Source organism: Streptomyces sp. NPDC037301 (genome assembly GCF_055602785.1).
This window is the reverse complement of sequence record NZ_JBVJWD010000008.1, coordinates 192,700-250,370: the sequence shown is the minus strand read 5'-3', so window position 1 is coordinate 250,370 and position 57,671 is coordinate 192,700. Positions and strand designations below refer to the sequence as shown.

43 protein-coding genes and 6 pseudogenes (1 of these 49 running past the window's edge) are annotated in these 57,671 nt (G+C 69.7%); 24 read left to right on the top strand and 25 right to left on the bottom strand.

Going from position 1 to position 57,671, the window contains the following annotated elements; genetic code table 11:
* Positions 1-950: the 5' portion of a SchA/CurD-like domain-containing protein gene (locus ACZ7IB_RS16415; RefSeq protein WP_470913138.1), read on the bottom strand. 172 nt of this gene lie to the left of the window's left edge; only the first 950 of its 1,122 coding nucleotides appear in the window; it begins with the start codon at positions 948-950; its stop codon lies beyond the left edge, outside the window.
* 267 nt (positions 951-1,217) lie between these two features.
* Between ACZ7IB_RS16415 and ACZ7IB_RS16410 the strand changes: the two genes are divergently transcribed.
* A complete protein-coding gene (locus tag ACZ7IB_RS16410; RefSeq protein WP_470913137.1) occupies positions 1,218-2,846 on the top strand; it encodes an FAD-dependent oxidoreductase in 1,629 nt (542 codons plus the stop codon).
* A 28-nt stretch (positions 2,847-2,874) separates the two neighbouring features.
* On the opposite strand, the gene ACZ7IB_RS16405 is transcribed toward ACZ7IB_RS16410, so the two are convergent.
* Positions 2,875-4,398: an alpha/beta fold hydrolase gene (locus tag ACZ7IB_RS16405; RefSeq protein ID WP_470913182.1), complete on the bottom strand. Its 1,524-nt coding sequence runs from the start codon at positions 4,396-4,398 to the stop codon at positions 2,875-2,877.
* 217 nt (positions 4,399-4,615) lie between these two features.
* On the opposite strand from ACZ7IB_RS16405, the gene paaK reads away from it, so the two are divergent.
* Positions 4,616-5,905 (top strand): phenylacetate--CoA ligase PaaK, encoded by a 1,290-nt coding sequence (gene paaK / locus ACZ7IB_RS16400; protein WP_470913136.1) that lies wholly within the window; start codon positions 4,616-4,618, stop codon positions 5,903-5,905.
* Between the two features lie 111 nt (positions 5,906-6,016).
* On the opposite strand, the pseudogene ACZ7IB_RS16395 reads toward paaK, so the two are convergent.
* Positions 6,017-7,778, bottom strand: a pseudogene (locus ACZ7IB_RS16395) (ATP-dependent Clp protease ATP-binding subunit); the annotation flags it as partial.
* On the bottom strand, positions 7,682-9,190 hold the full coding sequence (locus ACZ7IB_RS16390) for an acyl-CoA synthetase (RefSeq protein WP_470913135.1): 1,509 nt from the start codon (positions 9,188-9,190) through the stop codon (positions 7,682-7,684). The pseudogene ACZ7IB_RS16395 and the gene ACZ7IB_RS16390, both read right to left, overlap by 97 nt.
* A 151-nt stretch (positions 9,191-9,341) precedes the next feature.
* On the opposite strand from ACZ7IB_RS16390, the pseudogene ACZ7IB_RS16385 reads away from it, so the two are divergent.
* Positions 9,342-9,806, top strand: a pseudogene (locus ACZ7IB_RS16385) (penicillin acylase family protein); the annotation flags it as partial.
* 35 nt (positions 9,807-9,841) lie between these two features.
* Positions 9,842-10,375: a penicillin acylase family protein gene (locus ACZ7IB_RS16380; protein ID WP_470913181.1), complete on the top strand. Its 534-nt coding sequence runs from the start codon at positions 9,842-9,844 to the stop codon at positions 10,373-10,375.
* Here ACZ7IB_RS16380 and ACZ7IB_RS16375 read toward each other — a convergent pair.
* The 15 genes from ACZ7IB_RS16375 to ACZ7IB_RS16305 all read right to left on the bottom strand — a co-directional run bounded on the left by ACZ7IB_RS16375 (position 10,257) and on the right by ACZ7IB_RS16305 (position 26,003).
* Positions 10,257-11,639: an MFS transporter gene (locus tag ACZ7IB_RS16375; RefSeq protein ID WP_470913134.1), complete on the bottom strand. Its 1,383-nt coding sequence runs from the start codon at positions 11,637-11,639 to the stop codon at positions 10,257-10,259. The two genes, ACZ7IB_RS16380 and ACZ7IB_RS16375, sit on opposite strands and share 119 nt — an antisense overlap.
* A gap of 236 nt (positions 11,640-11,875) precedes the next feature.
* Positions 11,876-12,886, bottom strand: a complete 1,011-nt coding sequence (locus ACZ7IB_RS16370) for a hypothetical protein (RefSeq protein WP_470913133.1) — start codon at positions 12,884-12,886, stop codon at positions 11,876-11,878.
* Between the two features lie 31 nt (positions 12,887-12,917).
* Positions 12,918-13,424 (bottom strand): MOSC domain-containing protein, encoded by a 507-nt coding sequence (locus tag ACZ7IB_RS16365; RefSeq protein WP_470913132.1) that lies wholly within the window; start codon positions 13,422-13,424, stop codon positions 12,918-12,920.
* Between the two features lie 18 nt (positions 13,425-13,442).
* Positions 13,443-13,706: an acyl carrier protein gene (locus tag ACZ7IB_RS16360; RefSeq protein WP_470913131.1), complete on the bottom strand. Its 264-nt coding sequence runs from the start codon at positions 13,704-13,706 to the stop codon at positions 13,443-13,445.
* Positions 13,682-14,701 (bottom strand): NAD(P)H-dependent flavin oxidoreductase, encoded by a 1,020-nt coding sequence (locus ACZ7IB_RS16355; RefSeq protein WP_470913130.1) that lies wholly within the window; start codon positions 14,699-14,701, stop codon positions 13,682-13,684. The genes ACZ7IB_RS16360 and ACZ7IB_RS16355 overlap by 25 nt, the downstream gene beginning before the upstream one ends.
* The gene (locus ACZ7IB_RS16350; protein WP_470913129.1) at positions 14,698-15,561 is read right to left on the bottom strand and encodes an aminoacyl--tRNA ligase-related protein; all 864 of its coding nucleotides are present in this window, start codon (positions 15,559-15,561) and stop codon (positions 14,698-14,700) included. Before ACZ7IB_RS16350 ends, ACZ7IB_RS16355 begins: the two co-directional genes overlap by 4 nt.
* A complete protein-coding gene (locus tag ACZ7IB_RS16345; protein ID WP_470913128.1) occupies positions 15,548-16,432 on the bottom strand; it encodes a diiron oxygenase in 885 nt (294 codons plus the stop codon). The genes ACZ7IB_RS16350 and ACZ7IB_RS16345 overlap by 14 nt, the downstream gene beginning before the upstream one ends.
* A gap of 17 nt (positions 16,433-16,449) precedes the next feature.
* Entirely contained in the window at positions 16,450-17,364 is a 915-nt protein-coding gene (locus ACZ7IB_RS16340) for an inositol monophosphatase family protein (protein ID WP_470913127.1), read from the bottom strand.
* Positions 17,361-18,629: an aspartate aminotransferase family protein gene (locus ACZ7IB_RS16335; RefSeq protein WP_470913126.1), complete on the bottom strand. Its 1,269-nt coding sequence runs from the start codon at positions 18,627-18,629 to the stop codon at positions 17,361-17,363. Before ACZ7IB_RS16335 ends, ACZ7IB_RS16340 begins: the two co-directional genes overlap by 4 nt.
* A gap of 134 nt (positions 18,630-18,763) precedes the next feature.
* A complete protein-coding gene (locus tag ACZ7IB_RS16330) occupies positions 18,764-19,309 on the bottom strand; it encodes a dioxygenase family protein (RefSeq protein ID WP_470913125.1) in 546 nt (181 codons plus the stop codon).
* 517 nt (positions 19,310-19,826) lie between these two features.
* Entirely contained in the window at positions 19,827-20,828 is a 1,002-nt protein-coding gene (locus tag ACZ7IB_RS16325; RefSeq protein ID WP_470913124.1) for a phosphotransferase family protein, read from the bottom strand.
* Between the two features lie 30 nt (positions 20,829-20,858).
* Positions 20,859-21,842 carry an ROK family protein gene (locus ACZ7IB_RS16320; RefSeq protein ID WP_470913123.1) on the bottom strand — a complete coding sequence of 328 codons (984 nt, stop codon included), beginning with the start codon at positions 21,840-21,842 and terminating at the stop codon, positions 20,859-20,861.
* A complete protein-coding gene (locus ACZ7IB_RS16315) occupies positions 21,839-22,912 on the bottom strand; it encodes a zinc-dependent alcohol dehydrogenase (protein WP_470913122.1) in 1,074 nt (357 codons plus the stop codon). Before ACZ7IB_RS16315 ends, ACZ7IB_RS16320 begins: the two co-directional genes overlap by 4 nt.
* A gap of 434 nt (positions 22,913-23,346) precedes the next feature.
* The gene (locus ACZ7IB_RS16310; protein WP_470913121.1) at positions 23,347-24,897 is read right to left on the bottom strand and encodes an acyl-CoA synthetase; all 1,551 of its coding nucleotides are present in this window, start codon (positions 24,895-24,897) and stop codon (positions 23,347-23,349) included.
* The gene (locus ACZ7IB_RS16305) at positions 24,894-26,003 is read right to left on the bottom strand and encodes an NAD(P)H-dependent flavin oxidoreductase (RefSeq protein ID WP_470913120.1); all 1,110 of its coding nucleotides are present in this window, start codon (positions 26,001-26,003) and stop codon (positions 24,894-24,896) included. The genes ACZ7IB_RS16310 and ACZ7IB_RS16305 overlap by 4 nt, the downstream gene beginning before the upstream one ends.
* A gap of 182 nt (positions 26,004-26,185) precedes the next feature.
* On the opposite strand from ACZ7IB_RS16305, the gene ACZ7IB_RS16300 reads away from it, so the two are divergent.
* Positions 26,186-28,036 carry a serine hydrolase domain-containing protein gene (locus ACZ7IB_RS16300; protein WP_470913119.1) on the top strand — a complete coding sequence of 617 codons (1,851 nt, stop codon included), beginning with the start codon at positions 26,186-26,188 and terminating at the stop codon, positions 28,034-28,036.
* 83 nt (positions 28,037-28,119) lie between these two features.
* On the opposite strand, the gene ACZ7IB_RS16295 is transcribed toward ACZ7IB_RS16300, so the two are convergent.
* On the bottom strand, positions 28,120-28,740 hold the full coding sequence (locus ACZ7IB_RS16295; RefSeq protein ID WP_470913118.1) for a LysE/ArgO family amino acid transporter: 621 nt from the start codon (positions 28,738-28,740) through the stop codon (positions 28,120-28,122).
* Between the two features lie 229 nt (positions 28,741-28,969).
* On the opposite strand from ACZ7IB_RS16295, the gene ACZ7IB_RS16290 reads away from it, so the two are divergent.
* The 7 genes and pseudogenes from ACZ7IB_RS16290 to ACZ7IB_RS16260 all read left to right on the top strand — a co-directional run.
* Positions 28,970-29,845: a phosphotransferase gene (locus ACZ7IB_RS16290; RefSeq protein WP_470913117.1), complete on the top strand. Its 876-nt coding sequence runs from the start codon at positions 28,970-28,972 to the stop codon at positions 29,843-29,845.
* A gap of 291 nt (positions 29,846-30,136) precedes the next feature.
* The gene (locus ACZ7IB_RS16285; protein WP_470913116.1) at positions 30,137-31,357 is read left to right on the top strand and encodes an MFS transporter; all 1,221 of its coding nucleotides are present in this window, start codon (positions 30,137-30,139) and stop codon (positions 31,355-31,357) included.
* Between the two features lie 36 nt (positions 31,358-31,393).
* A complete protein-coding gene (locus ACZ7IB_RS16280; protein WP_470913115.1) occupies positions 31,394-31,597 on the top strand; it encodes a hypothetical protein in 204 nt (67 codons plus the stop codon).
* 88 nt (positions 31,598-31,685) lie between these two features.
* Complete coding sequence (locus tag ACZ7IB_RS16275) at positions 31,686-33,005, top strand: FAD-dependent oxidoreductase (protein WP_470913114.1); 1,320 nt, start codon at positions 31,686-31,688, stop codon at positions 33,003-33,005.
* Between the two features lie 87 nt (positions 33,006-33,092).
* Positions 33,093-33,475: pseudogene (locus tag ACZ7IB_RS16270) on the top strand (recombinase family protein).
* Between the two features lie 292 nt (positions 33,476-33,767).
* Positions 33,768-35,428 (top strand): annotated as a pseudogene (gene istA / locus ACZ7IB_RS16265) (IS21 family transposase).
* Positions 35,425-35,943: pseudogene (locus ACZ7IB_RS16260) on the top strand (ATP-binding protein); the annotation flags it as partial. The pseudogenes istA and ACZ7IB_RS16260, both read left to right, overlap by 4 nt.
* Positions 35,944-36,030: 87 nt before the next feature.
* On the opposite strand, the gene ACZ7IB_RS16255 reads toward ACZ7IB_RS16260, so the two are convergent.
* The gene (locus ACZ7IB_RS16255; protein WP_470913113.1) at positions 36,031-37,140 is read right to left on the bottom strand and encodes a LacI family DNA-binding transcriptional regulator; all 1,110 of its coding nucleotides are present in this window, start codon (positions 37,138-37,140) and stop codon (positions 36,031-36,033) included.
* A gap of 226 nt (positions 37,141-37,366) precedes the next feature.
* On the opposite strand from ACZ7IB_RS16255, the gene ACZ7IB_RS16250 reads away from it, so the two are divergent.
* The 11 genes from ACZ7IB_RS16250 to ACZ7IB_RS16200 are packed head-to-tail and all read left to right on the top strand — an operon-like array spanning position 37,367 to position 51,345.
* Positions 37,367-38,635 carry an ABC transporter substrate-binding protein gene (locus tag ACZ7IB_RS16250; RefSeq protein WP_470913112.1) on the top strand — a complete coding sequence of 423 codons (1,269 nt, stop codon included), beginning with the start codon at positions 37,367-37,369 and terminating at the stop codon, positions 38,633-38,635.
* A 12-nt stretch (positions 38,636-38,647) separates the two neighbouring features.
* On the top strand, positions 38,648-39,616 hold the full coding sequence (locus ACZ7IB_RS16245) for a carbohydrate ABC transporter permease (RefSeq protein WP_470913111.1): 969 nt from the start codon (positions 38,648-38,650) through the stop codon (positions 39,614-39,616).
* Entirely contained in the window at positions 39,603-40,526 is a 924-nt protein-coding gene (locus ACZ7IB_RS16240) for a carbohydrate ABC transporter permease (RefSeq protein WP_470913110.1), read from the top strand. The genes ACZ7IB_RS16245 and ACZ7IB_RS16240 overlap by 14 nt, the downstream gene beginning before the upstream one ends.
* Positions 40,527-40,571: 45 nt before the next feature.
* Positions 40,572-41,336 carry an SDR family NAD(P)-dependent oxidoreductase gene (locus ACZ7IB_RS16235; protein ID WP_470913109.1) on the top strand — a complete coding sequence of 255 codons (765 nt, stop codon included), beginning with the start codon at positions 40,572-40,574 and terminating at the stop codon, positions 41,334-41,336.
* Entirely contained in the window at positions 41,324-43,114 is a 1,791-nt protein-coding gene (locus ACZ7IB_RS16230) for a heparinase II/III domain-containing protein (protein ID WP_470913108.1), read from the top strand. Before ACZ7IB_RS16235 ends, ACZ7IB_RS16230 begins: the two co-directional genes overlap by 13 nt.
* Positions 43,115-43,117: 3 nt before the next feature.
* Positions 43,118-45,103 carry a hypothetical protein gene (locus ACZ7IB_RS16225; RefSeq protein ID WP_470913107.1) on the top strand — a complete coding sequence of 662 codons (1,986 nt, stop codon included), beginning with the start codon at positions 43,118-43,120 and terminating at the stop codon, positions 45,101-45,103.
* A gap of 2 nt (positions 45,104-45,105) precedes the next feature.
* Entirely contained in the window at positions 45,106-45,708 is a 603-nt protein-coding gene (locus tag ACZ7IB_RS16220; protein WP_470913106.1) for a DUF624 domain-containing protein, read from the top strand.
* Positions 45,705-46,784: a DUF1565 domain-containing protein gene (locus tag ACZ7IB_RS16215; RefSeq protein ID WP_470913105.1), complete on the top strand. Its 1,080-nt coding sequence runs from the start codon at positions 45,705-45,707 to the stop codon at positions 46,782-46,784. Before ACZ7IB_RS16220 ends, ACZ7IB_RS16215 begins: the two co-directional genes overlap by 4 nt.
* Positions 46,781-47,932, top strand: a complete 1,152-nt coding sequence (locus ACZ7IB_RS16210) for an SGNH/GDSL hydrolase family protein (RefSeq protein ID WP_470913104.1) — start codon at positions 46,781-46,783, stop codon at positions 47,930-47,932. The genes ACZ7IB_RS16215 and ACZ7IB_RS16210 overlap by 4 nt, the downstream gene beginning before the upstream one ends.
* 10 nt (positions 47,933-47,942) lie before the next feature.
* Positions 47,943-50,366 carry a polysaccharide lyase 8 family protein gene (locus ACZ7IB_RS16205; protein ID WP_470913103.1) on the top strand — a complete coding sequence of 808 codons (2,424 nt, stop codon included), beginning with the start codon at positions 47,943-47,945 and terminating at the stop codon, positions 50,364-50,366.
* A 4-nt stretch (positions 50,367-50,370) separates the two neighbouring features.
* Entirely contained in the window at positions 50,371-51,345 is a 975-nt protein-coding gene (locus ACZ7IB_RS16200; RefSeq protein ID WP_470913102.1) for an acetylxylan esterase, read from the top strand.
* Positions 51,346-51,355: 10 nt separating this feature from the next.
* Here ACZ7IB_RS16200 and ACZ7IB_RS16195 read toward each other — a convergent pair whose 3' ends face one another.
* The 4 genes and pseudogenes from ACZ7IB_RS16195 to ACZ7IB_RS16180 form a co-directional block, all read right to left on the bottom strand.
* Entirely contained in the window at positions 51,356-52,900 is a 1,545-nt protein-coding gene (locus ACZ7IB_RS16195; protein WP_470913101.1) for a phytoene desaturase family protein, read from the bottom strand.
* 52 nt (positions 52,901-52,952) lie between these two features.
* A complete protein-coding gene (locus ACZ7IB_RS16190; protein ID WP_470913100.1) occupies positions 52,953-55,196 on the bottom strand; it encodes a serine/threonine-protein kinase in 2,244 nt (747 codons plus the stop codon).
* A 27-nt stretch (positions 55,197-55,223) separates the two neighbouring features.
* Positions 55,224-56,111: an oxygenase MpaB family protein gene (locus ACZ7IB_RS16185; protein ID WP_470913180.1), complete on the bottom strand. Its 888-nt coding sequence runs from the start codon at positions 56,109-56,111 to the stop codon at positions 55,224-55,226.
* Between the two features lie 101 nt (positions 56,112-56,212).
* A pseudogene (locus ACZ7IB_RS16180) lies at positions 56,213-56,482 on the bottom strand (SDR family oxidoreductase); the annotation flags it as partial.
* 411 nt (positions 56,483-56,893) lie between these two features.
* On the opposite strand from ACZ7IB_RS16180, the gene ACZ7IB_RS16175 reads away from it, so the two are divergent.
* Positions 56,894-57,541 (top strand): hydrolase, encoded by a 648-nt coding sequence (locus tag ACZ7IB_RS16175; protein WP_470913099.1) that lies wholly within the window; start codon positions 56,894-56,896, stop codon positions 57,539-57,541.
* Positions 57,542-57,671 lie beyond the last annotated feature (130 nt).

Sequence of the window (57,671 nt, the reverse complement as noted above, 5' to 3'; positions counted from 1 at the left end):
TCGATCGGTCCGGCCGCTTCGAGGAGGCGGACGACGACGTCGTCGCGTTGGAAGATGGTGCTGCTGTCGATGATGCTCGCCGGGTCGTCGGCCGCCTCCTCGTCGTGGCCGGCGAGCAGCCGGGCGAGTGCCATGCCGCAGCCCTCCTTGGCCTGGTAGAAGAGTGCGTGCCGACGGATGTCCTCGGCCTTGTGCCGGCCCGCGGTCACGTGGTGGACGGTCGGGAGCGCCGCTCGGGTGAAGAACATCCGGGCGGAGTCCGGGTCGCTGAGGTCCCGGTCCTGCTCCAGGTACGGGTTGATGGCCTCTTCGACGGCCCTGACCTCGGGCGCCCGGGCGACGTGCCGCAGGGCCGCGAGGAGGTCGCCCTCGACCTCGATCGCCCGTACGACGCGGTTTCCGTGCATGAAGAGCGAAGTGCGGCGCAGCCGGGTTACATCGTCAACACGAGCCTTCGGGGACTCGTAATCGGCCAGGATCTTCGCCACGATGTCCTCTGTGCCCGGCTTGACGGTGAAAGTGAGTGCGTGGCGCACCACCCCGTCGCCCACCCGGGGTGACGCCTGCAGTCGGCCCTTGGCCGCCTCGGATGCCGCCTCAAAGGCCTTGCCGGTCTCCCGCAGGACGCTGAAGCGCAGCGAACGGGTGTTGCGTACGCAGCTGTGCAGCGGCTGGACCGTCGCGACGTGCTCCTCGCTGTTCACCCAGGCGAGGAACGGCGGTGCGCTCTCCCACTCGCTGGTGATCAGCCACTGGGAGGGGTTCTCGATGGACTGGCACAGCTGGTCGCTGATGTGCCCGGGGACGGATGCCACCTGATTGCGCAGGTGCTCATACGCCTCCAGAAACTGCTTCTGGGCCCCGTCGTAGAGGTCCAGCAGCAGAACGACACGAAGCCTGGAACCGTCGAAGGCGGACTGGGAGATCCGTTCCGAGAGGGTGGCGGTCATCTTTCGATCTCCTTCGAGACGGTGTCGTGGTCAGGCCGGATGGCATGCCGTCAACCGTCGGTTGGCGAGTGGATTCGGAGCGGGGACTCTCCCGGCGGATGTGATCGTCCGCCCCCGTGACTGCGGGCATCGTCTCCGTGACCGATCGTGAAACGCTGGTCCGGGTGGCGCGAGATTTATGAACCGTTCAGGTGAGCGGCCGTCCGAACCGCTCCGAACAAGGGCATTGAACAATGCAACCGAACGGCCTCCGAGCTGGAGCAACTGATGAACGAGAACGTCGACATTCGCGTACCGGTCCTCATCGTGGGCGGCTCCTTGGTGGGCCTGTCCGCCTCACTCTTCCTCGGCCGGCTCGGAATCGAGCATCTGCTGGTCGAGAAGCATCGATCCACCTCGACACATCCTCGCGGACGCGGCAACAACGTGCGCACGATGGAGGTCTTCCGCACGGCGGGTGCCGAGCCGGGCATCCGGGAGGCGGCCTCGGTCCTCGCCGACAACCACGGCATTCTGCAAGCCGGCTCGCTCACCGGGGACGACCAGGAGTGGTTGTTCAAGGAGATCGACCCGGGTGGCGGACTCGCCCGTTTCAGCCCGGCCGGCTGGTGTCTGTGCAGCCAGAACGATCTTGAACCCGTGCTGGTGAGGCTGGCCCGTGAACAGGGCGGGGACCTGCGGTTCTCCACCGAGATGCAGAGCTTCGACCAGGACGGGTCGGGAGTGGAAGCGACACTCAAGAACCGGGAGACCGGAGAGCACATCAGTGTGCGCGCGGACTACCTCATCGCAGCCGACGGGCCGCGCAGCCCCATCCGTGAGCAGCTGCGCATCGACCGGACCGGGCCTGGTGACCTCTTCCACAACGTGAGCATCACCTTCCGCTCCCGGCAGCTCGCCGATGTTGTGGGGGACCGGCGCTTCATCGTCTGCTATCTGACCAACCCCACAGCGGACGGGGCCCTGTTGCCGGTGGACAACAAGAAGGAGTGGGTGTTCCACGCGCCGTGGCAGCCCCAACTGGGTGAGACTCTGGAGGACTTCACCGACGAGCGGTGTGCCGAGCACATCCGTACGGCGGTCGGCGCTGCGGACATCGACATCGAGATCACCGGCAAGGCCCCGTGGCACGCTGCGGAGCGGGTCGCGGAGCGGTACGCGTCCGGCAGGGTCTTCCTCGCCGGGGACTCGGCTCATGAGATGTCCCCGACCGGGGCGTTCGGCTCCAACACCGGCATTCAGGACGCGCACAACCTGGCCTGGAAGCTCGCCACGGTACTCAGGGGCGAGGCGGGCCCGGGTCTGCTGGACACGTACGAGGCGGAGCGACTGCCGGTGGCGCAGACGACTAGCGCGCGGGCCTCGGCGCGCTCCAGCGAGCACAGCCACCCGGGATACGCGGCGGCGCCGGGCGTGGGCGGTGGGAAGCAGGGCGGCATGCTCACCGTGGCACTGGGCTACCGCTATGTCCGCGGCGCCGTGCTGGGTGCCGATCCGCAGCAGCCCGTGGTGCCGCAGGGAATGCAGTTGAACGGTCAACCCGGCAGCCGTGCACCGCATCTGTGGGTCCGTCAGACCGGTGATCGCAAGTCCACTCTGGATCTGTACGAGCGCACGCTCGTGCTGCTCACCGATGGTGAGGACGTGACGTGGCGGCGGGCGGCGGCGCGGGTCGCCGCCCGCCTTTCGGTACGGCTCCAGGCGTACGGCATCGGCCCGGGCGCCGATCTGGAGCCGGAGAACGGGGCCGACTGGGCCGAGATCCACGGCACGACGCCCGAAGGCGCCGTGCTGGTGCGTCCCGACGGCTTCGTGGCCTGGCGGTCGACGGGTTCCGTGGCCGACGCCGAGGCCACCCTCCACGAGGTCCTGACCACCCTGCTGCACCGGACCTGACCCTGCCCGTGAGCGTCCGGGAAATGCGTCAGACCAGACCGAACGATCGCAACTCCGCGAGGAATTCGTCCGGCCGCTCGGTGTGGACGAGGTGTCCGGCCTCGATGGTGACGAAGCGGCCCCGGGGTATCCGTCCCGCCATCCAGGCCAGCCTGTCCTGGGCGATCTGGCTGGCGGGGCCGCCGCCGATGACGAGGGTCGGGGCGGTGATCTCGCCGAGGCGTTCGCGACCGGCCGGGTCCGGTTCGTTCAGCTGGGCGTTGGTCGACGGCACCACGGACCAGTCGAAGTCCAGCTCCTCGTCGGGCCGTTCGACGGGGCCTCGCGGCGGGTCGAGCGGGAACGGCGGCGGGACCTCCTCCAGCACGAGCCGGCCGATCAGTCCGGGTTCCTGCTCGGCGAGCAGGTACGCGGCAGCGGCACCCATGGAGTGTCCGACCACCGTGGCGCCCGCCAGGTTGCGAGCCTCCAGAAAGGCGTGCAGATCGTCCCGGAACAGCTCGAAGGAGTAGCGGCCGGGCCAGTCGCTGAGGCCGTGCCCGCGGAAGTCGAATGCGTACACCCGGTGTTCGTCGGCCAGGCATTCGGCGATCTCGGTCCAGGTCCTGCTGTCGCCGCCGCGACCGTGGACGAGCACGACGGGCGGCGCCGACGGATCCCCCCATACCCGGTAGGCGAGCCGTGTGCCACCGGCCTGCACGCTGAGCACTTCCGGATCGAGGAAGGCGTTTACCGTACGGACGAAGGCACCCGGATCGTCCAGCCAGGGGAAGTGCGCGGCGCCACGCTGCACGACGAACTCGGCGTTCGGGAAGAGTGCCACCAGTTCGGCGGCGCGGTCGGGCGTCGGCCCTCCGTCGTACTCCCCCGCGAGGACGAGCACGGGTGCGGTCACGTGCTCCAGCGCGGCGGCGGTGGCGGCCGGATCGAAGACACCGTCCTGGTAATAGGTCTGTGCGGCCTCGGAGTTGGTCTGTCCCGGTGCGGCGGCGGCATGGGCCCTGGCCGTGTCGTCCCATCGTCCATAGCCGAACGGCTCTATGACGGAGCGGACTTCACTCATCTCGCGCCCCGACCAGACCGTCTCCAGCGCGGCCAGTCCAGCCACGTACCACGGTTCGTCCTGGCGCAGTTCACTGGCATCGCGCCAGTCCTGGTCGGTGACGTCGATGCCGACGGCCCGGGTACCCGGTGTGATGAGCGTGAGCGTACGCAGCCGCTTCGGGTGCCGGGCGGCATAGAGTTCGGCCAGGTTGGCGGACGCGGAGTGGGCAAGCAGGTCGATGTGTTCGTGGCCGAGGTGTTCGCGTAGGGCCTCGACGTCGCCGACCAGGCGGTCGCAGCGGTACGTCGACGGGTCGTCCGGTACCGCGGAGTCCCCGGTGCCGCGCAGATCGAGCACCACGAGCTGCCGGTGGGCCGAGAGTCCGCCGAGGTCACCCAGGTACGCGCCGGCACGCATCGGTCCACCGGGCAGACAGATGAGCGGTGCGCCCGATCCCAGGAGGCGGTAGGCGAGTTCGGTCCCGTCGTATGCGTGGAAGATCGGCATGTACGCCATCCAAACAGGGCCGGCCGGACGACGCAGCCGTGTTCGGTGTGAGCGTATCCGCGAGAGGTGGCGCAGGCGCAGCGTGGCGACAGCGATGAAGGGGCCGGACGCAATTGAGCTGTGTCGCCCCTCTTGCCATGGGGCGGAACATCCTGAATTACTGCTACCGAAAGATCGACCGAATGATCGGTCGTCTGCACGGAAGAGGGAGATCCGGATGACGGCTCTGCTGGACGCGGCGGAACGACTGGGCCGCGACGAACTGGAGGCACTCCAGCTGGAGCGGTTGCGGGCCACGCTGCACCACGTGTACGAGAACGTCGGCCACTACCGGGCCGCGTTCGACAAGGCCGGGCTGCATCCGGACGACTGCCGTACGCTCGCCGATCTCGCCCGCTTCCCCTTCACGACCAAGGCGGATCTGCGGGACAACTACCCCTTCGGCATGTTCGCCGTCCCCGAGGACCGCGTACGGAGGATCCATGCGTCCAGCGGGACGACGGGCCGTCCCACCGTCGTCGGTTACACCCGGCGGGACCTGGACACCTGGGCGGACGTGGTCGCCCGCTCGATCCGGGCCGCCGGCGGCCGTCCCGGGCACAAGGTCCATGTGGCTTACGGATACGGGCTGTTCACCGGCGGGCTGGGGGCGCACTACGGGGCGGAACGGCTCGGCTGTACGGTCATCCCGGCGTCCGGGGGCATGACGGCCCGCCAGGTCCAGCTGATCCAGGACTTCCGGCCCGAGATCATCATGGTGACGCCGTCGTACATGCTGACGCTCCTCGACGAGTTCGAGCGGCAGGGCGTCGATCCGCGGACGACCTCCCTGAAGGTCGGGATCTTCGGTGCCGAGCCGTGGACGGAGGAGATGCGGCGCGAGATCGAGGAGCGGTTCGCGATCGACGCGGTCGACATCTACGGTCTTTCGGAGGTGATGGGGCCCGGTGTCGCGCAGGAGTGCGTGGAGACCAAGGACGGGCTGCACATCTGGGAGGACCACTTCTATCCGGAGGTCGTCGACCCGTTCACCGGCGAGGTGCTGCCTCCGGGTGAGGAGGGCGAGCTGGTCTTCACCTCGCTGACCAAGGAGGCCATGCCGGTGATCCGCTATCGGACAAGGGATCTGACCCGGTTGCTGCCGGGCACGGCGCGGGTGTTCCGGCGGATGGAGAAGGTGACCGGGCGCAGCGACGATCTGTTGATCCTGCGCGGGGTGAATCTCTTCCCGACCCAGATCGAGGAGATCGTGCTGCGCACGCCGGGGGTGGCGCCGCACTTCCAGTTGCGGCTGACCCGTGAGGGCCGCCTCGACGCACTGACCGTGCGGGCGGAGGCACGGGCCGAGGCCACACCGGAGCAGCGGATGGCCGCCGCGGAGTCGATCACGGCGGCCGTCAAGGACGGGATCGGGGTGTCGGTCGGGGTCGAGATCGTCGATCCCGAGACGCTGGAGAGGTCGGTCGGCAAATTCAGGCGGATCGTGGACGAGCGCGGGGGGCGTTAGGCCATCCCCTTCGGACCTTTCCGGGCTCGTGCGGCCGTTCGCTCCTGTCGTGTTTGAGCCCCGTGGCCCGGAAAAGCGGGTCCGGGCCCGGCGGGGGAACCGGAACCGGGGTCAGGAGCCTGCAGTTGCGGGCTTCTCAGCCTCCGAACCGGCGATGGTGCAGGTGAGCTCGCCGTCCCGGGCGTCACGGACGACTGTGTCGCCGGGGTTGAGCGTCCCGTCGAGGAGCATGTTCGACAGCCGGTTGTCCAGCTCGGACTGAATCGTGCGGCGCAACGGCCGGGCTCCGAACTCGGGCTGGTAGCCGAGGTTGGCCAGCAACTCCTTGGCCGTCTCGGTGACTTCCAGATTGATCTTCTGCACCTGCAGTCTGCGCCGGCTGCGCTCCAGCAGCAGGTCGACGATCCGGATCAGGTCCTTGCGGGTCAGGGCGTGGAAGACGACGGTCTCATCGATCCTGTTGAGGAATTCGGGCCGGAAACGCGCCCGCAGCTCGGCCATGAGGTCGTCCCTGATCTCGTCCACCGAGCCCGAGTGGTCCAGGATGTGCTTCGACGCGATGTTGCTGGTCATGATGATCACGGTGTTGCGGAAGTCGACCGTGCGGCCCTGCGCGACCGTGAGCCGCCCGTCGTCCATGACCTGGAGCAGCAGATTGAAGATGTCCGGGTGGGCCTTCTCCACCTCGTCGAAGAGCAGGACGCTGCAGGGCTTGCGGCGTGCCGCCTCGGTGAGCTGCCCGGCCTCCTCGTAGCCCACGTATCCGGGCGGGGAACCGACGAGCCGGGAGACAGTGTGCTTCTCCTGGAACTCACTCATGTCGAAGCGGACCATCCGGTCCTCCTCGCCGAACAGCAACTCCGCGATTGCGTCTTGCCGACGCCGGTGGGGCCGAGGAAGAGGAAGCTGCCGGTGGGACGGCCGGGGTCACCCATGCCCGCCCGGCCACGACGCACGGCCTGGGCCACGGCGGTGACCGCCTCGTCCTGGCCGATCACGCGCTTGTGGAGCGCCTCTTCGAGCTTCATCAGCCGCTCGCGCTCGGTCTCGGTGAGCTGTGAGACGGGGATACCGGTGCGCCTGGACAGCACTTCGGCAATGTCCTCGGCAGTGACGTCGCCGACCTCGGCCCGTTCCCCGCCGAGATCGACGAGCCGGCGCTCCGTCTCCTGGATGAGCGATCTGAGCTCGGCCGCGCGCTCGAAGTCCTCGTTGCTGACCGCTTGGTCCTTCTCCCGGTTCAGCATGGTGAGCCGGTCCTCAAGCTCGGCGGCCTCGGTGTTGCCGCCCACACCGCGCAGCGCCACCCGCGCCCCCGCCTGGTCGATGAGGTCGATGACCTTGTCGGGCAGGAAACGGTCGGTGACGTAGCGGTCGGACAGCACGGCTGCGGCGTCGATGGCCTCGTCGGTGATGCGCACCTGGTGATGCGCCTCGTACGAGTCGCACAACCCACGCAGGATCTCGACGGTCCCGTCCACGGTCGGCTCGCGCACCAACACGGGCTGGAAGCGGCGTTCGAGGGCGGCGCCCACCTGTCCTGCAGGGCCTTGGGCACATCACCGGAGACGATCCGCTGTGCCAGCCCCTCCACGATGGCGGTCTTGCCGACGACGGGATCGCCGATGAGCACGGGATTGTTCCTGGACCGGCGGGAGAGGATCTCCACGGTCTGCTCGATCTCGTCGGCCCGGCCGACCACAGGATCGAGCCGCCCGCTGCGGGCCTCCTCCGTCAGGGACGGGCCCTCATGCGACCGGAGGGAATCAGGCAGGCTCAGCGGCCCTGCGCGAACCGGTCGCGCAGCTCCCGCTTGAGGATCTTGCCGCTCGCATTGCGCGGCAGTTCCTCCACGAAGAGGACCTTCTTCGGGGCCTTGAAATGAGCGAGCCGCTCACGGGCGTGGTCGATGAGTTCGGACTGTGTCGCTTCATCGTGCAGGACGACCACGGCGGTGACGGCCTCGATCCAGCGGTCGTCGGGCAGCCCGACGACCGCGACCTCGGCAACGGCGGGATGGGTGTAGAGGGCGTCCTCGACCTGACGGGAGGCGACGAGGACACCGCCGGAATTTATGACGTCCTTCAGCCGGTCGACGACCGTGAAGAAGCCCTCCGCGTCACGCACGGCGAGGTCGCCGGAGTGGAACCAGCCGTCGCGGAAGGCTTCCGCGGTCTCCTCGGGCTTGTCCCAGTAGCCCTCGCACAACTGGGGAGAGCGGTAGACCACTTCACCGGCCGTGCCGTCGGGGACCTCCTTGCCGTCCTCGTCCACGACCCGGGCCTCGACGAAGAGGACGGGCCTGCCGCAGGAGTCCATCCGGCCCTCGTGCTCGTCCGGTCCGAGGACGGTGGCGAGCGGGCCGATCTCGCTCTGACCGAAGCAGTTGTAGAAGGCGAGCGCGGGCAGCCGGTCGCGGAGCCGTTCCAGTACGGGTACGGGCATGATCGACGCGCCGTAGTACGCCTTGCGCAGCCCGCCGAGTTCGCGCGTGGTGAAGCCGGGGTGCTGGGAGATGCCGATCCACACGGTCGGCGGGGCGAAGACGCTGTCGGCCTGCCCCGCCTCGACGAGGTCGAAGATCCGGTTCACATCGGGTGCGTCGAGGATGATGTTCTCTGCACCGACCGCGAGGTAGGGCAGCAGGAACACATGCATCTGCGCGGAGTGGTAGAGCGGCAGTGAGTGGACCGGCCGGTCGGTGGCGCGCAGATCGAGCGCGGTGATCGCGCTGACGTACTCGTGGACGAGCGCGCCGTGGGTCATCATCGCGCCCTTGGGGAGTGCGGTGGTGCCCGAGGTGTAGAGCAGCTGGACGAGGTCTCCCGCGGCCGGTTCGCGCTCCGGGGTGAAGGGACGCGGGGTGGTGGTGGCATCGAGGAGGGAGTCCGGCGCGTCGCGCAGCGCGCGTACGGAGAACGTGGCCGGAATCCGGTCGGCGAGGTCCGCGTCGGTGAGGACGAGCGCGCTGCCGGACTGGTCGAGGATGTACGTGAGGTCGTCACCGGTGAGGTTCTGGTTGACCGGCACATGGACCAGGCCCGCGCGGGCACAGGCGAGGTAGCCGATCAGATACGCGTCGGAGTTGTGCGCGTAGGAAGCGACCCGGTCGCCGGGATGCAGCCCGTGCTCGCCGGTGAGGACCGCCGCCGCGGTACTGACCGCCGTGTCGAGTTCCGCGTAGGTCCAGGACCTCTCCGCGTACCGCAGGGCGGTGCTCGCGGGGGTACGCCGGGCGCTGCGGGCCAGGACACCGTCGACTGTGCTGCTCCGTACACCTGTCATGGCGTGATCCTGTGCGGCCGGAACCCGGTGGTCAAGGGGTCGGATACCGGTCGGGATGTCGACAGGGGTGCGAGGGTGCCGGCTGAGTTGGCGCATGGCGACTCGAACCCTCGGGTAACCGCCTTTCGCGCACGCACAGTCGGAAGGACCGTTGCCTCTCCGTAACCGTCTCGGACTTCTTGCGATATCCGGTCTCGCGCCGTTCACCGTGCCGGCATCGCTGCCGCCCGCCGCGGCCGACGGCTCGCGCACACAGCGTCCGTCGGGCGGTGGACTGTCCGCCGTGATCGGGTGCACCGAGTACGGCATCCCGCACATCGTGGCGAAGGACTACGCGGACCTGGGGTTCGGCAATGGCTGGGCACAGGCCGCCGACCAGGTGTGCACGCTCGCCGACGGCTTCGTGACCCTGCGCGGCGGGCGGTCCGGGTACTTCGGTCCGGACGCGGCTGCGGACGGATCGCTCTCGTCCGCGACGAAGAACCTCTCCAGCGGTCTCTCCTTCCGCGGAGTCCGCGAGAGTCACACCGTGGAGAAGCTGCTGAAGGTACCGGCACCGGCGGGTCGGAGCCGCGACGTCAAGGAGCTTGAGCGCGGCTGGGCAGCCGGGTACAACGGTCCTGCGCAACGGGAAGCGCATCCCGCTCGGCGGTGGTACGGAGTCCCTCGGCATCTGGAACAGGACCGAGCCGGTGTGGGGCGCCAGCCAAGTCCTGTACGGACGCGGCCGGGTCCGGTTTCATCCAGGCAGTCGGCTCCACCGGGTCCAGGTGCCCGGTGGTACGCACCCTGCTCACGTACTCCCAGTCCTCCAGCCCGAATTCGCCATACTACAGCGACCGGACCGAGCTGTACTCGGGTGAGCGGTGGGTGACGTCGCGATTCTGCGAGAAGGACAATCTGCGCTCGCCCGCGCTGCGGGTGGCACGGGTGCACGAACGACGGTGGTCCGTGGGACGCGATCGGTCCTTGTCCACCCGTGGGGCGGTCGGGGGCCGATCGCGAGCGGGCCCATATGGGCGGTGCCGGGGCCGAGTTGGCGCTGTCCGGAGGAGGTGCGGTTCACTCACGCACTGCGGGCGCGAGTGGCGAGCAGGGTCGCCAGGACGCACGGCGCGAGCAGCAGCCCGAAGGCGGCGCGGTAGCCGACGAATTCGGTCGAGTCCGCGCCCACACAGGCGTTGAACAAGGCGGAAGAGACGCCCAGAACCGTTATCTGGCCCAGGTTCTGACTGGTCTGCATCGCGCTGCTGGCATAACCTTGTCGGCCGGACGGGGCGTGGGAGAGCGACAGCACGGTGAGCGAAGGAGCGAGCAGACCCATGCCGACGGCCGCGACGACCATCGCCGATGCGGCAAGGGACGCGGGCATCGCGGGAAGCGTCCCCACGGCGGCAACCACGACCGCCGCCGCCAGCACCAGCTCACCGGCCACGACCAGGCGGTGCCGGGGGACGCGCTCCAGCAGGCGGCTCTGTATCCACGAGGAGGCGGCCCAGGCCACGGCAGCCCCCGTGAAGGCCAGGCCCGTGACCACGGGGGCCACGTCCCGGCTGGTGACCAGCATCAGCGGCACGAGCGCCTCCAGTGTGAAGAACACTCCTGAACTCAGCCCGCGCAGCAGCACCGTGGCCGGCAGGCCGCGCACGGCACACCAAGTACCCGGCGGCAGCAGCCGCGGCGCGAACACCACCAGCAGGGCGAGCCCTCCCACCGCGAAGAGCAGGTGGCGCAGGTCCCAGCCAGAGGCGCCGTACTGCCCCAGCGCCGCGCCCACGCTCACCGCTGTCGCGACCATCAGCGCAGGGCGCGGCGGTCTGTCTCCCGACTCTGCGGGCGCGGCCGGCCGGGAGCGGCCGCGCAGCACGGCCACCACGGCCAGCGCCGGCAGCACGGTCAGGGCGGCCAGGCCGTAGAACACCGCGCGCCAGGACCACCATTCGGCAACCAGCCCGGCCAGCGGGGGGCCGACCAGCGACGGAATGATCCAGCAGGCACTCATCAGCGCCAGAGCACGCGACCGAAGCCGGTCGGGGTAGGCCTGGCCGATGGCGGCATTGATCGACACAGCGACCATCCCGCCCGCCAATCCGTCCAGGAAGCGCCCGGCCGCCAGTTGCCAGATCGAGGTGCTGGCGGCCGAGACGAGCAGGGTGACCACGGCCAGCACCATGCCCGCCGCCAGCGGACGTTGCGCCCCGGCACGGTCCGCCCAATGACCGCCCAGTACCCCGCCCAGCAGACTCGCCGCCACGAAGCATCCCGCCACCAGCGGGAAGAGCGACACCCCGTCCAGGTCCCGTGCGGCCGTCGGCAGTGTGGGGACCACGGCCAGCGCGGCAAGCCCGGTCAGGAACATCACCGCGGCGAAACCGGAGGTGGCGGCCGCGTGCGTTCGGGAGAACAGTCCCTCGGCCATCTCGGAATGCGCCGACGGACGATCGGCCATCGCCGCAGGCGAGCCACTCGATGAACGCTTGTGGGAATCGGTCACGAGCGCACAAGGTATGTGGAGTGCACGAGGACATGCCACTCGTTTTCGGGCTGCCGCCGCCCCGGGCACGGACCGACGACGCATCAGGGCCCTCAACCTCATGCGGCAGCATCCGGCCGACAGGCCCGCGGCCTCTGCTTCGCCGAGCCGGCGCGTACAGCGTTGCCCCGCGGTTCGGAGCTGACCACAGGTTACGCGGAGGCGTAAGGAACGGCGGAGCCCAGGACGTCGAGGCTGTCAAGGGGGTGGTCCTGATGGGTGACCAACGTGGTCAGGACGTCGGCCCAAAGCGCGACAAGCAGGTTCAGGCGGGACTGTCGCACCAGGTTTCGTGGTGCCTCGGCACGCAGCCGGTAACGCCCTTCGGCACCGCTCAGCGAGCAGTGGACCGCGTCTGCGACCAGGTAGGTCCACGACTGGAGGAGCCAGCCGTCCGGTACCGCAGGCGGACCCGAGCAGTCGAACACGAATGCCGGGCGGGGCCGCGTGGGGTGGCCCCGGGGGTGGCGGTGCTCCTGGCGCCGGCGGGCCAGGACCTCCGCCACCGTGACGGACGGGCCGAGATCGAGTGAGTCCGCGACGAGACACGACCGTGACCAGGCCGCCGTACTGTCCACTCCGGCGCAGCCGTTGTCGATGAGAACCGCGAGGCCGGCGCTCGGGCGCATGTCCGGGGCACGGAGCATGACATGCAGGGCGAGGTGGGCGGCTGCGGCGGGTGAGCGGATGACCGCGTGCTCGAAGAGCTCGGACGGGAGACGGTACGCAGCCGACACCGCGGGCTCAGGGGGCGGAATGCAGGGAATCAGGGCGTTGCTGTCGCTCACCCCGGCAGGAGGTGTCGGCGAGGTGTGCCGGAGTCGGTCCTGCGGGCCACCCGGCAGCCTTTGGGCGATGTCCGCCAACAGGCGTGTGATCGCCGCCGGGCCCGCCGTGTCGACGCTGCCGACGATGCGCAGTTCCGGGCCGTCCCAGTCCACGCTGACCTCGGCTCGCAGGCCGCTCGCCGCCAGCCCCCAGTCTCCGGAGGTGGTGCGGTACCACCGGGCCGTTGCCGACGTGCCTGGGGGTGCGGGTGGAGCGTGCACGGCTCCCAGGGCTTCTCGGACCGCGTCGCGCAGGTCGGCGGGTCCTGCGGCGGGTATGTGTACCCGGGCCTCCAAGGAGCGGGGGTTTCCCGGAGGTGTGCCGGTGTCGGTCATGGGCGGTGCTCCTCGGTGTGAGGCGGTCGTCTCATCGGTGTCGGACAGTGATGTCGCTGCCATGACCCACCGGGTCCCCGACGTGGATCGGGCCGCCTTGGACGATTTCGGCGCGCAGACCCCCTCGGTGGAGGAGACCGCGCACGAGGCCGGGCTCGGTCAGCCGTTCGAGACGGACACAGGGTTCGCTCAGCCGAAGTCCACGGAGCGTGGCCCCGCCGACTTGAAACTCGGTTCCCACCAGCGGGTTGAGCCGTATGCCTTGGCATACGACGTTGCGCCTGCACTGCGCGGGGGACAGCTCGATGCCGGTGTCTTGGGCAAGTGCCTCCAGGGCTTCGAGCTCGATCAGGGTGACGTCGCAGACGCCGGTCGCACGGCTGGTACCCCGCTGCCCGGGACGCGGCCCGGCCCCTGCCCAGTAGTTGCGGTCGCCCTCCAGGCCGCGTCCCGCGACGGCGCGGGCCAGCGTGACAACAAACGTGGGGGCACCTGCGGCAGGAGCCAGATGCATGGAGACGACCCGTCCGTGCTCCACGATGTGACCTCCTTCTTACTACGGAGTGTGCTTCGGCACGCTCGGAGCCGACGGGGACAGGAAGTTGTCGTGTATCGCCTGAAGCGAGCGGAAGCGGTCCACGTCCAGTTCTTCCAAGGGGAGCTCGCGGCCGACGAGGTCTTCCAGCAGCAGGATGAACTCCATGAAACCGAGGGAGTCGATGATCCGGTTCTCGATCAGGTCGAGATCGGCCGGGATCACCCCGGCCTCCGGATTCCTGGCCCGCAACCAGTCGGTCACCGGTTTGAGCGCGTCTTCCATGATCCACCTTCCGTGGATGTGCCGCGGGACTGGCCGGCCGCCTCATAGGTGCGGCGGAACTGTTCGACGAGGACGGCGGCCGGGTGCTGTCCGGCGACCCTGGAACAGGATCGGCCGCAGTACATGGCCATCTCCTCGATACGGCCCACCGTTGCGGCCACCGGGACGGCCGCGCTGTAGCGGGGGACGGGCAGCCGTCTGCCCCCCGCCCCGGTCGTCGCGATGAAAGTCGCAGGGTGCCGGGGCGCCTGCCCCGTCAGGGAGTTCCGCAGTACGCGGTGCGGCCGGGCGGGCCAGCCGATGTCGAATCGTGTGGTGACGACGGTGTCGTCCGCCGACGCGTCGACCACACGCTGTTTGTAGTAGGGATGGGCGGCGGACTCCACCGTGGGGATGAAGAGAGTTCCGGCCATGGCCCCGTCCGCGCCCTGCGTCAGGACCCGCACCAGATCAGTACCGCTCGCGACGCCACCCGCCACCGCCAGCACGGCGTCGGGGTACCGGGCGCGTGCCTCATGCAGCAAGCGCGCCGCGGGCAGTTCACCGAGAAGGTGCCCGCCTGCCTCGGTGCCCTGGAGGACAAGGACCCCCGCTCCCAGCCGGAGGGCCGCGTCCACGTCGTGGAGCGTGCCGACCTGGATCACCAGAACACGGCCCGACCGTACGACGTCGTGCGCCGCGTCGGCGTCCGGTAGTCCGAAGCTGGTGACGAAGGCATGCCCGGGCAGCTGGTCCAGAGCAGCGCGGAGCTGGGCCCGGCAGAGAGCGGGGCCGGTCACCTCGGGAATGACGTTCACGCCGAAGGGGCGGGATGTCGAGGTGATGACGGCTCGTACCAGTTCACGTACCCGTTCCGGAGGCTTCTTGTAGAGCGCCAGGGCTCCCCCCGCCCCGGCCCGGGAGACCGCGGCGCACAATTCGGGCCCCGCGATGCCTCCCATACCTGCCTGAAGCAGCGGGAGGTCGATGCCGAGGGCGAACTGAAGCCGGTTCATTCCCCTTCTCCGGCCTTCCGTACGGCCTCGGCGGCGGCGCGGAGGTCGCCCTCGAAGCGTTCGTTCAGTACATGCACCCAGCGTTCCAGCCCGAACGCGACACAGCCGGTGAACGCGGGCCCTTCCGCGTAGGCGATGGAGCGGCGTTCCCCGAAGAAGTTGCGGTGGTTGTTCATCGAGGCCACGGCGGTGCCGTCGGTGTGCACGTATTCGTCCTTGACCGGCGCGAGCAGTTGCATGACGGTGCGCGCGCCCTCCTTTTCGAAGAAGGGATCGGTCGCCGGCTGCCGGGAGAGGGTGAGGCCGAGGTCTGCGGCGAAGGCGGCGAGCTGTGCATGGTGGTATTCGAGGTGGTCGCGGACCTGCTCGGCGGAGCCGATGCAGATGATCTCCCGCATGGTGAAGCCCCAGAGCCTGCGCAGTCCGTCGTAGTGGTCTTCGTGACGGAAGCATTGGGCGACCGTACTCACCCGCAGGGGGGTTTCCGTCGTGGTTCCGGAGAAGTGCAGAAAGCAGCCGTAGCAGGCGGCGGAGGGCAACAGGTGGTCGGCGTCCGCGAGGTCCCGCGCGGGCACGGGACCGTCGGCGGCACTGCGGCTGTGGGCGTCGAGTCGGTCGGGCCGGATGCGGGAGACGGGGCTGCCCAGGTGCGGGAAGTTGCGGAAGTAATCGAGGGTGCGGAGGTCGTCGGCGCTGAGCAGGGGCGGGAACGTCATCCGCGTGGCTCCCGCCCGGGTCCCCCAGTCCGTGAACACATCGTCCAGGGCGTGCAGCAGTACGGTCGCGGGCTCTCCGAAGGAAGCGAGACCGTCGCGCACGGTCCACGGGCCGGTGCGGGCTGCGGAGTCAGTACCCGGCATCGAGTACTCCGATCCGGGTGAGGAAGTCCGTGGTCTTGCGCAGCACCCGGGCATGGGCGGCCTGCCGGGCGGGGTGGGCGAGCAGTCGCTGTCGGAGCGCGTATCCGTCCGCGATGCCCGCGTCGCGGTAGACCGCGGGGTTGTAGAACGACTCCATGCTCGTGGCGATGTAGCGGCCGACGTAGGCGCTGGTCTCGCGCCGGGTCCGTTCATCGATGCCGGCCGCCAGGAGCCGGTCCCAGAGCAGCTGCACCAGTCGTCGCCCGAAGGCGATGTGGCGGGATTCGTCCTGGTGGTGGAGGCGGTTGATGTGGCGGATGGTCGTGTGCAGCCGTTCGTCGGCCGCGAGTCGGACGTTGTAGTGGTCGACTATCTGCTCGAAGACCAGAATGCGGACGAACACCAGGAAGTTCTCGATCGCCGCGTCCCTTGGGGTTTCAGGCAGTTTCAGCTTCTTGTCCGGGTAGATCTTGTCGGCGTACTTGAGGCAGAACGTGGCGAAGAACCACATGTGGTCGTTCTCCTCGCCGATGAAGTGGTGGAAGAACTCCGAGGGTGTCTCGAAGCCGGGCTTGTGGATCCGCCGCATGACCTCGATGAGCAACTCCCTGATGCCGTGCACGTTCAGGCTGTAGAAGTGGACGCTCTCCCAGCGGCTCAGAGCGTGCAGTTGCTCCGGGGTCAGGGTCTGCATCGTTTCGGTGCCGTGGACCGTCAGCAGTTCCGGAGACATCCAGAAGTCGTCGGTGGGAATCGCCTTGGGCCAGTCGAAGGTGGTGTACGGGTTGTAGTAGTCCGCAGTCGCTTTGTCGGAGAGCCGGTCCAGGAGCGCACGGAACTCGGCGGTGTCGTCGGGAACGGGTGGGCACACGTCGTGTTCCTGTCGGGTCAGGCCCTCCACCGGATCCCCTCCAGCAGCGCCTTGTGGAGTTCGGGGTTGGAGGCGGCCACGCAGGAGCGCTGGTTGTCGACGCTCAGGTCGGTCAGCGCGGTGTTCCCGAGCGGCTCGCCGTAGCCGTCGGTGATGACGGCGCCGGCCTTCTCGGCGAGAAAGACCGCAGCGGCGATGTCGTAGGGGAACAGATGGAGCACGCGTCCGTTGCCGACCCGCTCGAACTCGGGGAGGAGCCCGGGGTCGTCGCGCAGCAGCCGGTTGCCGATGTCGACGTACGCGTCGAGCTGACCGGTGAGCAGGCGGGAGATGGAGTACGTGGCGCTGTTGAAGACGAACACGCCACCGGTGTTCGCGGAGCGGTCGATGAGGTGGCCGTATGCGCCGGTCATCAGATGTGCGGGGTGGCCGTTGAATTCGAGGGACCAGAACATGCGGGAGAGGTCGGTGGTCGTGGTCAGGGACGGTACGGGGTGCGCATAGCCGTGGGCGGTCACCGCGTCCGCGCCGCGCTCCCCGTAGAGGTAGGCCCCTGTCCTCATCTCCATGAGCAGTGCGTGTTCCACATCCGCGATGCGGGGGCGGTCGGACATCCGGGCGACTGCCACGGAGACGGTGGCCGATTCGAGTCCGGCGACGGCGGGCCTGGTGCCGTCGATGGGGTCCACGACGAGCAGGTACTCGGGTGCGGCGCCGTGGAGTTGCAGTCCACGGTCCTCGGAGTAGACGGCGACCGGTATGCCGCCGTCGACGACGTGCTTCCAGACGGCGGCCTCCGCGACGTCGTCGAGGCCGAACTGCGCGTCGCCACCGGGTGAATGGCCTCGCACGAGCCGGCTGTCGAGCCGGTTCTGCGCGGCCAGTACCTCGTCGCGCACCGATGAGGCGAGCTGTACGACGTAGTCCTTCATGCTGTCTCCGTGGTGAAGAGTGCGTCGAGCCGGTCGCAGAGCAGGTCGGCTTCGGCTCGGGTGATGATGAGCGGCGGCCGGATCTTGATGACGTTGCCCCGGCCGTAGCGTGAGGTCCGCAGGATCAGCCCGTGTTCCATCCCACGCCGTGCCAGAGCCTGTGCCCGGTCGCTGTGGGGGCGGCCGTCCTCGTCACCGATTTCGATGCCGATCATCAGACCGAGGCCGCGCACGTCCACGATGGACGGGTGCGCCGTGGCGAGCCTCCGCAGCCGGTCCATGATGTGGGCGCCCACCGCTCGTACGTTCTCCAGGAAGCCGGGGCGGCCGATGACATCGAGGGTCGTCGCCGCTGCTGCAGCCGCCAGGATGTTGCCGCCGTAGGTGAACGAGTGGTGGTCGCTGCCGAGCCCGGACATCCGTTCGTCGGCGATGATGGCGGCGACCTGCGCGCCGGAGCCGCCCAGCCCCTTGCCGGTGGTCAGGATGTCGGGGCGCACGCCGTAGTGCTCGGCTGCGAACATCCGGCCGACCCGGCCGATGCCCGTCTGTATCTCGTCGAAGATCAGCGCGATGCCCCGCTCGTCGCAGAGGGAGCGCAGCGCGGCGAGATATCCGTCGGGCGGCACTATGTTCCCGCCGCTGCCCGAGATCGGTTCCACGACGACACAGGCGACGCTGCCCGAACTGGCGTGGTCGAGGAAGTCGTTGACTCGCTCGACACAGAGCAGTCCACAGCTGTCGGGTGTCTGCCGGTAGAAGCAGCGCAGGCAGTAGGGGTCGGGGACCTGGACCACGCCGGGCATCAGATGCGGGAAGGGCGCCTTGCGGAAGGACTCACCCGACATGGTGGTCGTCATCATGGTCTGGCCGTGATGACTGCGGAAGAGGGTGATGACATCGCGCCGCCCGGTGCTGATCTGGGCCATCTTGACCGCGCCCTCGTTGGCGGTGGACCCGCCCGAAACCTTGAGGTGCACCTTGGTGAGGTTCTCGGGACTGACCTCGACCAGGCGTCGCACCAGGTCGTTGACCGGCTTGGTCTGGAAGGTCGACGTCGCGTGTACCAGCCGTTCGACCTGGTCGCGCATCGCCTTGACCACTTCGGGGTGACTGTAGCCGAGGCTGAGATTGAAGGTGCCGGACGCGCAGTCGATGTATTGATTCCCGTCCGCGTCGTACAGATAGATCCCTTCACCGTGATCCATCAGGTAGTCGCTGACCGGGTAGTAGATCAATTCTTGGGCGTGCGTCAAGTCGACCATGTGTCTCCTGCTGCTCACGACGTGGAATTTCGACGTGCCCGGCAAGTGCCCTTTGGCGGGGGCCGTTCCATCCGCACGGAACAGCCCCCGCGAATCACGGTTTCCCGTGCGGAGAGAATCCCGGCGCTGGAATTTCAGATGTCCAGCACGAAGGTGAACGCGGCATCCCAGCCGTCCTCGGTCCGACGGACATCCATCAGACACTCCGGCCGGAAATACTTGTCCAGGTGATTGCGCCGTTCGTCCGGGAAGTACAGCATCGTGGTCAGTACCTCACCGCCCGGGGGCTGCACCTTGACGTGCACGTGGCGCGTGCGGCCCGGGTACACGGCGGGCAGCACCGTCTCCAGCCGCCAGTTCCCGTCGCTGTCGGCGAACAGGTGGCCCCGGAGCCGGAACCCCTCCTCGTCGTAGACGCCCTCGTCCCCGACCTGCCAGAAGTCGAGGAGCGCGCCGCCGACGGGCTTGCCTTCAGGGGTGACGATGCTGCCGTGGAGCAGCAGGGGTGTGCCGCCCTCCACATCGCCTCTGAAGTCGGGCTTGTGCGGGGTGTCGGGCTTGTAGAAGGGCCCTTCCTTCTGCTCCGGAGTGGGCGGGGTTCCATTGCATCTGACCGTTGGCGTCAGCGTCAGCTTCCCGCCGCCGGCTTCCGTGACCCCTTCCCCGGAAGTGGGGCGCAAGACGCTTTCCGGCCTCGTGTTGTCCACTGCGAAATTCTCCCTTGTTCAAGGATCTTTCGACTCACGGAAGCATAACGGCCCGACTTTGCACTGACCAGAACGTATCAGCCTGTTAAGGAGTGCATATTGGCCAAGAACATCGGGGATCCGTCTTCTGATCTTCCCGTTCCTGACCGCGTAATTACCGCGGGCATTGGAGTAAGGCATTTTCACCGTACGGAAAGTGACGGTGTGGCAGAGGGTTATGAGGAGTGGGACGGAACAGACGGACGGGCACGCGCGAGGAGGGGTATTTGAAGGGAATCGGGCGGAGACTGACGGCTGGGCCCGACACCTTCGAGGTCTGCGTGACTCCTGTCCCGGATCGCGGGATCCGGGAGGCCGGACGGCAGACGGCAGACGGCAGAGCCTCGTACTTCTGCCTTCGGTGCCCCGCTGCGCGACCGCGCCTGCCTGGTGGTGCGCGAGCTCCGGTGCAGTGGCCGGGGTGGTACGGCGAAGAACCGCACCATGGAGCTCAGCCGGGACGGTCCGTCGCCGGCCCCGGTTCGTCCGACAAGTGGCGGAGCAACACCGCCCGTGCCGCGGCGAAACAGTCGGCGTCGGGCGGCGCGGTGAGGATGTCCGCCAGGGTGAACAGGTCCAAAATCCGGCTGAGTTCACGCCAGTCGCTCGGCAGAAGACCACCCGCGTCCCTGTAGCCGAACACGAACCCGTCCACGAAAGAGGGCGGATACAGATGGGCGAAGCGCAGCATATTGCCGATGTCGTAGAGGGGCGAGCCACTGAACGCTTGTTCCCAGTCCAGCACGGCCGCCACGTCCCACCGGCCACGCTCCCGTGAGACCAGCACATTCTTGGGGTTGAAATCGCAGTGGACCAGTCGGCTGTGCCCGCTCACGTCGGCGACTCGGTGCCCGGTCCGCGCGGCGAGCCCGCGCAGCGCGTCGGCCTCTGCGGATGTCAAGGCGTTGCCGTCGCCGGTGGTGGCCAGGCATCGCTCGACGAAACCGGGCAGGTCGGCTCCCTCGCCACCCGCCTCGGCCGGTACGAGGGTGGCATCGTGGAAGGAGCCCGGCCGGGGCAGCCGTACCGCTGCGATCCGGGCCAGGACCCCGCCCACCGCGCCGCCGAGTTCGGCCGCCTCGGCTGCGGCCGGCTCCTCGGCGAGCGCCTGTCCGAGGGGAATGCCGTCGGCGAACCGGTAGACCAGCGTGGGCCTGCCCGTAGCGTTCCCGTAGGGATCGGACGCGACGACGTCGACCACCGGAACGGTCGGCGCCGCCCGCTCCAGTACGGCCGACTCCACGGCGCAGGTGTTGCGGTGCATCCGGGTCCCGCTGGAACGGTAGCGACGGAGAACGTACCGCTCCCCCTGTCGTGTCGTCACCAGGCTCATGTCGTTGGTGAACCCGCCGGGCAACGGGCTCACCGCCGACAGACTCAGGCCGGGCAACACCCGTTCCATCAGCCACGCACGGGTCGGGGTGTCGAGGCCGACATGGTCGCCGATCGTCATGGCGGCCACCCTTCCCGTTCGCGGCCCAGCTCACACGGTCCCTGCCGCCAACGGCGGTACGCCTGCGCCCGAGCCGTCCGCGGACGGTCGCGCCGCCCCGTCGCGGGCCACGTGCCGTGCTTCCTCGGCTGCCCGCTCGGCCAGCACCAGACCTCCCGCCGGTCCGGCGAGCGGGCCGAGGGCGGCAGGGACCACGAAGTCGTCGGCGGCATGCTCCGGCAGGCCTGGATAGCCGGCCAGCGACCGGGCGAGTTCTGCGCGCAGCAGGGGGAAGAGGCCGGGGAGTACGGCCATCCCGCCCCCGATCACGATGCGTTCGGGCGCGGTGGTGTAGATGATGTCGCGCAGCCCGGAGGCGAGGTAGACCGCCTCCATTTGCAGGGCGCGTCGAAGCACTTCACCACTCAGCTCCTCCGCCGGTCGTCCCCAGCGGGCGGCGACGGCCTCGCCGCCCGCCATGCCTTCCCAGCAGTCCGCGTGGAAGGGGCAGGATCCCGGGAACTCGTCCCCCGGTATCCGGGGGACGCTGAGATGCCCCATTTCCGTGTGGACCAGGCCGTTGATGACGCGTCCCCCGATCACCGCCCCGCCGCCGATGCCGGTGCCGACCGTCAGGTACACATAGGTGTCCCGGCCCCGCGCGGCGCCCCAGCGGCCCTCGCCGAGCGCCGCGCCGTTGACATCGGTATCGATGGCGACCGGCACACGGAGCGCCTCCGCGACCGTTCCCGCGACGTCCACTCCGGACCACCCGGGCTTCGGCGTCGCTGCAAGGCGTCCGTAGCCGGGATGCGAGCGGCGCAGTTCGAGGGGGCCGAACGACGCGATGCCCACGGCGTCCAATGGCCCCTTCACCGCGGCCTCCTCGAAGAAGGCGACTGCTCTGGCCAGCGTCGGTTCCGGCTCTCCTGTGGGGAAGCGGATCTCGTCCTCGATCCGGTCGGGCGCCGATCCGACCAGGCAGACGAACTTCGTCCCGCCGGACTCGATCGAGCCCAGCCGCGGCCCCTTCACGCGCCCACCGGCCAGCCGTCCGCGCCGGCCGGGCCGGCGTCGGAGCGGATGACAACCTTCATGGCGTCGTACCGACTGCCCCTCCCGTCGCGGTCGACCCCGCCCAGCGCGCCGAGCGCGTCCTCGTACGCCTCCAGTGGGAACTCGTGCGTCACCAGGCGTTCCAGTCCCAGACCGCCCGCCAGGTCGACGGCCACGGGGAAGGTGTCCCCTCGGAAGTCACCGGCACCGATCAGCCGGATCCCGCGATTGGTCAGCCGGAGCGGCCGCAGCGGCACGCTGTAGCTGTCGTCGAAGCCCATGACGACGACCCGGCCGCCGTCGTCGACCAGGCGCAGGGCATCCTCCAGACCGCTCCCTGTGGTGTCGAACACGACGCCGGGCCGATCGCCTCCGGACGCCTTCACAAGGGCCTCGGCCGCGTCCGTTCGGGACACGTCCACCACGTACTCGAACAAGTCGCGCGCTGCGGACAGCCGGTAATCGTCCGTCTCGGCCACGATGACGCACCGCGCCGTCCGGGCGGCGACCAGTGCGACGAGCACGCCGATCGGTCCCGCGCCCAGTACTGCCACGGTGTCGTCGACCGTCAGATCGGCCGCTTGAACGTTGTTGAGGACACAGGCGAGCGGTTCGATGAGTACCGCGCTGCGGAAGGGCATCCCGTCGGGAACGCGTCGCACGAACCGCTCCGGCAGCACCACGCCGTCGGCGTATGTCCCGTCACGGTCCACGCCGACCTCCGTCCCCGCCTTGTTCCGGCAGAAGTTCGTCGCCCCGCGCACACACGGCGCACACCAACCGCAGTACAGCGTCGGGTTGACCACCACTCGGTCCCCGACCGCGAGCGACCGCACCCCGGCACCCACCTCCTGAACCAGACCGACCGACTCATGGCCGAGGACCACACCCGGCCTTGCCGGGAAGCGACCGAGGAGAATCTTGCGGTCGGTCCCGCAGATCCCGGTGCCGGCAACCTTCACCACTACGTCGTCGTCAGCGCCGATGCGTGGCGCCGGACGCTCTTGCAGCTCGACGGACCCGGTCCCCAGGTAGACAAGTGCGCGCACAGGTACCTCCCTCTCGGTGTGCGGCAGCGAGTGCTGCCGGCGCCGTGCAAGGCGAAGCTGTGTTCGGCCATCGACGTTAGCGCAGGGCCACCTGCTGGGAAACGGCGCTTCTGAGCCGTTGGGCGCGTCGTCTCGCCCCTGTCGGGCGCCGACCCTTCGTCCCCGTTCCCGCCGAGAATCGCGTCGGTGACTGTCCGTCAGAAATCCACGCGAGGTGAGTCGTCCGCAGGCTGGTGCCACCCGCGGGCTCGCTCTGCCGCGGTCTCCCCGGACAGGGCCCAGAGGGCCGCGGCCAGGACGGTCGCCGTGACCGAGGCGAATGCGCTGCCCACCGCGGCGGTCGTGATCTCGTGGGCACCGTCCGTTCGGCAAGGGCTGCCCGCCGCCTCGGCCGACCGGGAGCGGTCGACGGGCAACGGGCTTCGGACGGTGATTCACAGTGCCCGCTGGTGGCCCTCCCAGTACGGATCGCGCAGCCGCCTCTTGTACAGCTTGCCGTTGGGATCGCGGGGCATCTCCTCGATGAAGTCGATACTCCTGGGGCGCTTGTACCCGGCCAGATGGTGTTCGCAGTGGCGTAGGATCTCGGCGGCCAGCGCTTCCCCCGCCCCGTGTGTCCCGGCCGGTTCGACGACCGCCTTGACCTCCTCGCCCCAGTCGGGATGCGGAATGCCGAAGACGGCGACGTCGGCGACCGCGGGGTGGCTGAGGAGGGCACTCTCGATCTCGGCGGGGTAGATGTTGACACCACCGGAGATGATCATGTCGATCTTGCGGTCGCGGAGGAAGAGGTAGCCGTCCTCGTCGAGGATGCCGAGGTCGCCGACGGTGAAGAAGTCGCCGATGCGGTTCTTCCTCGTCTTGGTCTCGTCCTTGTGGTAGCTGAAACCGCCGGTGTTCATCTTCATGTAGACGGTGCCGAGCTCGCCGGGCGGCAGGCGGTTGCCGTCGTCGTCGAAGACGGCGAGTTCGCTGATCGGCCAGGCCCTGCCGACCGTGCCCGGCTTCTTCAGCCAGTCCTCGGCAGTGGCGAAAGCGCCGCCGCCCTCGCTGGCCGCGTAGTACTCCTCGACACACCGCCCCCACCAGTCGATCATGGCCCGTTTGACGTGGTCGGGGCAGGGTGCCGCGCCGTGAATGGCGTGGCGCATGGCCGTGACGTCGTATCCCCGCTTCACCTCGTCGGGGAGGGCGAGGAGGCGGTGGAACTGGGTCGGGACCATGTGCGTGTGGGTGCAGCGGTGGGTGTCGATGAGGCGCAGCATCTCTTCGGGCGTCCACTTGTCCATCACGACCAGCGGGTGCCCGATGTGCAGGGACGCTCCCGCGAACTGGAGGACGGCCGTGTGGTAGAGGGGCGAGCAGACGAGATGGACATTGCCGTCGAAGGGTTTGATGCCGAAGATGCCGAGGAATCCGCCGAGGTGGCTCTCCTCGGGGAGCTTGCCCGGGAGCGGACGGCGGATGCCGCGCGGACGGCCGGTGGTACCCGAGGTGTAGTTCATGACCCAGCCGAGGGTGCGGGCCTCGGGGGGTGCGTCGGACTGTCCTTCGAGTAGTTCGGCGTACGGACGGAAGCCGTCGACCGTGCCTACGGCATAGCGGTGGCCGGCCGGAAGCTCGGCCCCGTCCGCGGCCGCGGTCGCCGCCTGGGCGAACCGCTCGTGCGCGATGAGCACCTTGGCTCCGGAGTCGGCGACGATCCAGGCGATCTCGGGGCCGACGAAGTGGTGGTTGACGGGTACGAGATAGAAGCCGGCCTGGGAGGCGGCGAGGTAGGCGGTGAAGAACTCGACACCGTTGGGCAGAACGACCGCGAAGGCGTCGCCCCGTCGGAGCCCGGCCGCGCGCAGTCCGTGGACCAGGCGGTTGGCTGCGGCGTGCAGCCGGCCCGCCGTCCAGCTCTCGCCGTCGGGTGCGATCAGAACCGTACGGCCGGGATCGGCGGCGGCCTGGGCCCAGAAGCCGTTGGGCGGCCGGTTCATGAGGCGCTCCGTCCGGCGATGCGGTTGATCCGGTCCACGGCGCGCTCGAAGCCGCGGGTCAGATCGTCGAAGACGGCCTGAACGCTGCGTTCGCTGTTCATCCGGCCGACGATCTGACCGACGGGGGTGCCGAGCAGCGCACCGGTCTCGTACTTCTGAATACGGGAGACGGCCTCGGCGACCAGCAGGCCCTGGAGCGGCATGGGCAGGGTGCCGGGACCCGATGGGTCGTCCCAGGCGTCGGTCCATTCGGTGCGGAGCTGGCGTGCGGGTTTGCCGGTGAGCGCGCGGGAGCGGACGGTGTCGCCGGAGCCCGCGGCAAGGAGTTTGCGGGTCAGCGCGCGGGAGTGGAGGTCCGCCTCTTCCGTGGTCAGCCAGAGGGAGCCGAGCCACACACCCTGGGCGCCCAGGGCGAGTCCGGCGGCGATCTGCTCTCCGCTGCCGATGCCGCCGGCGGCGAGGACGGGGAGCGGCCGCACGGCGTCGACCACGTCCGGGACCAGGACCATGGAGGCGATCTCACCGGTGTGGCCGCCCGCCTCGTACCCCTGGGCGACGACGATGTCGATGCCCGCGTCCGCGTGGTGGCGGGCGTGTCTGGCACTTCCGGCGAGCGCGGCGACGAGAACGTCCTGGTCGTGGGCGCGTCGGACGACGTCGGCGGGCGGCGACCCGAGGGCGTTGGCGAGGAGTTTGATGGGGTAGTCGAAGGCGACATCGAGCTGGTTGCGGGCGACTTCCTCCATCCATCCGGTGATGCGCCAGCCGGACGCCTCACCCTCGGCGAGTTCCGGTACGCCGTGTTTGGCCAGGGTGTCCTGGACGAACTGGCGGTGTCCGGCCGGGATCATCGCCTCCACATCGGCTTCGGTCACCCCCTCCACCTTCTTCGCGGGCATGACGACGTCGAGACCGTACGGCTTGCCGTCGGTGTGCTCCTGCATCCAGTCCAGGTCACGTGCGAGGTCGTCGGGGGCCGTGTAACGGACCGCGCCGAGTACGCCGAATCCGCCGGCCCGGGTGATGGCCGCGGCCACCGCGGGGAACGGCGTGAAGCCGAAGATGGCGTGCTCGACTCCCAGTTTCTTGCTCAGCTCCGTCTCCATGGGGCGCAGGATGCCGCAGTCGGACATCCGAGGGAAGAGATTTTCTGATGCAGTGTCAGATTCTTTGTGACGCCGGGGGCCTCCGCGACAGCAGTGGTGACAGTAATCTCTGCGGCGGCAGGAAGTTTCATCGTCGGACGAAATTTCGAAAGTTACTTTCGCGCAGCAGGAAGGGGTTCCGGATGACCGAGGACGCGGCCGGCAGAGGGATCAGCCGACGCAGGCTGGGCGGTGGGATGCTGGCCCTGGGCGGAGCACTCGCCCTGGCGCCGATTCCGTTCGCGGACCGGGCGTCGGCCATGGAGTCGGGGGCGGGGTCGTCGGGTATGCACTCAGGGATCGGGACGAGCGCGGCATCCGGGCAGGCCCGGCCGACGCTGCGGCGCGGATCCGCCGCCCGTGCCGGGTTGTTGCAGGGACCTTTGGACCAATTGGTGGTCGATGCGGAGAAGTTCCTCTCCAACTCCCCCAAACACCCTTGGTACGCGGGTGCGGTGCTGCTCGCCGGGCGGGGTGGCACGGTGGCACTGCACCAACCGATCGGCAAGGCCGTGCGCTACGCGGCGTACGACGAGAAGACCGACACGGGGGTGGAGTTCCCGCCCGACCAGCAGATCGCCATGGCCGAGGACACGGTCTTCGACCTGGCTTCGGTGTCGAAGCTGTTCACCTCGATCCTGGCCGTGCAGCAGATCGAGCGCGGAACGCTGGAGCTGGAGGCGAAGGTTGCCTCGTATCTGCCCGATTTCGCCGGTGGCGGCAAGCAGGACATCACGATCCGTCAGCTGCTCACGCATACGTCTGGCTTCCGCGCCTGGATTCCGCTGTACAAGGCACCTACGCGGGAGGGGAAGCTGGAGCTGCTCTGGAACGAGGTGCCTGCCAACCCGCCCGGCACGGTCTACCTCTACTCCGACCTCAATCTGATCTCGCTGCAACTGGTCCTGGAGAAGATCACCGGCCGCACGGAGGATGTCCTGCTCCGTGAGCAGATCACTGCTCCGCTCGGTATGCACCGCACTCGGTACAACCCGCCGGCCTCCTGGAGGCCGAAGATCGCCGCAACCGAGGATGCCCGGCTCCCCTGGTCCGGCCTCGACCGCGGGCTGGTCTGGGGCGAGGTGCACGACGAGAACGCGTACAGTCTGGACGGCGTGGCGGGCCACGCCGGAGTCTTCTCCTGCGCCTGGGACCTCGCGATCCTCGCCCGTACGCTGCTCAACGGCGGGATCTACGGCCGCGCGAGGATTCTCTCCGCGGAATCGGTGGACCTGCTGTTCACGGACTTCAACACCGCGTTCCCCGGCGATGCGCACGGACTCGGCTTCGAGCTCTACCAGCACTGGTACATGGGGGCTATGGCAACCCCTCGTACCGCGGGCCACACCGGTTTCACCGGCACCAGTCTGGTCCTGGACCCCACGACGGACTCGTTCCTGATCGTGCTCGGCAACTCGGTGCATCCGGTGCGCAGTTGGCGCTCCGGCAGCGCGCCGCGCGTCGCCACCGCCAACCAGATGGCGCGCGCCGTCGCGGTCCGTCCCGCCCGGGGGCGTACGGCATGGTTCTCGGGACTGGCGAGCGGCACCGGCGCCACGCTCACGCTGCCCGCGCTGCGTCTCGCGTCGTCGCGGGCCCGGCTGAGCTCGGCCCTCTGGTGGGACACCGAGCCCGGGTCCGATTTCCTCTTCCTGGAGGCGTCGGCGGACGCAGGGGCGACCTGGCAGGCGGTGCCGTTCACCACCGTACCGATGGCCGGTCAGCACCACCCGGATCCCGAACCGCATCCGACGGGCTCGGTCTCCGGCTGGTCCGGCCGGGTCTGGCACCGTCTCGACGCGGACCTCGCCGCATGGCGCGGCAAGGAGGTGCGGCTGCGGTGGCGGTACGCCACGGATCAGCTGTACGTCGGGCGCGGGGTGTACGTGGACGCCGTCCGGGTCGAGGACGGCAACCGGACGGTCTTCGACGAGAGCCGGTCCGGGGATGCCGCGGGCATCGAGGCGCTGGGGTGGACGGCTTCAGCGGACTGAGGCGGACAGTGGTTCACTGAGGCGGGCTGTCGAGCCATTGACCGGCCGTGCCGGGGAAGGGCCGTCCCCCTTCCCCGGCACGGTCACAGCAGCCGGACGGCGAGTGCCGTGATGAGGACGCTGGAGACCAGAGCGGTGACGAGCTGCCCGCGGCTGCTCGTCACCGCCCTGCCGAGCAGCGCTCCCCCACCGGCGAGCAGCAGCTGCCAACTGGCCGACGCCACAAAGGCGGCCAGTACGAACACCGCCCGCTCCAGGTGGTCGGCGTCGGCGGTGGTACGGCTGCCGAGCACGAGCGCCGCGAAGTAGATGACAGTGGCGGGGTTCATCATGGTCATCCCAAGCAGCATCAGGTAGGACCGTGCCGGACTGACGGGGTCCGTCCCGATCCGGGCCGCTGTCCGCCGCCCCCGGTACCGCGCGATCGCCACCGTACCGCCGCGGACCGCCAGCGCGATCAGCACCAGTGCCGACGCCCATCGCAGGGCCGGCATGACCGGCGTGAGCACGTGTGTGAGCGAGGAACCCCCCACCACCGCGACGACCGCGTAGAGACCGTCGGCGGTTGCGACACCCAGGGCCGCACAGGCCCCCGTCCTGAGGGACGTCCGGGCGGTGAGGCCCACCAAGTAGGTACCGACCGCCCCCACCGGTATGGCAATGCCGTACCCGGCCAGAAGTCCCGCGACCAGGACGGCCATCATGCGCGTTCGGGAGTCGGTCTCCGCAGTCCGCCGGGCTGCTGCTGACCACGCACCGAGCGGGCGGCGGAGATCGGCGGCAGCGGGGCGGTGATCGATTCCATGGGCAGATGGTGGGGCCGGCGCGGCGCCGTGGGCAAGGCATTTTCGTGACGTCGGACCGTCCGGGGCCGGCAGTGCGGCGTCGGCACCCCCTTCCGCGGGGCAGGTGCCTGCAACAGAGAATGCTCCGATGACCACATCTCCGCAGAACTGGACGCGCGCCGAGCGACTTGATGCCGACCGGGTGACAGAGGCCCTGTACGCCGAGACAGGTGTCCGGCTGGTGGTGGAGGGACCCTGTCCGGGAGGGGAGGTCGGTGCCGCGTACGTGCGGTGGCCCGACGGCCACCGGTCCGTGCTGAAGTGGCGGCCGGATACGCAGCTCAAGGATCTGCGGGCGGGACCGTTGGCGGTGTGCGAAGTGCTGCACACGCAGGGGTATCCCTGCCCGTCGTCGGAGTTGGCGGTCCAGGTGGATCACGCGGTCGTTCTGGTCCAGGAGTGCCTGCCGGGCACGCCGGTGAAGTGTCTGGACCACCATGGGCTGGATCAGGCACTGGCCCTGAACGAGTCGCAGGCGGGGCTGTTGGCCGGACGTACAGATGTCCCGTTGATGAACCTGTATCTGCTCGACGACGGCCCCGGCTACTGTCTTCACGGGCCACTGCGTCGGCACAGCCGGCGCAGCGGTGACCTGGAGCGGCGGATCAGGTCGGTCGGGGCCGACCACCCACACCAACTGCCCGGGCACGACGTCGTGCACCACGACTTTCACCACGGCAACCTGCTCGCCCTCGACGGTTCGGTCACCGGCGTCATCGACTGGGACGGCGCCGGCCGGGGCGACCGCCGTTTCGACCTGGTCACTTTGCGCTTCGGGCTGCATGCGAACGAGCAGGCCCCGGGCGTCACGAGCCGCCTCGACGACATTCTGGACGGCCTGCCCGACGATGTCCTGCGTCCCTCCTGGGCGCATATGAGTCTGCGCATGGCCGACTGGGCCATCAGGCACTTCGCGCCGGGCGACGTCGAGCACTGGATCGACCTGGCCGAGCAACGCGTGTGATGAGCGCAGGGCACGTGAGCCGCGGCGGAGCTGTGCTGGACGAAGCGTTGCAGATGCCGGCAGGGGGATGACCTTCTGCGGTCAGCGGACTGGCACGAAATGAGACCCGGCGCGACCGGCTGGGACTACCAGTACCACCTCTCCACCGCCCCGGGCACCGAGCCGGCCGGCCGGGGTGGCCCCAGGAGCCGCGGAGGGCGGACTGCCCCGGGTGCGGGCGGCCGTACACGCACCGCTTCGACTGCTTCCGGGAGCAGGATAGGGTGCCCGCCGGGCGACCACAGGAGGAAGATGAAAGCCGCGGTTGAACTATCGAAAACTCCCTTAAAACCACTGCAAGTTGCCGCATTCCGGCGATTCGTCCTCGCCAATCTCATCTCGGCGACCGGGTCCGCGATGGCTCCCCTCGCCCTCGCCTATGCGGTGATCGGACAGGGCGGCGGAGCCGGGTCCCTCGGCGTCGTGCTGGCCACCAACTCCGTACCGACGATCGTCCTCACCGTCGCGGGCGGCGTCCTCGCGGATCGTCTGTCGCGCAGCCGGATTCTGTTTCTGAGCAATCTCCTGTCCGCGGCCGCGCAGGGGGTGCTCGCCGTGCTGGTGGCCACGCATCATGCGACGACCGCTTCGATCGCCGCGTGCGGCTTCGCGTCGGGGGTCGCCGTGGCCTTCACCGCGCCGGCCGCGATCGGTGTGGTGGGGCAACTCGTCGCGGCGGAGCACCTGCAGCAGGCCAATGCGCTGGTCCGGCTTCCGAACAATGCCGTCAAGGTGCTCGGCCCCGTCGTCGGAGGTCTGATCGTCGCGGTCGACGGCCCGGCGTGGGCTCTGTCGTGGGATGCGCTCACCTTCCTGGTCGCAGCGCTCCTGCTGCTCGGCCTGCGGCTGGGCACGCCGGTCACGACGGGCAGTGCCCTGGCCGACCTGCGGGCGGGCTGGTCCGGCTTCCGCTCCCGCACCTGGCTGTGGACGTACACCGCCGCCGGAACGGTCGTGGTCGCCGCATGGCTGGCCTGCTTTCAGCTCCTCGGCCCGGTCGTCGCCGCCGAGCACTACTCGGGGGCGCGTTTCTGGGGGCTCGTCCAGGGCGCGTTCGCGTTCGGGCTGCTTGCGGGGACGGTGGTGTGCCTGCGCTGGAAGCCCCACCGTCTGCTGGCCGTTGCCGTCGTCACCGGCTCCGGGCTCTGCCTGCCACCGGCGGCATTGGGAATGGGCCTGGCCCTGCCCTGGGTGCTGCTCAGTGCCGTGCTCGCGGGCGTGGGACTGGATGTCGCCATCGTGGCGTGGAACACCGCGCTCCAACAGCACGTGCCCCAGGAGGAACTGGGCCGTATGAGCTCGTTCAACGGTGTCGGGGAGCGTGTCGCCATCCCACTCGGCTACCTCATCACCGCACTCGCCGCACATGCCTGGGCCGATCGGACCGTGCTCCTGGTCTGTGCCGGTGCCATCGTGGCCACCACGGTCCTCAACCTCTGTGTACGGGACGTGTACCGCGTCAATCGCGTCTGAGCGTACGGGCGTGCACTCGCTGCTGCTCCAGCAGGTTTGGCCGAACCGGCATGGGCATCGAGGCTTTCGGGCGAGGACCGGCGCGGCCTGACCGCGCTGTTCCGGTCCAACGTCAACCCGTACGGAACCTTCCGCCTGGACGTGGACAAGCGGCTCGACCTGGCGCCGGCCGCTGCCGTGCCCCGCCCCCGCACCGCGACGGACGACGCCGGTTCTCGACCGGAGATCGCCAAGCAGTAGGCTCATTCCGCAACACGACGCGAAGGGGAGCTCAGTGGCGCGGGTTGCGGTGATCGGTGGGGGTATTAGCGGGCTGGGGACGGCGCTCATGCTTGGCCGACGGGGCCACACGGTCACGTTGTTCGAGCAGGACGCGCGGCAGGCCGGAGCGGACCTGAACCGGGACTTCTTCCACTGGGACAGGCCCCGAATCCCGCAGGCCATCCAGCCCCACTCGCTCCTCGCGCCCGTGCGCACCGTGTTGCGCACCGAGACCCCTGATGTCTACGCGGACCTGCTGGCACGCGGAGCCCGGGAGTACCACGAGTTCGACTGGTTCGGTGAGCATCCGCCGCATCGGGCTGGCGATGAGGACTTGGTGACCCTGCGCACCCGCCGCATCGTACTGGAGGCCGCCTTGACCGCGGCCGTGCGGCGGGAACGCACTGTTGATGTGCTGCGAGGCTGCCGGGTGCGCGCCCTCACCATCGGGGATGGCCGTCCTGCCCGGGTCACCGGCGTGCAGGCGGGCGCGGAAATGCACCAGGCGGACCTCGTCGTCGATGCGTCCGGTCGTCGCTCGCTGGTTCCCGCCTGGCTGATCGCTGCCGGCTGCCGCCCGCCCGTGGTCGACAACCACCGCACCGGGATCGCTTATCTGTGCCGTTGGTATCGCCTGCGTGCCGACGGCCCGCGTGACCCCGGGCGGGTGAAGACCGGCTCGGCCTCACCGTTCGCGCTCGCCGGCGTCTTCCCTTCCGACAACGACACCTTCGCGGTGAGCCTGGTGCTCTCCACGGGTGATCCGACCCGCGGCGCGCTCACCGACCCCGCCGTGTTCGAGGCCGCCGCCCACCGCTTCCCCGCCACCGCCGCCTGGCTCGACCTGGCCCCCGAACCACAGTCAGCCGTCCTGGCGATGGCCGGCCTGGACAACCGCTGGACCGCCCTCGCCGACGATGACGGACCTATCGTCACCGGCCTGGTCAACGCCGGGGACAGCCTCATCCACACCAACCCCACCTTCGGCCATGGCGCGGCCCTCGGCCTGCGCGCCGCCCAGCACCTCGCCACCCATGCCGACCAGATCGCCGCGGACCCCATCGGCTACCACACCTGGACAGCACAGGCCCTCCGCCCGTGGTTCGACGCCCAGGTGACGGCCGACCGTGCCAACGAGCAACGCCTCGCCGAGAGCTCACCACCCTCAGATCGGCGGGCTGCTGCCCTGGCCGCCTGCGCCTTTGACGATCCCGTCGTCATGAGAGCCCGAGCCCAGGTACGCCATCTCCTGCGACTGGCCCCCGACGCCTACGGCACCGACGAAGTGGACCGACACGTCACTGCCTGGCTGGCTGCCCACCCGGACTTCTCGCCAAAGCACGACGGCCCGACCCGAGATCAGTGGGATGCACTCATCCCAGGCTGAGCGCTTGCCTGGCGCCTCACCTTCGGCGCTCAAGTGTCGGCAAACGAGCGTCTGCCGACACTCAGGCCCGTGATCGAGAACCCACAGATGGACAGTGTCGACAACCCGCGTCGGGAATCAACGTCGGTGAACGGTCCGCACGGGAGTTTCCGACACATGCTCATCGGCTACGCCCGGATCTCGACCGCCGACCAGAACCCCGATCATCAGATCGACGCCCTGCTGCGGGCCGGCGTCGACCGCGACAGCATCCACGTCGACAAGGCGAGCGGCGCGAAGGCGGCACGTTGAAGGTCACCCGGCTCGACCGGCTCTCCCGTTCGGTGCTGCACCTGGTGACCCTCGGCGCCGAGCCGCGCGAGCGCGGGATCGGACTGCACGTCATCGAGCAGGGCATCGACACTTCCACGATGGAGGGCCGGGCGATGTTCGGGATACTTCCGTACTCGCCGAGCTCCAGCGCGAACTGATCGTGGCGAATACAAACGGACGGTCTCGTCTCCGCTCGGGCCCGCGGCCGGGTCGGCGGGCGCAGGCCGAAGCTCGCCGCGGACCAGGCCGCGCTCGCCCAGCAGTGATTTCTTCGGGGTGGTTGGGCACCACGTTTCCGGCCGGATCGGGCACCAGCGGTTTTCCGGTGGGATCGGGCTCCACTTGGTGTGACGGTCTGTGACATGCCGCTTTCGGCGTAATCGGTGGTTGTGGGCCGTTTGGCCGTCACGCAGTGCCTGTTGATCACGGTCCAGGTCAGGGAGACCGCTGGTGCACAGGTCGCGTGAAGTGTTGTGCGAGAGGATCCGACAGGCCCACCGAGAGCAGAGGCTGTCGGGCCGGGAGCTGGCCGCGAAGTTCAAGGTGTCACGACGCACGGTGCGGCACGCGCTCGAGTCGCCGGTGCCGCCGAAGCGGAAGTCGCCACCGCCGCGGCCCAGCGTGCTGGAGCCGGTGAAGGTCTTCATCGACGCGATGCTGCGTGAGGATCTGGACGCTCCTCCGAAGCAGCGGCACACGATCGTGCGGATCATGGAGCGTCTCGCAGCGGAACACGACTTCGAGCTGGCCCGTCACAACACGGTCTGGGAGTGCGTCAGCAAGCGGCGGCCACAGATCAAGGCGGAGGCTCTGAAGGGCCGCCGGCATCTGGAGGGTGTGGCGCCGCAGGCGAAACGGCCGGGCGAGGAGGCGGAGGTCGACTTCGCCGACTTCTGGCTGGACCTGGCCGGGCAGCGCCGCAAGTGCGTCCTGTTTACGCTGCGATTGTCCTACAGCGGCAAGGCTGTGCGCCGCGTCTATGCGACGGCCTCGCAGGAGTCCTTCCTGGAAGGGCATGTGGAGGCCTTCACCGTGCTGGGCGGGGTGCCGTCGCTGCACATCCGCTACGACAACCTTCGGCCCGCGGTCAAGCAGGTGCTGTTCGGGCGCTCGCGGCTGGAGTCGACCAGGTGGGCGTCGTTCAAGTCGTGGTACCAGTTCTCAGCGTTCTACTGCGCTCCGGGCGAGGCCGGCGCGCATGAGAAGGGCGGCGTGGAGCACGAGAGCGGGCGGTTCCGCAGGAAGCACCTGGTCCCGCCGCCGCAGGTCGATTCGCTGACGGAGCTGAACGAGCGCCTGGCTGCGATCGACGTCGCGGAGGACGCCCGGCGCGTCCACGGTCGGCCGACCTCGATCGGGTTCGACTTCGAGGCTGAACGCGACCGCCTCCGCCCGCTGCCTGGGGACGACTTCGACTGCGGCATCGACCTGACACCGCAGGTCGCTCGTTCAGCGGCCGGATCACGGTGCGCCAGGGCTACTACTCGGTGCCGGCGAAGTTCATCGGGACCAGGGTGAGGGTCAAGCTGCGGGGGAACGAGCTGTGGGTGTTCGACGGCCGCCAGGTCGTGGCGCGCCACCCGCGCCGTTACACCTACCACGACATCCTGGATCACTACCTGGAGATCCTGCTGGTCAAGCCGGGCGCGTTCGCCGGCGCTTCCGGGCTCGCGCAGGCCCGCGCGGAGGGCGGGTTCACGAAGGTCCATGAGGCGTTCTGGGCCGCGGCCAAGCACAAGGCTGGGGACCGGGACGGCACCCGGATGCTGATCGAGGTCCTGCTGCACCGCCAGCTGCCCGCCGACGCCTTGGTGGCGGCGATGGAGACGTGTCCGCGGATCGGCTCGGTCTCCACCGACCTGGTGGCGATCGAGGCACGCAAGGCGATGGAGGGCACCGACGCCGAGGACGCCGATCTCCTCACCTCAGACCCGCCCGCCACCGACAGCGCCGACCAGGCTGGGGCCGGGGCTCAGGTGATCTCGCTCCGCGCGCGGCGGCTGCCGCCCGATCCACGCACCGCGCTGCCCGACATGAGCAAGTGCGACCGGCTCCTCACCCCGGCCGCCGGCCGCCAGACCACCGCGAACCAGAAGGGCCACGGGGCATGACCCGCAGCATCACCGTCACCGACCAGGACCTGGACCACGAGGAGGCCCAAGGACGGGACCGGGTCCCGCCCCGCCGGGTCCCGCTGCCCGGCGACCCGGAGGACATGCTCATCGACGAGGCCTGCCGGGGCCTGAAACTGCCCGACTTCCGCGAACGGTTCATCGAGCTCGCGGCCACCGCCCGACGTGAGCAGGCCACCTACAAGCAGTTCCTCCTCGACCTGCTCCAGGTCGAACTCGCCGACCGCGACCTGCGCCGCCGGCAGCGACTGCTCCGGCTGGCGTGCTTCCCGCGTCCCAAGCGGCTGGAGGACTTCGACTTCGCCAAGAACCCGAACGTCACCCCCGAGGTCGTCGCCGATCTGAAGTCCCCCGTCTGGGTCCGCGAGGGCCGCCCGCTGGTCCTGATCGGCGACAGCGGCACCGGCAAGAGCCACCTGCTCATCGGGATCGGCAACGCGATCGCCGAGGCCGGTCTGTCCGTGCGCTACTCCACCACGTCGGCGCTGGTGAACGCGATACGGCCCCGCCACGCCTCACCGGCGCTGCCGCACTCCTGTGCGGCGAGCGCAGGCGTCGGTCGGGACCTGGGCGTCGGCGCGCTACGCCGACCGGCCCGCCACCCGCTGCCCGGCCCCGCTCGGCCCCGGGACCGCCGCGGCCACACCGGACGGGGCCGGGGCCGTCGACTCCCGTACGACCAGTCTCGGCCGGATGAGCAGCGACCGTCCCGCCGCGGGCGCCGAGTCGATCCGCGCCCGCAGCTGCTGGAACGTCTCCGCAGCCATCTCCGGCAGCGGCTGACGGACCGTCGTGAGCGGGGGCTCGAAGAGGTCGGCGAGGAGGATGTCGTCGAAGCCGACCACGGAGACGTCCTGCCCCGCACTGCGCCCGGCGTCCTTGGCGCCCCGGCAGATCCCGATCGCGCACATGTCGTTGATGGCGACGAACGCGGTGGGCGGGCGCGGTCCGCCGAGGAGTTCCCTGGCCGCGTTCCGTCCCAGTTCGGCGGCGTCCTTGTCACCGAACTCGGCTGTGTCGGCGCCGGGCCAGACGATCGCGTCGGCCGGGTCGAGACCGGCCGACTCCAAGGCGGCCCGGAAGCCGCGCAGTCGCTCGCGGCGGTTGACGCTGTTGACCGATCCGGAGACGAACGCCAGTCGGCGGTGGCCGAGTTCGATCAGATGACGGGTGGCGAGCTCGGCACCCATCGCGTTGTCGACGCTGATGGAGGCCAGCGACGGCGGGTCGCCCGCCTGTGCGGTGCGGTCGAAGGCGACCATCTTCAGTCCGCGGCTGAGCAGCGGTGTCACATGGTCGAGCGAGGGAAGCGAGGAGCAGAGCACCACTCCGCTGACTCCGTCCGCGAGCAACTCCTCGCCGTACTTGAGCTCGCGGGCCGGATCGCGCTCACTGTTGCAGAGCAGCACGTGATAGCCCTCGGCGAGCGCGATGGCCTCCAGCTCACGGGCGAGCGCCCCCCAGAACGGGTTGGCGACGGACGGCACGATGAGACCGATGACCTTGATGCGGCCCGTTCGCAGCATCCGGGCCGCGCGGTTGGGCCGGTAGCTGAGCTGCTCGATCACCTGCTCCACGCGGGCCAGCGTGGCCGCCTGCATACGGTCCGTACGCCCGTTGAGGACGTTGGAGACCGTACTCGCGGAGACCCCCGCGGCCTCCGCGACCTGATGGATCGTTACCCCGCCCATGCCACCTCCGGTTCGGAACGCGTCTGACCCTACCAGTGTATCGATTTACTTGATCCCGTTCACCGGTACACCAGTTAACATCCCTGAAAATTCATGCGCATCAGCTGTTGACGTCTCTCTCGAGGCGTTCCTAGCATCAGTGCATCGATTTACCAGCGCTTCTCGGCCATGGCCGGGATGCCATCGCTGGATCGATCCACAGTCTCCACCTCAAAAGGGGTGTCCCATGGAACTCAAAAGACGGTCGCTGCTTGCTGCCATCGGTGCCGGCACCGCTGCCGCCGCCCTCAGTGCGTGCGGCACCGGCACTTCGTCGGCCGGCTCCGCCGACGGCCCCGCCGAAGGCGAGATCACGCTGCTCACCCCGATCTACGAAGGCGCCGACGGCAAGACGCTGTTGGAGAAGGAGATACTCGGCGGGTTCCGGAAGAAGTATCCGGACGTCAAGGTGAACGTGGACTACACCACGTACGAACAGCTCAACGAGAAGATCACCACGGGGCTCGCGGGCGGTCTGCTGCCCGACGTGCTGATGATGGGCGTGGGCTGGATCCCGCCGTTCGCCGCGAAGAAGGCGATCGCCGAGCTGCCGGAGAAGTTCGCCACCGCGCACGACTACGAGAAGCGGGTCCTGGAGCCGTCCCGGTACGACGGCAAGCTGTACGCGCTGCCGGTCGTCCTCGACACCCGCATCGTCGTCTACCGCAAGGACCACTTCGCCGAGGCCGGCATCAAGAAGACCCCGGCGAACTGGGCCGAACTGCGCGCCGTGGCCAAGCAGCTGACCAAGGACGGCCGGATCGGTTTCGACCCGTTCTCCATCCATCTGCGCCAGTGCTGGGAGACCTTCCTCTTCGCCAACGGCGGCCAGCTGTTCAGCGCGGACGGCAAGAAGGTGCTGTTCACCGACGCCCGCGGGGTCGAGGCGCTGCAGTTCTTCAAGGACCTGATCAAGGACGGCTCCGCCGTCTACGCCAAGAAGACAGACCTCGGGGCCCCGACCAACGTACAGACCGGCAAGGCGTCGATGATGATGACGTCCAGTGCCCTGTGGAAGCAGGTCGGGGACCAGAATCCGGAACTCCTCAAGGACGACAAGCTCGGGGCGTTCGTCCTCGCCAACCGCAGGCCCGCGATGCTCCAGGGCGGCACGCTGGTCACCCAGTCCGCCAGTTCCAAGCACCCCGCGGCGGCCCGTGCGCTCGTCGAGTACCTCGCGGCGCCCGAGTCGATCCTCGGTGCGGCCAAGCAGCGAGGATCGGTTCCCGGGCTGAAGGATCTCAGCGACTCCAGCTATGTGAAGGAGAACAAGTTCGTCGATCTCTCCCTGCAGAGCATGGGTGACGCGCGTTCGGAGGGCGGCACCGCTGCCTGGATGGAGATCCGCGAAAAGATCAAGCCCACGCTGGAGCCCGCCATCGTGGGCGGCCAGTCAGCGAAGGACGCCATCGCGGAACTCGGCCGGCTAGCCGAGGCCGCCATCGGCCGGATGTAAGGACCCGTCACTGTGGGAGCGACATCCGTATTGAAGGCGAGGCCCGCGCGGCCGCCTTCCCCGACCGAGCACACGGTCGCGAAGAAACGCACCGGCCGGACACCCACCGGCCCGGGGCGCCGCAGGCAACGCGCCGGCATGCTGATGGTGGCGCCCGCGCTGCTGCACGCCTCGCTCTGGATCGGCCTGCCGGTCGTCGCGTCGGTGGTTCTGGCCTTCACGAAGTACGACGTGCTGACGGCGCCGCAGTTCGTGGGCCTGGACAACTTCCGGGACATGCTGGACGACGCGGTGTTCCGCAAGTCCATCGTCAACACCGTCATCTACACCTTCTTCACCGTGCCGTTCGGCATGATGCTGGGGCTGCTCGTGGCCCTGGCGCTGCACACCGGGCTGAAGGCGCGGGGCATCTTCCGTACCGCGGTCTTCATTCCCCAGGTGACGGCGACCGTCGCGATCGCCCTGGTCTGGCTGTGGATCTACAACCCGGGCAACGGGCTGCTGAACACACTCCTGTCGTTCCTCGGGATCCAAGGCCCGGCTTGGCTGTCGTCGACATCGTGGGCGATGCCTTCGGTGATCCTGGTCGGCATCTGGCAGGGCATCGGCATGAAGATGCTCATCTACTTGGCCGCGCTGCAGTCCCTGCCGAAGGAGCTGTACGAGGCGGCTTCGGTGGACGGTGCGTCCAAGGTGCGGCAGTTCTTCTCGATCACCCTGCCGCTGCTGAAGCCCGCGACGTTCTTCGTGCTCATCACGTCGATGATCAGCGCGTTCCAGTCGTTCGACCAGATCTACATCCTGACCGACGGCGGCCCGGCCAACAGCACCACGATGATGACGTTCGAGATCTACAAGTCCGCCTTCCGGGAGTTCCGCATCGGCTACGCCTCCGCGCAGTCACTGGTGCTGTTCGTGCTGCTGATGGGCTTCACCCTGGTCAACCGGCGGATCATGGGAGGCACCCGTGGCCACAACTGAGCTTCACAGGCCCGGGGTTGTGGAGAAAGCCCGGCCCCGGACGAAGGGCAAGCCGCTCTCCGTCGGCCGGATCGCGCTCTATCTGACGCTCACCGTCGTCTCACTGCTGATGGTGGCCCCGTTCGTCTGGATGGTGCTCACATCGCTCAAGACGCCGGTCGAGATCGCCTCGCAGGACGCCGGACTGCTCCCGGAACACTGGGAGTTCGGAAACTATCTCGACGCGCTGAAGGCGGCGCCGTTCGCGACGTACGCACGCAACAGCTTCATCATCGCGTTCAGCCACACCGTCATCAATGTGGTGGTGGCGTCGATGGCCGGGTATGCGTTGGCAAGGATCAGGTTCCGGGGCAGCGAGTTCATCTTCTACGCCTTCATCGCCGCACTGATGATCCCGACGTACACCAAGGTGCTGCCCGAGTTCCTGATCGTCCGCTTCATGCCGCTGGCCGGCGGGAACGACATCTTCGGCCAGGGCGGCAGCGGCTGGCTGGACTCCTGGTGGGCGCTCATCATTCCCGGCGCCGTCACCCCGTTCGCCGTCTTCCTCTTCCGCCAGTTCTATCTGGACCTTCCGGTCGAGCTGGAGGAGGCCGCCAGGCTCGACGGTCTGGGCGAGTTCCGGATCTACGCCCGGATCATGACGCCGCAGGTCAAGCCCGCGCTCACCACAGTGGCGCTGCTGACCTTCGAGTCGTCGTGGAACAACTTCCTCTGGCCACTGCTGGTGACCCGTACGGACAGCCTGCGGGTGATCCAGGTCGGGCTCTCCGTCTTCAAGACGGAGAACGGCCCCCAGTGGCACTTCCTGATGGCCGGCACCACGCTGGCCACCCTTCCCATGGTCGTTCTCTTCCTCATCGGCCAGCGCTATTTCGTGCAGGGATTCGCAACTGCCGGTCTCAAGTGACCGGTTCCGGCCCCCAGCGGCCGATCACCGAAAGGTTTTCACTTCATGTCTGCTGATCTCAACGGCTCCCGCGCACTGGTGACAGGGGCGGGCCACGGAATCGGCCGCGCCATCGCTGTCGCTCTTGCCGAGGCCGGCGCCGATGTCGCCGTCCACTACCACTCCTCCGGCGACGAGGCCGCGAAGACGGTCTCCGCGATCGAGGCGCTGGGCCGCAGGGCGAAAGCGTTCAAGGCCGATGTCACCGTGACGGGCGATGTGGACCGGCTCGTCGAGGAAGCGGCCGGCTTCCTCGGCGGCCTGGACATCCTGGTCTGCAACGCGGGCCACCTGATCGGCCGGGCCACGATCGCCGAGATGTCCGACGACCACTTCGAACAGGTCATCTCCACCAATCTGACGTCGGCTTTCCGCACCGTGCGGGCCGCGCTGCCGCAGCTGACGAAGTCGTCGGCCGGTCGCATCATCACCATGTCCTCGCTGGCCGCGCACAACGGCGGCGGCCCCGGTTCGGTCGCTTACGCGGCGGCCAAGGCCGGTGTCCGCGGCTTCACCAAGGGCCTGGCCAAGGAGCTCGGCGGCACAGGCATCACGGTCAACACCGTGGCGCCCGGCTTCATCAAGGGCACCGCCTTCCACGACACGTTCACCGCGCCCGAGGCGCAGCAGGCAATGGAGGCGGGCATCCCGGTCGGCCGGGCCGGCACCCCGGAGGATGTCGCCGCGGCGGTCGTGCATCTCGCGTCGCCGTCGTCCGGCTTCCTCACCGCCACCACGGTGGACATCGACGGTGGCGTGTGGCCGCGTTGAGGCGCATCGCCCGGGAGCGAGGCGGCTGGTGGCACGCGTACGTCTGCCCGGCGCACGGTGTGGAACTCGACCACGGTGACCTGCTCGCCGGGGTCTTCCCGGCGGGCGGTGCGCGCTGTGCGCACGGCTGCCGGGTGGACGACGAGGCGGTGCGCGGCGCCTGGCTGGTGCTGTCGCACCAGGCGTGGGCGCGGCACCTGCGGGTGCTCGCCCACCGGGGCGAGCGTGCTCAGGCGGTGGAGCGGCTCGTCGAGTACGCCGGTCTGTACGCCGAGCTCGCCACCGAACGGCACGGTGAGGCGCAGACCTGGATGCTGCGCGGCCGGCTCTTCCATCAGGCGCTGACCGACGCCATCTGGGCTGTCAACATCGGGCACACCGTGATCACGCTCGCCAAGGAATCCACGGATCATCTGGCGGCGGTGCTGCCGCTCCTCGACGACCTGGAGCGGGCCGCGCTGGACGCCCGGGACGTGCTGACCGGTCAGGGCCACCTCGCCTCCAATTACACCGCGTGGCTCAACGCCGCCGGTGTGGCGGCGAGTCGGGGCGCCGCTGCGGCCCGTGGCCAGGAGTGGGACGGCGCCGAGCAATGGCTGGAGGGCGAGCACGGGCTGTATGCGCATCTGCGGGTCGCGGTCGCCGACGACGGCTGGGAGTGGGAGGGCAGCACCTACTACCACGGGTTCGTGCTGCGGGCCGCGCTGCTGGCGCTGCGCTGCACCGACCCTGCGGCCGTTCCGTCGGATGTGGTGGACGTACTGGCCGCGATGACGGACGTACTGGCGGCGATCGCCACTCCGGGCGGTATTCTGCCCGCGCTGCACGACGGCCCGTATATGCGCGGTCCGCTCGCGCTGGAGTGGCTCGAACTTGTCGCACTGGCCCAGCAGTTGGTCCCCTCCCCCGCCCTCGATGCGGTGGCAGGGAGGGCTCGCGACGAACTCGGCGCACATGACGACGGGCTCGACCGCGAGCTGGGCGGATGGTTCACGGGACCCCCGCTGCCGGAGCGTCCGGCGCCGACGCCGGTCACGGTGTTCGCCACCGCCGGATACGCGGTGCTGCGCCATGCGGGCGTCCACGCACTGCTGGACTTCGGTCCGCACGGCGGCTCGCACGGGCACCGCGACAAACTGTCGCTGTACCTGTACGGGGACACCACCCCGTGGCAGCCCGATCCCGGTCAAGTGCCATACGCCCACGCCGAGTTCCGTGATCTGTACGCATCGACCGAGGCGCACCCCGCCTTTCGGGTGGACGGCGCGGAACAGGCCGAGTGCACCGGGAGGTTGCTCGGCTCGGACGGCTCCTGCGTAACGGCCGAGGTGACGACGGCGTACGAAGGCGTGCGTGCCGTGCGGCAGGTCGCGCTCGGCGACAGCTATCTGGTCGACCTGCTGACCGTGACCGCCGAGGACGAGCGCCGGCTCACCGCGCAGCTGCGTCCCGGTGTCGCGCTGGACATCCAGCTCCAGGCCGCGGGTCCGGTGCGCACCACCTGGTACGGCGACGAGACCCTGCACGGCTGGCACACTCACACCCCCGGCGCGGCCGTGCGTCCGGTCACCCGGCCGGGCCCCGGTCCGGCCGACGATCCGCAGCACATGCGTACCCGGGTCGACTTCACCGCGAAGTCGGACCGGATCACATTCGCCTCCGTATATCAGGCGGCGTCGGCGGGCCCTGCCGTCACCGGCGTACAGCTGGACGGTGACGGACTGCTGACGGTCGCGCTGGCCGACGGCAGCACCGCACGGTTCCGGACGGAGGACTGACCCTTGTTGCTCTCGGCGACCCCGCCGTCCGGTCCGCGCCCCGCGCAGGAGGCGCGGTTGTACGAGGAGGCCGCCCGCCACCGCGGGCTGACTCCGCCCCGTACGCACCCTCTGGCCAGCATCACCTGGCTGGGCCCGGCCGCCTCCAACCCGGCGCTGGCCTACCGGGTCGGCGGCGACCCGGCCCATCTGGCGGAGAGCCGCCGCTGGATCGAGGCCGCGGTGCGGCTGCCGCACTGGGGCAAGGCCCATATGCCGGACCACGATCTGGACGCAGGCTGGCTGCTGCACCATCTGTCGCTCGCGTACCGGTGGATCGGCGACGATCTGCCGGACGGGGTGCGGGCGCTGCTGCGGTACAAGCTGCTGCTCCAGGGGCGGCGGATGTTCGAGTTCGCGGTGGCGAGCGAGGGCGCCTGGTGGTCGTCTTCGTACTGGCAGAACCACAACTGGATCTGTTACGCGGGTCTGGCGACGGCCGGCTATGTGCTGGGCAAGGAGGAGTGGACCGAGCGTGCCAAGGACAACCTCGGCACGGTCCTCGATCTGATGCCCGAGGACGGCTCGCACGCCGAAGGTGTCGTGTACTGGCGCTACGGCGTGCCCTTCCTCGCCATCCATCTGGATCTCCTCCAGGAGGCGGAGGGCATCGACTGGTGGGGGCGGGGCGGTTTCCTCTCCCACACCTTCGGCTACCGGCTGCACCAGACCGCCCCCGGCTTCGCGCTCAATGTCGACCACGGCGACTGCCACGACCGGCGCAGCGGGCACAGCGCCGGTCTGTACTACCGTCTCGCCGCCCAGTACGGCATCCCGGAGGCACAGTGGATGGGTGATCTCGCCTCGGGTGAACTGCTGTGGCAGGAAGCCGCGGAGAGCGGGGTGCGGCCGGGGATTCTGCCGGAGGCCTACCTCGAATACCTCTGGTACGACCCGTCCGTGGCCGGCGCGCGCCCCACCGAGACCAGGGCCTTCTTCCCGGATCTCGGTCTGCTCGCGGCCCGTACCGGGTGGGACGACGACGCCACGCTCGTCTCGTTCAAGGCAAGCCCCGGAGGTGGCCACAAGGCGTGGGAGACGTCGGCGAAGCACCGGGCCGAGCGGGGCTGGGAGACCCTCGACCAGGGGCACCACCACCCCGATTCGGGCTCGTTCGTGCTGGTCTCGCAGGGTGCGTTCCTCGCGGTCGACGAGGGCTACAGCAACCGCAAGCGGGCCGCGCACCACAACCTGCTGCTGGTGGACGGACAGGGGTACGCGGACGAGGACCGCTACCACGTCTACAAGGACATCCCGTACGAGCGCCAAGCCCGGCAGCGTGATGTGCTCGCCGCCCCCGACTGCGGCTGGGCACACGCCACGGCGGAGATCGCGGCGATGTACGACCCCGGGCTCGGGGTGCGGCGGCTGGACCGGACGCTGGTGTTCACCCCGTCGGGGCGGCTCGTACTGCTGGACCTCGCCGAGGCGGACGCGGAGCGGGAATGGACGTTCCTGCTCCAGACCGACCTGCCGACCGAGCCGCAGCCGGACGGCAGCCGGCTGATCCGGTCCGGGGCGGCCTCGGCGCTGGTGCGGCAGTTCGCGCCGCTCGACGGCTCCGTAGTCTCCGAGGCCACGGAGGTCGAGGCCAATCCGACGTCGAGTACGCCGGAGCTGCGCCTCACCCGCACGCTGCACACGCTGCGTTCGACGACCGCGCGGACGTCGAACGGTCTCTTCCTCACCGCGATCACCCCGGGCGCCGGACCGGTCGCCGCCGGGCGGGTCGCGTGTGCGGAGGGCGAGGGCGTCACCTTCGGCGAGGAGACCGTGCTCCTCTCCCCCGTCGCCCGTCGCATCCGTACCACCGCCGTCTCGGCCGATGCGGCGGCGGTGCTGCTCGGCGGCGACGGCTGCGCCCCGTATGTGGTGGCGGCCACCCGGCTGGAGCTGGACGGCCGCGTGCTGCTCGATGTCCCGGAGCCGTACACAGGAAAGGTCGGCTGATCATGCAGGCAACCCTCTCGTCCGGCTGGCCGACGCTGCTGCGGCGGCTGGAGTTCGTGGCCTACCCGGCCGCCGCCGGGGCCGCGTTCGCCGTGCTGTCGCTCGGTGTCGTGACCTGGCTGCCCGCGCTCGCCGCAATGGGGCACGCCCTGCAGCGGTGGCGGGCGGAGGGTGACAGCCATTGCTTCACCAACGTTTTCAGCGCCTTCCCGCAGTACTGGCGGGCCCTGTGGCGCCATTCCCTGGCGTCCACCGCGGCTGGGATCGTCCTGACCGCCAACATCGTCCATCTGCTGGGCCGCTCGGAGCCGTGGACGTTCGTACTCCTCGCCGCGCAGGTGGGCATCGCGGCCGCTCTGGTCGTCCATCATGTGGCGCTCGCGGCCGAGGCGGCCCGGTCACCGCACGGGACGGTCCGCACCTGGTCGCGCGGTGCGCTGGCACTCGGCTTCGGGTCCGCGGCCCGTGGCACCGCACTGCTCGGCGCAGTGATCTCCGCCGCGCTGCTCTCCCTCGTCATACCGCTGGGCCCCCTGCTCCTCGGCCCCAGCATCCCCGTACTACTCGCTCTGTCCTTCGCAGACCCCAGGAGGCACACCCCATGAGCCGTGTACTACGCACCACTCTCGTCGCCGCGCTCGCCGCAGGCGCCCCGCTCGCCCTCCCCCCGACGTCCGTGGCCGCCGAAGCCGCCACCGCGTACTACGTGTCGCCGTCCGGCAGCGACTCCAACGCCGGTACGTCGGCGAGCGCCCCGCTCGCCACGATCCAGAAAGCGGTCGACCTGGCACCGACGGGCTCGGTCGTGAACCTCGCCACCGGCACGTACAAGCAGGACGTCGTGACCAAGCGCGCCGGAGTCACCCTCACCGGCCCGTCGAACGCAGTGGTGAAGGGGGCCGGCGACGCCCGGATCATTCAGGTGCAGCACGACTCGACGACGCTCAGCGGTTTCACCGTGGACGGGCTGCACGGGTCGTCCACCGATGTGTCGGGGTACCGCCTCAAGCTCATCTATGTCATGAGCACAACTCCCGGCAATGGTGTGGGCGGTCTGCGGATCACCGGAATGACGCTGAAGAACGCCGCCGACGAATGCCTGCGGGTGCGCTATCTGGTGACCGGCGCCGACATCTCCGACAACACGATCACCAACTGCGGGGTCAATGACTTCAGGTTCGGCGGCGGCGGCAAGAACGGCGAGGGCATCTACCTCGGCACGGCCCCCGAGCAGCAAGGGGCGAACGGCGCCCCGGACGCGGCCCCCGACATCAGCAAGAACAACCGCGTCCACCACAACACCATCGTCACCCAGGGCAATGAGTGCGTCGACGTGAAGGAGAACTCGACCAACAACTACGTCGAGTACAACGACTGCAGCGGTCAGAAGGACTCCAGCTCCGGTGGCCTGGATGCGCGCGGCAGCGGCAACATCTTCCGCTACAACACCATTCACGACAACGTCGGCGCGGGCATCCGGCTCGGCGGCGACACCGCGACCGACGGCATCGACACCAGCATCTACGGCAACAGCATCACCGGTAACGCGGGCGGCGGCATCAAGTTCATGCGGACCCCGCAGGGTCCGGTGTGCACCAACACGATGAGCGGCAACACCGGTGGCGACGCGGTCGGCACCTACGGCAGCGAGTACACGCCGACCGGTGCGTGCCCCCAGTGAGCGGGCGGGGACCCGCGAGACGCGGGGTACTGACGGCGGCGGCCGGGCTGGCGGCGGTCGCCGCGACGGCGCCGGGGGCGCAGGCCGCCGAGGCGTCGAACAGTGGCATGGGCCGGTCGCGCTGGACGACGTCCTGGGCGACCGCGCAGACCGCGCCGACCGCCACCGACACGGTGGCGAGCGCCGGTCTGACCGACGGCACGTTCACCGCCAACGTACGGCTGTCGGCGGGCGGAACGGTTCGGCTGCGCTACGGGCACGCCTTCGGCACGGTTCCGGTCCTGATCGGCCCCGTGACAGCGGGCGGCCGGCCGGTGACGTTCGGGGGGCGAGCGCAGGCGTGGATCGCCGCGGGCGCCTCGCTGACCAGTGACCCGGTCGCCGGTCTGCGTACCACCGAGGCCACGGCTCTGACGGTGCAGACCCGGCTCCCCGGCCCCACCGGGCCGCTGTCCTTCCACCGCAACACCCATGCCTCGCACACCGTCGACGGCGTGCGCACCACATCGGTGTTCCTGCTGACGGGTGTCGAGGTGACGGGTGCGCACGGGCCGGTGATCGCGGTGCTCGGCGACTCCATAGCGGAGGGCGTCGGCACACCCGACGACGCCGATCTGCGCTGGCCCGATCAACTGGCCAGGCGCCTTCCCGGTTCGGCCGTCGCCAATCTCGGCATCAGCGGCAACCGGGTGCTGCTGGACGACGCCCGGTTCGGGCCGAGCGGACAGGCACGCTTCGACCGCGATGTGCTGTCGCTTCCGGGGCTGCGGACCGTACTCGTCCATCTCGGCGTCAACGACCTCCAGCAGCCGCCGAGCCAGACCGATCCGGCGCGGGTCCTGGCCGGGTACCGACAGCTGGTGCTTCGCGCCCGTAACGCCGGGCTGCGGGTGGTCGGCGCGACCATCACCCCGTTCGGGGGCTGGACCCGCTGGACGCCGGAACTGGAAGCGGTACGGCAGCAGGTCAACGCGGCGGTCCGGACCGGCCGGGTCTTCGACGCCGTCGCCGACTTCGACGCGGCACTGCGCGACCCGGAACAACCGTCGCGGATGCTGCCCGCGTACGACAGCGGCGACGGACTGCACCCCAACCCCTCCGGTCATGCCGCACTGGCCGCGGCCGTCGACCGCCGACACCTTCTGTGAGGGCCGCATCATGAACCCAGGCACCACTCCGGGCGCCACCCGGCGCACCGTTCTCGCCGGGGCGGCGGTGCTCGGCGCAGCCGCCGCCCTGCCGCTCACGCTCACCGCGGCCCCCGCGCACGCGGCGGCCCAGGACGCCGTCGTCGATGACGCCGCCTCCCTGCGCACCCGCTGGCACACCCAGCTCACCGGCGGCCCGGGGCTCGACCTGACGGACCCGCAGATCGCCGCGGCCGTGGCCAGGATCGGCAAGGCCGCCACCACCTCGGCGAAGGGCCTCGACCCGACCCGTACCGACGGGCTGTTCCCCGATCTGACCAGCATCACGCTCTCCAACCACGTCACGACATCGTTCAAGCGGCTCGCCACGGTCGCGACCGCATGGGCCGTGCCCGGCACTCCTCAGTACGGTGACACCGCGCTGCGCGATCTGCTGCTGGCGGGCATCGACTGGATGCTGTCGAACCGGTACGGCCCCGGCCACACCCGGTTCGACAACGACTGGGACTGGGAGATCGGCTCCGCGCTCGCCCTCAACGATGCGTCCGTGCTGCTGTACGAGGCGCTCGGGACGGAGCGGCTGGGCCGGATCAACACCGCTGTCCGGCACTACACGCCCGACCCGAACCTCTGGCGGGCCGACCGGCAGATCGCGACCGGTGCCAACCGGGTGTGGATCTCCACCGTCGTCGCCGTCAACGCCGTGCTCAGCGACAACGGCGACGCTCTGGCCCGGGTCCGTGACGCTCTTGTCGACGTCGAGGGTTCGGGTGCCAACAGTGTCCTCGCCTTCAACGACGAGGGCGCGGCGGCGGAGGGTACCGGCGAGGGCTTCTACTCCGACGGTTCGTTTCTCCAGCACTACAAGCACCCGTACAACGGCGGGTACGGCAAGGAGCTGCTGAACAACCTCTCCCGGCTGCTGAACCTGCTCGCGGGTACGGCGTGGACGGTCACCGACCCCGATCTCGACAACGTCCGCAGCTGGGTCGACGACGGCTTCGACCCGCTGCTGGCGCGCGGCGATGTGATGGCATCGGTGTGCGGGCGCGAGATCGCCCGCCCCAGCAAGCAGGGCCATGTCTCGGCACAGACGGTCATCGAGGCGGTGGTGCGACTGATCCCGAGCTTCCCCGGCGAGACGGCCGACCGGTTCACCGCCCTGGTCAAGCAGTGGATCGCCGAGGACACCTACCGGGACTTCCTCGCCGTCACCGACCCCGCCTCGCTCGTCGCCGCCCGGCAGGTCATCGCTTCCCCGGTCCCCGCGCGTGGTCCGCTGGTCGCGCACAAGCAGCACCCGCGGATGGACAAGGCGGCCCACCACCGGCCGTCCTTCGCGCTGGGCATCTCCGCGTACTCGTCCCGGATCTACAACTACGAGTCGATCCAGAACGAGAATCTGCACGCCTGGCACCTCTCCGACGGCATGGTCCTGCTCTACACCGACGACCGCGGGCACTACAGCGAGGACTACTGGCCGACCGTCGACCCGACCCGGCTGCCCGGCACCACCGTCATCGCCGGCCGGCCCGCGGACGCGGCGGGGCAGCGCACCACCAGCGCGGCTGACTGGGCGGGCGGCACCGCACTGCCCGGGACGACTCTCGGTGCGTACGGCATGGAGCTGCGCGCGTACGGAAGTTCGCTGCACGGGCTGAAGAGCTGGTTCTGCCTTGACGATGTGATCGCCTGTGTCGGCTCGGGCATCACCTCCGACGCGGGCACGGCCGAGACGGTCGTGGAGAACCGGAAGCTCCGCGACCCGAAGGCGGCCCTGCTCGTCAACGGCACGGCCGCGCCCGCGGACGCCGGCTGGTCGGCAGAGCTCGACCAGGTGCGGTGGCTGCATGTCGCCGGGACCGGCGGCTACGTCTTCCCCGAGCCCGCCACGCTCCACGGCCTGCGCGAGGACCGCACCGCGACCTGGCGCGAGATCAACCTCAAGTACGGCACGGACACCCCGGTCACCCGCCCGTATCTGACGCTGTGGCAGGACCACGGCACCGCGCCGAGCGGGGCGGGCTACTTCTGGCTGCAGGCCCCGGCTGCCTCCGCCGAGCGTACGAAGCGGTGGTCGTCCGCGCCTCCCGTGAAGCTGATCGCCCGCTCCACCGCCGTGCATGCGGTACGCCGCTGCGCGGACGGACTGGTCGCCGCGAACTTCTGGACCGCGGGCACCGTGCAGAACCTGGCATCGGACGGTCCCGCCTCGGTGCTCGTACGACCGGACGGAAAGACGGTGAAGGTGTCACTGTCCGACCCGACACAGCTGCGGTCCTCGGTGGTCCTGGACCTGGCGCAGCGCGGTCTGACCGTCGTCTGTGCCGATCCGGGTGTCAGCGCCGCACCCACCGGCAACGGCATCCGGATCACCGCCGACACCGCTGAACGCCACGGTGCAACCCTCAACCTCACCCTGAAGAGGAGCTAGACCCTTGCTGTTCGACATGGATCTGGACCGGCTGCGCGACTACCGGCCGGAGCCGGAGGAACCGGCAGACTTCGACGCCTTCTGGGAGAAGACGCTCACCGAGACGGCCCGCCACACCGTGGACGCCGAGTTCGTCCCGTACGACGCCGGCTTCGCGACCGTCGATGTGCTCGATGTGACGTTCCGCGGCTGGGGCGGGCAGCCCGTGAAGGCATGGCTGATGCTGCCGAAGGTGCGCTCCGGGCCGCTGCCCGCCGTCGTGCAGTACATCGGCTACAACGGCGGCCGGGGCATTCCGTACTCCTGGCTGACGTGGAGCGCACTCGGGTACGCACATCTGGTCATGGACAACCGGGGCCAGGGCGGCGGCGGCAAGAACACCGCGGACACCCCTGACATCGGTCCGGACGGGCACGGCTCGTCCTCCCCCGGCTTCCTGACCCGCGGCATCGAGGACCCGTACCGCCACTACTACCGGCGGCTGATCACGGACGCGGTGCGGGCGGTGGACGCGGCGAAGGCCCATGAGGCGGTGGACGCTTCGCGGGTGGCCGTGCTCGGGGGCAGCCAGGGCGGCGGGCTCGCCCTGGCCGTCGCGGGGCTGCGGGACGACATCGCGGCGGCGGTCACCGATGTGCCGTTCCTCTGCCACTACCGGCGTGCCTCGCAGATCACGGACGCCGGACCGTATGCGGAGATCGCCCGCTGGCTGTCCGGGCACCGCTTCCGGATCGACGAGGCGATGGAGACCCTGTCCTACTTCGACGGGGTCAACTTCGCGGCACGGGCGAGTGCCCCGGCGTGGTTCTCGGTCGGTCTGATGGACAGGATCTGCCCGTCGTCCACGGTGTTCGCCGCATATCACCGCTATGCGGGTCCGGCCGAGATCGAGGTGTTCACGTACAACGGGCACGAAGGCGGCGCGGAGTACGACCTGCCCCGCAAACGCCAGGCGCTGCGCGGCGTGTTCGGACGCTAGCGCAAGAAGGTCACCGGCCCAGCGCCGCCATCGCGGCGTTGTGGCCGGGAACCCCGCTGACCCCACCGCCGCGTACGGCGCCCGCCCCGCACAGCAGCACATTGGCGTGCGCCGTCTCCACACCCCACCGGCCGGTGGATTCGGTGGCGTACGGGAAGGCAAGGTCCCGGTGGAAGATGTGGCCGCCGGGCAACCGCAGATCCTGTTCGAGGTCGAGCGGTGTCTTCGCCTCGATGCACGGCTCGCCGTTCTCGTCGCGTGCCAGGCAGTCGGTGAACGGCTCGTCCAGGTGCGCGTCGAGTTCGGCGAGCGTGGCCGTCAGCAGCTCGGCGCGCGTCGCCGCGTTGTCGGCGGCGAAGAGCCGGGCGGGGGTGTGCAGGCCGAAGAGGGTGAGGGTCTGGTAGCCGCGGGCGGCGAGGTCGGGGCCGAGGATCGACGGGTCGGTCAGCGAGTGGCAGTAGATCTCGGACGGCGGGGCGCCGGGCAGCCGGCCCGCCGCGGCGTCCCGGTAGGCATCGGCGAGCTGCCCGTACCCCTCGGCGATGTGGAACGTGCCGGCGAAGGCCTCGCGCGGGTCGACCGAGCGGTCACGCAGTCGGGGCAGCCGGGTGAGCAGCATGTTCACCTTCAGCTGCGCGCCCTCGGCCGGGGTGGGCGGCTCGTCCCCGAGGAGGGCAGCGAGCGCCTGCGGCGAGGCGTTGACCAGGACCCTGCGGGCCGTGACGACGTGTTCCGCTTCGGGTGAGCGGACGGTGATCTCGGCCCGTGTTCCGTCGGTCTCGATACGGGTCGCCTCGTGCCGTACGCGGATCTCGGCCCCGGTCTCGCGGGCGGCACGGGCGAGGGCGTCGGTGAGTGCGCCCATGCCGCCGACCGGGACGTCCCAGTCGCCGGTACCGCCGCCGATGACGTGGTAGAGGAAGCAGCGGTTCTGGAGCAGGGACGGATCGTGCGCGTCGGCGAAGGTACCGATCAGGGCGTCGGTGAGAACGACTCCGCGTACGAGGTCGTCATGGAAGTTCTTCTCGACGGCGACACCGATGGGCTCCTCGAAGAGTGTCCGCCAGGCCTCCTTGTCACCGATCCGCTCGCGCAGCGCGTCCCGCGTCGGCAGAGGTTCGGTGAGTGTCGCAAAGGCCCGCTCGGCGACGCGTCGCGTCATGCCGTAGAAGCGCTGCCACGCCTCGTACTCCCGGTCCGAGCCGGTGAGCGCGGCGAAGGATTCCCGGGTGCGGTCCCCGCCGACGAGCAGCCCGGTGGCGCGGCCGCCACGCACGGTCGGGGTGTAGGAGGAGACGGTCCGCTTGCGTACGGCGAAGTCCAGGCCGAGATCGCGGACGATCTTCTGCGGCAGCAGGGACACGAGGTACGAGTAGCGCGACAGTCGGGCGTCGACCCCGTCGAAGGGGCGGGTCGAAACGGCCGCTCCGCCGGTGGTGGCGAGGCGTTCCAGGACCAGGACGGTCTGTCCGGCGCGGGCGAGGTAGGCGGCGGCGACCAGACCGTTGTGGCCGCCGCCCACGATCACCGCGTCATAGCTGTCGGGTGCGGGCATGACCCTTCGTAGCACGGGACGATCACCCCTGACCAGAGGCTGTGGTGTCCGGTCAGTGCGGCGGCGCTCCCCGCCCGCGGCGCAGCGCCGCGACCCGGCGGTACAGCTCTACGGCCTCCGGTCCCCGGCCGAGCTGCTCCAGGCAGTGTGCCTCGTCGTTGCGGGCGGCGAGGGTGTCGGGGTGGTCGGCGCCGAGGACGCGTTCACGGGCCGCGGCGACCTGGCGGTAGACGGTGAGGGCGTCGGGCCAGCGGCCGAGCCAGCCGAGGCCGACGGCGACCTCGCGGCGGCTGACGAGGGTGTCGGGGTGGTCGGGGCCCAGGACGCGTTCGCGGACCGCGCACACGTCGCGTGCCTCGGCGAGCGCTTCCTCCCAGCGGGCGAGGCGCCCCAGATTGACGCCGAGGCCGTGGCGGGCGCGGAGCGTCTCGGGGTCGGCGGGGCCGCCCACCCTGGTCCGGTCGTCGACGAGGGCGCGGTAGAGCTCCAGGGCCTCCGCGCTGCGGCCCAGGCGGCCGAGGCTGATGCCGACCTCGTAGCGGGCGGAGAGCGTGTCGGGGTGGTCGGCGCCGAGCGACCTCGACCGGGCCTGGGCGACTTCGCGGTAGGTCTGCAGGGCCTCCGTCCAGCGGCCCAGCCGGCCGAGCGTGTACGCCACTTCGTAGAGCGTGACCAGGGTGTCGGGGTGGTCGGCACCGAGCAGGCGGGAACGGGCCGAAGCCACGTCCCTGGCCATCCGGTACGAGTCCTCCAGACGGCCGAGCCTGCTGAGGTTGAAGGCGAGGTTGTGGCGGCAACGCAGGGTGTCGGGGTGGTCGGGGCCCATCGACCGTTCCCTGGAGGCGAGGACCGTCGCGTACACCTGATGGGCCTCGAAGTGGCGGCCGAGCCGGTCCAGGACGTACGCCATCTCCTGGCGGGCCGCGAGGGTCTCCGGGTGGTCGGGTCCCAGGGTACGTTCGCGCCCCTGGGCGACGCGGCCGAACTCCCGCAGGGCGTCCGACGCGCGCCCGGTACGGCTGAGGGTGAAGCCGACCTCGTACCGGCTGGAGAGGGTGTCGGGGTGGTCGGGGCCGAGGGCGTGCTCGCGTTCGGCGGCGACCGCACGGTGTACTTCGCCGGCCTCCTCCCAGTGGCCGAGCCTGCCGAGGTTGAGGCCCGCGCTGTGCCGGTTGGCGAGGATGGAGAGCAGTTCCGGCGACGGGGCCGGCCGCTCGGCCCCGACCTGTGGCAGTTCGCCGGTGAGGAGTCGCATGTCGGTGCCGGTGGTCCACTCGCCGGTGAGGTCCGCCAAGTGGTCGGGCGGCGCGAGCCCGAGGGCGCCGGACGCCTTGTGTCCGGTGGTCATGCCGCGGGTCCAGGCCGGCAGCTCCTGCCCGGGCCGCACGACGGGAACGGGCGGCGCGAGCCGTACCTGTCCCGAAGGCTGGAGCAGCGGCTGCTCGCCGGTGCGGCCGACGGCGATCCGCTGCCGCAGGTCGCCCGCGTCGACGGGCCGCTCCTCCGGGGTCTTGGCCAGCAGTTCAAGGACGACGCGGTCGAAGAATCCGGGGAGTTCGGCCCGGTGGGTGCGCAGTGGCTCGGGCTGGGTGTCACGGTGTCCGACGAGCACGGCCCAGGCGTCTTCGAGGTCGAACGGCGGTGCTCCGGTGGCGATCTCGTACAGGACGCAGCCCAGTGAGTAGAGGTCGCTGCGGTGGTCGACATGGCCCCCGCTGATCTGCTCGGGCGACATGTAGTGCGGGGTGCCCATGGCAATGCCCGTACCGGTGAGGCGGGAGGTGAAGCCGATGTCGTGGCCGAGCCTGGCGATGCCGAAGTCGCAGATCTTCACGGTGCCGTCGGCCAGCCGCATGATGTTGGCGGGCTTGAGGTCGCGGTGCACGATGCCCTGTTGGTGGGTGTAGCCGAGGGCGTCGGCGACCTGTTCGGCGATGTCGACGACGTCGGGCACCGGCAGCGGATGCTGCTTGTTGTCCTCCAGGAGCTGGCTGAGGTTACGGCCGTCGAGGAGTTCCATCACGAGGTAGAGAACGCCCTCGTGCTCACCGAAGTCGTGGACGACGGTGACGCCGCGGTGCTGGAGCGCGGCGGCGACGCGGGCCTCGCGGCGGAAGCGTTCGCGCAGGATGCGGGTGAAGGACTGGTCGTGCTGGGGCCCCATCGGCTTGAGGCATTTGACGGCCACGTGGCGGCCGAGCGACTCGTCGCGGGCGCGCCACACCTCGCCCATGCCTCCTCGCCCGATCAGATCGAGCAGTCGGTACCGGCTCTGGATCAGCCTGGTGTCCGCCATCGCCTGCTGTCGCCCCCGTCGCTTCGCCTACCCCTGTGCCCTCCCCGGCCCGTCCAGTATGGCGGCCTGGCTGCGCAGTTTGTACGGGGTGGGGCGGCTGCCGGGACCGAGTCGGGCCATCGCGTTCAGAATGTGACCGGGCGGGAGTTGCCAGCGGAGCCGGGAGGGAATGCAGCGCAAGGCGGTTCCGGCAGTGCGCAGGCGGCGGTCGACGGTGCGCACGGGCCCCACGGGTCTGCCGTAGAGCTCATGGGCGTACGGGGGCAGTGACTGGTAGGCGAGTGACGCGACGCGCCGCCACACCAGTGCGCGCGCCGGCAGGAGCAGCGGATGAACAGGGGGACGGCGCAGGAAGTCGTCCACGTCCAACGCCTCCGGGGATGCGGCGAGTTGTGGTCGCACCCGTTCGAAGTAGGCGGCGAGCTGTGCGGTGGTGGCCGGCACGCCGGCGGGGTCGAGGCCGACGAGGCGCGCGCTGTGGCGGTGCTCGTCGATGTAGCGGTCGGCCTGGGCGTCGGTGAGAGGGAAGCCGGAGCGGCGTTCGACCTGGAGGTAGGAGTCGACCTCGGCGCAGTGCACCCACAGCAGCAGCTCGGGTTCGTCGACGCCGTACGTCACCCCGGTCACCGGATCGGTGACCTTGAGGAGCCGGTGGATCCGGCGGACCCTGGCACCCGCCTTCTCGGCCGCTTCGGTGGTGCCGTAGGTGATCGTTCCGACGAAGCCGGCCGTACGCATCAGCCGCCCCCAGGCGTCCTCGCGGAAGTCGGAGTTCTGCATGACGCCCCGTACGGCGCGCGGGTGCAGCGCCTGAAGGTAGAGCGCACGCACTCCGGCAACCCACATCATCGGGTCGCCATGCATCTGCCAGGTGACGGATTCGGGCCCGAAGAGCCCCGGGTCGGCGTCCACCATGTCCGCTCGCACCTCCCGCTCGGCGGCGTACACACATATGCCGTATGCACCCACAGGATGCGCTGTGACCGGGCTGAAGCTCCAGCCCCCGTCCCGCCCGGTCACACCCCGGCGATGACCGCCACGCCGACCCGGCCTCCGTCGGCGTCGAGCACGGTTCCGTGGACGAACGCCGCCTCGTCGCCGGCCAGGTACACCGCCGCCTGCGCGATGGACTCGGGACTGCCGACCCCGCCGGCCGGAGTGCCCTTCATCATGATGCCGCCGGGGTGCGCCTCGGTCTCGTCCGGGGCGGGCGTGCGCACCACGCCGGGCGAGATCGCGTTGACCCGCACACCGGACGGGCCGAACTCGGCGGCCCACGCCCGATCCGTGCCCGCGCGGGAACCAGGCCGCCGTTTCCCTGGGTGCGGCGCACCCAGGACAGCTCACCGTGGCGGGGACTCCGCCGCCGACGAACCCCTCGACCAAGCCGACACACTCGCCTTGCGCACCGGTGCCGAAAAGCTGACCGGCATGCCCCAGCGATCCATCGTCTCGTGAAGCAACTGCCCGCGCGATGGTGGCTGGGGCCCCGGGCGCTCCAGTTGGCGAAGCATGCCGTCCGAAGCGCTCCGTCACATTGAGCCCGAGCGCTTCAGTGGGCACCTGGGCAGCTGGGCGAGTACGTAGCACGTGTCTAAGTAGCCATCACCGATGCGAGGCCGCGCGCCGCGATGGGAGCTTTCGATTCGACGAGGGCCGATCGGCCTCTCGGGGAACCAGCGATACCGGAGACTCATATGGCAGCCAACGGCGTCACCTACACCGGCCTGGACGCACTGCTCGCTCCCGAAAGGTCGGTCCTCCTGCTGATCGACCACCAGGGCGCGCAGTTCGCCGGGACGCACAGCATGGACCCCAACCTCGTGGTCAACAACGTCACCGCCCTGGCGAAGGGCGCCAAGCTGTTCGACGTACCGACGATCCTGAGTACGGTCGTCGAGGACCGCGGCGGCCGGATCATCCGGCAGATCCAGGACGTGTTCCCCGATCAGAAGCCGATCGACCGCACCACGATCAACACCTGGGAGGACCAGCGGGTGGTGGACGCCGTCGCCGCCACCGGCCGCAAGGACCTCGTCATAGCCGGCCTGTGGACGGACATCTGCCTCGCCTTCCCGGCGATCCACGCCATGGCCGACGGCTACCGGGTCTACGCGGTTACGGACGCGTCCGGCGCGACGACGGTCGAGGCGCATGAGCGCGGAGTCCAGCGCATGATCCAGGCGGGCGTCATCCCGATGACCGCCGGGACCGTCATCGCGGAATGGCAGCGCGACTGGGCCCGCGAGGCTACAGTCCCCGGCATCAGCCAGATCATGTTCGAGCACGGCGGCAGCTTCGGCACCAGCCTGGCCTGGGAGCTTCAGCTCCTCGGCAAGGAATGACAACTCGCATGTGGGCGGAGTGGGGGGGGGGGGGGGGGGGCCCCCCCCCCGCGCCCGGTCCCGTGGTCGTGTTGTCCTTGTGCGACCGCCCCATCGGCGGGATGAAGTGGGGTCCCCAACCAGAAAAGCA

Coding starts and splice junctions, on each gene's coding strand:
- ACZ7IB_RS16410 (WP_470913137.1), top strand. CDS start 1,218: ATGAACGAGAACGTCGACATTCGCGTACCGGTCCTCATCGTGGGCGGC.
- ACZ7IB_RS16405 (WP_470913182.1), bottom strand. CDS start 4,398: ATGCCGATCTTCCACGCATACGACGGGACCGAACTCGCCTACCGCCTC.
- paaK (WP_470913136.1), top strand. CDS start 4,616: ATGACGGCTCTGCTGGACGCGGCGGAACGACTGGGCCGCGACGAACTG.
- ACZ7IB_RS16390 (WP_470913135.1), bottom strand. CDS start 9,190: ATGACAGGTGTACGGAGCAGCACAGTCGACGGTGTCCTGGCCCGCAGC.
- ACZ7IB_RS16375 (WP_470913134.1), bottom strand. CDS start 11,639: ATGGCCGATCGTCCGTCGGCGCATTCCGAGATGGCCGAGGGACTGTTC.
- ACZ7IB_RS16370 (WP_470913133.1), bottom strand. CDS start 12,886: ATGACCGACACCGGCACACCTCCGGGAAACCCCCGCTCCTTGGAGGCC.
- ACZ7IB_RS16360 (WP_470913131.1), bottom strand. CDS start 13,706: ATGGAAGACGCGCTCAAACCGGTGACCGACTGGTTGCGGGCCAGGAAT.
- ACZ7IB_RS16355 (WP_470913130.1), bottom strand. CDS start 14,701: ATGAACCGGCTTCAGTTCGCCCTCGGCATCGACCTCCCGCTGCTTCAG.
- ACZ7IB_RS16350 (WP_470913129.1), bottom strand. CDS start 15,561: ATGCCGGGTACTGACTCCGCAGCCCGCACCGGCCCGTGGACCGTGCGC.
- ACZ7IB_RS16340 (WP_470913127.1), bottom strand. CDS start 17,364: ATGAAGGACTACGTCGTACAGCTCGCCTCATCGGTGCGCGACGAGGTA.
- ACZ7IB_RS16335 (WP_470913126.1), bottom strand. CDS start 18,629: ATGGTCGACTTGACGCACGCCCAAGAATTGATCTACTACCCGGTCAGC.
- ACZ7IB_RS16325 (WP_470913124.1), bottom strand. CDS start 20,828: ATGACGATCGGCGACCATGTCGGCCTCGACACCCCGACCCGTGCGTGG.
- ACZ7IB_RS16310 (WP_470913121.1), bottom strand. CDS start 24,897: ATGAACCGGCCGCCCAACGGCTTCTGGGCCCAGGCCGCCGCCGATCCC.
- ACZ7IB_RS16305 (WP_470913120.1), bottom strand. CDS start 26,003: ATGGAGACGGAGCTGAGCAAGAAACTGGGAGTCGAGCACGCCATCTTC.
- ACZ7IB_RS16300 (WP_470913119.1), top strand. CDS start 26,186: ATGACCGAGGACGCGGCCGGCAGAGGGATCAGCCGACGCAGGCTGGGC.
- ACZ7IB_RS16295 (WP_470913118.1), bottom strand. CDS start 28,740: ATGATGGCCGTCCTGGTCGCGGGACTTCTGGCCGGGTACGGCATTGCC.
- ACZ7IB_RS16290 (WP_470913117.1), top strand. CDS start 28,970: ATGACCACATCTCCGCAGAACTGGACGCGCGCCGAGCGACTTGATGCC.
- ACZ7IB_RS16285 (WP_470913116.1), top strand. CDS start 30,137: ATGAAAGCCGCGGTTGAACTATCGAAAACTCCCTTAAAACCACTGCAA.
- ACZ7IB_RS16275 (WP_470913114.1), top strand. CDS start 31,686: ATGCTTGGCCGACGGGGCCACACGGTCACGTTGTTCGAGCAGGACGCG.
- ACZ7IB_RS16255 (WP_470913113.1), bottom strand. CDS start 37,140: ATGGGCGGGGTAACGATCCATCAGGTCGCGGAGGCCGCGGGGGTCTCC.
- ACZ7IB_RS16250 (WP_470913112.1), top strand. CDS start 37,367: ATGGAACTCAAAAGACGGTCGCTGCTTGCTGCCATCGGTGCCGGCACC.
- ACZ7IB_RS16235 (WP_470913109.1), top strand. CDS start 40,572: ATGTCTGCTGATCTCAACGGCTCCCGCGCACTGGTGACAGGGGCGGGC.
- ACZ7IB_RS16220 (WP_470913106.1), top strand. CDS start 45,106: ATGCAGGCAACCCTCTCGTCCGGCTGGCCGACGCTGCTGCGGCGGCTG.
- ACZ7IB_RS16215 (WP_470913105.1), top strand. CDS start 45,705: ATGAGCCGTGTACTACGCACCACTCTCGTCGCCGCGCTCGCCGCAGGC.
- ACZ7IB_RS16205 (WP_470913103.1), top strand. CDS start 47,943: ATGAACCCAGGCACCACTCCGGGCGCCACCCGGCGCACCGTTCTCGCC.
- ACZ7IB_RS16195 (WP_470913101.1), bottom strand. CDS start 52,900: ATGCCCGCACCCGACAGCTATGACGCGGTGATCGTGGGCGGCGGCCAC.
- ACZ7IB_RS16190 (WP_470913100.1), bottom strand. CDS start 55,196: ATGGCGGACACCAGGCTGATCCAGAGCCGGTACCGACTGCTCGATCTG.
- ACZ7IB_RS16185 (WP_470913180.1), bottom strand. CDS start 56,111: ATGGTGGACGCCGACCCGGGGCTCTTCGGGCCCGAATCCGTCACCTGG.
- ACZ7IB_RS16175 (WP_470913099.1), top strand. CDS start 56,894: ATGGCAGCCAACGGCGTCACCTACACCGGCCTGGACGCACTGCTCGCT.